Consider the following 57,025-nt stretch of genomic DNA (forward strand, 5'->3'; position numbering starts at 1 on the left):
GCGTCTTCGAAATGTCCGACAGAGGCTTGCGCGAAGTCGCCAATCCTTCCGAGCTCTTCCTTGGTGAGCGCAACGAAAAATCGCCGGGTGCTGCCGTCTTTGCCGGAATGGAAGGCACCCGCCCCATTCTCGTCGAGGTGCAGGCGCTGGTGGCCCCAACCTCGCTCGGCACGCCGCGGCGCGCCGTGGTCGGCTGGGATTCGGCGCGGCTGTCGATGATCCTCGCAGTGCTTGAGGCTCATTGCGGCGTCAGACTCGGCCAGCACGACGTCTACCTCAACGTCGCCGGCGGTTACCGTATCTCCGAACCGGCGGCTGATCTTGCCGTCGCCTCGGCACTCGTTTCCTCGCTTGCCGGTATTGCCCTTCCTGCCGATTGCGTCTATTTCGGCGAAGTCAGCCTGTCGGGCGCCATCCGGCCGGTTGCGCACACCGCCCAGCGTCTCAAGGAAGCCGAGAAGCTGGGTTTTTCCGCAGCACTGCTTCCGTCTGCCTCCGCCGAACTGCCGAAGGGCTCCGGCGGGCGCTGGAGCGAAGTCGGAAGCCTGCCGGATCTGGTCGCGCGCATCGCCGGATCGAAGGGAGCGTTGCGTGTGGAAGACGAGGTTTGATCCTTTCATTGCCGGGAATGGTGATGATATAGGAGGCACACGATAAGGCACGACACGGCCGCCAAGCGGCAGTCCTGGAGTTGAATTTACATGCCCATTACGATTTTCGACGGTATTGTCATCGGCGTCGTGCTCTTCTCCGCCGTGCTGGCGATGGTCCGCGGCTTTTCGCGCGAGATCCTCTCGATTGCGAGCTGGGGCGGTTCGGCCGCGGCTGCCTATTACCTCTATCCGTACCTGCTGCCCTACGCGAAAAAATATACTGATGACGACCGCATCGCGATCGTCGGTTCGGCAGCGGTCGTCTTCCTGATCGCGCTCATCGTCATCTCCTTCATTACGATGAAGATCGCCGATTTCATCATCGACAGCCGCGTCGGCGCACTCGACCGCACGCTCGGCTTCCTGTTCGGGGCAGCCCGCGGCGTGCTGCTGCTGGTCGTCGCCGTCGCCTTCTGGAACTGGCTCGTCGATGTCGACCACCGTCCGACCTGGGTCAACGAAGCGAAGTCGAAACCCTTCCTGGATTCGATGGTCGTGAAGCTGAAATCGGTTCTGCCGGAGCAATTTGCCCAGATGATACCGGAAAGCATCCGTGATAAGCTGCAGCCGCCGGCACAGGGCGCCGAAGGTACCACTCCGCCGACGGGCGACCAAGCTCCGGCGGAAGACGCACCGACCGCGCCCGCAGACGGCGCACAGCAGCCGGCGAATTGACACAGTGTTCAAGAGCTTGACCCGCCATCCGGCAATCGCCATTTGAGCGGGACATGAAATGAGGGTCCGGCCGAGCATTCCAGCTCCGCCGGGCTCAGCTATTTCTGGAAATGCCGATCCATTCTTGTGAGAGCAGAGGCCCGCAGAAATGAACCAGTCCCATTCCTTCCCGACCGACGATCCGCTCGACGGAGATACACTGCATGAAGAATGCGGGGTTTTCGGAATTCTGGGACATCCCGATGCCGCCGCGCTCACGGCTCTCGGCCTGCATGCTCTGCAACACCGTGGACAGGAAGCGGCCGGCATCGTCTCCTTCGACGGCAAGCGCTTCTATCAAGAGCGTCACATGGGCCTCGTCGGCGACCACTATACCAATCCGATGACGCTTGCCCGCCTGCCCGGCAGCATTACGATCGGTCATACCCGCTACTCGACAACCGGCGAAGTGGCCATGCGCAACGTGCAGCCGCTCTTTGCCGAACTGGAAGAAGGCGGCATCGCCATTGCCCATAACGGTAATTTCACCAACGGCCTGACGCTGCGCCGCCAGATCATCGCGACCGGCGCCATCTGTCAGTCGACCTCCGATACCGAAGTCGTCCTGCACCTCATCGCCCGTTCCCGCCACGCTTCCACGTCCGACCGCTTCATCGACGCCATTCGCCAGATGGAAGGCGGCTATTCGATGCTCGCCATGACGCGCACGAAGTTGATTGCCGCGCGCGACCCGACCGGCATTCGCCCACTGGTGATGGGCGAGCTCGACGGCAAGCCGATCTTCTGCTCGGAGACCTGCGCGCTCGACATTATCGGCGCCAAGTTCATCCGCGACGTTGAGAACGGCGAGGTCGTCATCTGCGAAATCCAGCCTGACGGTTCAGTCAGCATCGATGCGCGCAAGCCCAGCAAGCCGCAGCCGGAACGCCTCTGCCTGTTCGAATATGTCTATTTCGCCCGCCCGGATTCGGTCGTCGGCGGCCGCAACGTCTATACGACGCGCAAGAGCATGGGCATGAACCTCGCCAAGGAATCGCCCGTGGATGCCGACGTGATCGTGCCGGTGCCGGATGGCGGCACGCCGGCGGCGCTCGGCTATGCGCAACAGAGCGGCATTCCCTTCGAATACGGCATTATCCGCAACCATTATGTCGGGCGCACCTTCATCGAGCCGACGCAGCAGATCCGTGCCTTCGGCGTAAAGCTGAAGCATTCGGCCAACCGGGCGATGATCGAAGGCAAGCGCGTGGTGCTGGTCGATGATTCCATCGTTCGTGGTACGACGTCTCTCAAGATTGTCCAGATGATCCGCGAAGCCGGCGCGCGCGAAGTCCATGTCCGCGTCGCAAGTCCGATGATCTTCTTCCCGGATTTCTACGGCATCGACACGCCCGATGCCGAAAAGCTGCTGGCAAACCAATATGCCGATGTCGAAGCCATGGCCAAATATATCGGTGCGGATTCGCTCGCCTTCCTGTCGATCAACGGACTTTACCGTGCCGTTGGCGGCGAAGATCGCAACCCGGTCCGGCCGCAGTTCACTGACCACTATTTCACCGGCGACTATCCGACCCGCCTGCTCGACAAGAACGGCGAGTCCATGGGCAACAAGATTTCCATGCTCGCCAGCAACGGCTGACACGGCGCGCGGTTTTTCCATTGTCCATCCCGAGGGGTGCACTGCACCCCTCTCCCTTCGTGAGGGTACACGACATCATGAATATCAATCTTGAGGGCAAGATCGCACTCGTCACCGGTGCGTCGCGCGGCATCGGCTATTTCACGGCGCTGGAACTTGCCAAAGCCGGCGCCCAAGTGATTGCCTGCGCACGCACGGTCGGCGGGCTCGAGGACCTCGACGATGCGATCAAGGCCATCGGCGGCACGGCAACACTCGTGCCCTTCGACCTTGCCGACATGAATGCAATCGACGCGCTCGGCGGCTCGATCTTCGAGCGCTGGGGCAAACTCGACATCCTCGTCGCCAATGCCGGCGTGCTCGGCGTCATTTCGCCGATCGGCCATATCGAAGCGAAAGTGTTCGAGAAGGTGATGACCATCAACGTCACCGCGACATGGCGGTTGATCCGCTCGGTCGACCCGCTGCTCGCCCGCTCGGATGCCGGCCGCGCGGTGATCATCTCTTCGGGTGCTGCCCACAAATGCCGCCCCTTCTGGGGTGCCTATTCCGCTTCCAAGGCCGCCGTCGAAGCGCTGGCACGCACATGGGCCGGCGAAAGTCAAAACACGCCGCTGCGGGTCACCAGCGTCGATCCGGGGGCGACACGCACAGCGATGCGGGCGCAGGCGGTGCCCGGCGAAGATCCGCAGACGCTGCCGCATCCCTCCGAGGTCGCAAAGGCGATCCTGCCGTTGCTGGGGCCTGATATGACCGAGACGGGTAAGCTGTTCATCGTCCGGGAGAACAAGCTCGTCGATTACCGGCTGCCGGAATAAGCTTGAGTCTCAGTTCGCTGCAACTGCTGGGAACAGATGCGCCAGGCCAGCTTCCGACGGGCATAGAGCATTGAGGTCGACCGGTCCCTGGATGCCGTCCAATGTGCCGTTATCGGCAAACTGCCAGATCGACCAACGGCTGCATGCTGCCTGCTTCGGCTCTCTGAACACGCTGCGCAGCCACAGATAGTGCTCGGGAAAGCGGGATTCATTGCCTTTCAGATATTGATCGAAGAACTCCTGCGTGACGTAGAAAATTGGCTTCTCCGGAAAAGTGCCCTTCAGCTCGCTGAAGAAGGCGTTCACCTCGGCAACCATTTCCTCGAGCGTCGGAATTTTGTTGCAATTGCCGACAAACTCCAGATCGACGGCGATAGGCAGAGTTCCCTGCTCCTTCGGCACGGTCGCCAGGACATTCTGCGCCTGATCCTTGCCTGGACGGCAGAAGGTGAAGAAATGATAAGCGCCCCTGACCACTCCAGCATCTCCGGCGCGCTGCCAGTTGTCGGAGAACTTGGAATCCCGATGGTCTCCGCCTTCGGTCGCCTTCATGAAGGCGAAACGGACATTCGGCTGCGCGGCAACGACCTTCCAATCGATATCGCCCTGGTGATGGCTGACATCGATGCCTTGGATTGGGTAACTGCCTAGAGAGGGATTGTTGAAGCGAAGCATCCCGAAATCGTATGCGAAATATGCAGCGAATGCGACCACCAGAACTGCAGTCGCTCCGATCGTCGATCGCGCAAGTCTCCGCATTCCTTCCCCCTATTTTCAACAGCTTCTCAACTGGCTATGCGAGATTTGTGCTCCGAAAATGGCGGACGAATTTCAAGAGCGCGCTAATCGGTTTCAAAGACGTTAGTTGCTGCAATCGATTCAGCGGATAGATGGATCCCGTTGCCGCTGGATCGCTCTTCGCCCCTTGACCGGAAGCGCGAACCGGGCCATAAAACCCGCCATGAAAACGGTTATCTGCATTATCTGCCGGAAGATTATTCGCTAGCGCGAGCGCTGGCCCGGCCGTTTTCGTCTCCCAAATAGTCAAGATGCGAAACGCCCCGGTCCGCCGGTCGCGATATTTTTCTGATCGTGCCTTTGGGAGAGTGAAATGGACGCGACGCCGGAACTGAAGCTGTACAACACGCTGACACGGGAAAAATCGGTCTTTTCGCCGATCGATCCCAACAATGTCCGCATGTATGTCTGCGGCCCGACCGTCTATGACTTCGCTCATATCGGCAATGCCCGGCCAGCCATCGTCTTCGATATGCTGTTCCGGCTGCTGCGCCATGTCTATGGCGAAGACCACGTCACTTATGCCCGCAACATCACTGACGTCGACGACAAGATTAATGCGCGGGCGCTTCGCGACCATCCGGGCTTGCCGCTCAATGAAGCGATCCGCGCGGTCACGGAAAAGACCGAGACGCAATATCACACCGATGTCGCCGAACTCGGCTGCCTGGAGCCGAGCTTCGAGCCGCGCGCCACCGACAATATCGTCGAGATGACCGAGATCATCGAGAAGCTGATCGGCAACGGCCATGCCTATGTCGCATCGGGCGAAGTGCTGTTCGACACCAAATCCATGGCGGATTACGGTCAACTTTCGAAGCGCCCGCTCGACGAACAGCAGGCCGGCGCGCGCATCGCCGTCGACGCGCACAAGAAGAATCCGGGTGATTTCGTGCTCTGGAAGCTGTCGAGTCACAACGAACCCGGCTGGGAGAGCCCATGGGGCCGCGGCCGGCCCGGCTGGCACATCGAATGCTCGGCGATGAGCAAGCGTTATCTCGGCGATATCTTCGACATTCACGGCGGCGGGCTGGACCTGATCTTCCCGCATCATGAAAACGAGATCGCCCAGTCGCGCTGCGCCCACGGCACCGGGGTGATGGCGAATGTCTGGATGCATAACGGCTTCCTGCAGGTCGAAGGCCGCAAGATGTCGAAATCCGAAGGCAATTTCGTCACCATCCACGAGTTGCTGCACACGGAAACCTTCGGCGGACGCAAATGGCCGGGCCAGGTGCTGCGCCTTGCCATGCTGATGACGCATTACCGCGAGCCGATCGATTTTTCGATCAAGCGATTGGAAGAAGCCGAACGTCTGCTGGCCAAATGGCCGGCGGCCGAAGCCGGCGATGCGGCGCCCGATAAAACCGTGTTGAACGCGCTTTCCGACGACCTCAATACGGTCGCGGCCGTGCAGGCATTGCATGCGCTGGCGCAGGCTGCCCATGCAGATCGCACAGCCCGTGCCGTCTTTGCCGCAACGGCCGACCTTCTGGGCCTGTTGCCGAAAAAGATGGAAATCGACGAAGCCGTCGCATCGGCAGTCGATGCGCTGGTCGCGATGCGTCTCGAAATGCTGAAGGCGAAGAACTTCACCGAGGCCGACAAGATCCGCGACGAACTGGCGGCAAAGGGCATCCAGTTGAAGGACGGCAAGGATGCGGTAACCGGCGAGCGCGTGACGACGTGGGAGGTCAAGCGGTGAGATTGGCGTGTTGGGATAAGACCCCTCCCCAACCCCTCCCCACAAGGGGGGAGGGGCTACGGTGCCGCGCTGCTCCGATGCGACATCACCACAACCGCACACATTCGAGGCGGAAGCGAGGGCGGTGCGACACGAGAGCCCTCCCCCTTGTGTGGAGGGTTGGGAGGGGTCTTGGCGCCCAGGCTGGAATCCCAAGGGAGGAATAGTCGATGACGACCTATACCGGCGGCTGCCAATGCGGAGCGATCCGTTTCCGCGTCAGCGGCGAGATCAAGGACTCGTCGATCTGTCATTGCCGCATGTGCCAAAAGGCGTTCGGTGCTTATTATGCGCCGCTGGTCTCGGTGCGCGGCGCCGATTTCGAATGGACACGCGGAGAGCGGAAAAGATTCCGCTCTTCCAATTTCGTCGAGCGCGGCTTCTGCGGCGATTGCGGCACGCCGCTGACCTATGAGGCACCGGATGGAATGGCGGTTGCAGCAGGCGCATTCGACGATCCGTCATCTCTTCCTCCGACCGTTCAATGGGGCGTGGAAGGCAAGATCGGCTTCGTCGATCATCTGCACGAACTGCCCGGAGAGCGAACCGAGGCAGATCTGACTGCAGGATCCTTCCTCAAGGCACTCGTTTCCTATCAGCATCCCGACCACGATACGCCGGTCTGGCCGCCGGAGGATCGCACTTGACCGGCCTGGCGAAGCAGACGGGCGGATGCCAGTGCGGAGCGGTTCGTTATCGGGCCAGCGGCGAGCTCGGCTATCCGCACATCTGCCACTGCCGCATGTGCCAGAAAGCCGCCGGCAATTATTTCATGCCGCTTGCAGGCGTGATGCGCAGCGATTTTACCTTCACGCGCGGCGCGCCGAAATGGTTTCAGTCCTCGGATCTGGTGCGGCGCGGTTTCTGCGGCGATTGCGGCACGCCGCTGTTCTACGACATTCCGGAAGCGGACTCGATCAACCTCACGCTCGGCTCGCTCGACGATCCCGATGCGGTCAAGCCGGTGATGCAATCGAACACCGGCCGCAAGATGTCCTGGTTTCACGCGCTTGACGGCCTGCCGCAGGAACCAGAACCTGAAACACCCGACCGCGAGAATGCGATCGCGGCAAGCAACCATCAGCACCCCGACCACGATACGCAAAATTGGCCTCTCGGAGAAAGCTCATGACGGACACGATAAAGACAGGCGGATGCCAGTGCGGTGCGGTGCGCTTCCGCATCTCGGGCAAACTGGGGCGACCCTCGATCTGCCATTGCCGCATGTGCCAGAAACAGTTCGGCGGTTTCTTCTCGGCGCTCGTCACCGCGCCTGAGGAAGGCATGGAATGGACGCGCGGCGAGCCGAGCTACTTCCAGTCCTCGGTCAATATCGAACGCGGCTTCTGCAGCAATTGCGGCACGCCGATGACCTATCGCCATCCGGGCGGGCTGGAGCTTGCGATCGGCACTTTCGACGACCGCAGCGACCTCGCTCCGCTGATCCAGGTCAATTACGAGGCCCGCCTGCCCTGGGTGGAGACGATCTTCGAGGCGCCGGTGCTGAAGGATCAGGATTTCTACGCACGGCAGGAGGCGATCATCTCCTTCCAGCATCCCGACCACGACACCGAGGTGTGGCCCGCGAAAGGCGTGAAGATATGACCGAGAGACTGCGCACGCTCTATCCCGAGATCGAGCCCTATGCCTCCGGCCATCTCGATGTCGGCGACGGCCACGTGATCTATTGGGAGCGCTCCGGCACGCCCGGCGCCAAACCCGCCGTCTTCCTGCATGGCGGCCCGGGCGGCGGCATCTCGCCCGCCCATCGCCGGCTCTTCGATCCCACTCTCTACGATGTCATGCTGTTCGATCAACGCGGTTGCGGCAGGTCGACGCCGCATGCGGAACTCCATGCCAACACGACCTGGCACCTCGTTGCCGATATCGAGCGGCTGCGCGAGATGGCCGGTGTCGACAGCTGGCAGGTGTTCGGCGGCTCCTGGGGCTCGACGCTGGCGCTCGCCTATGCCGAAACGCATCCGGAGCACGTCTCCGAGCTCATCCTGCGCGGCATCTATACGCTGACCAAGGCGGAGCTCGACTGGTACTACCAATTCGGCGTCTCGGAAATGTTCCCGGACAAGTGGGAGCGGTTCATCGCGCCCATTCCTAGGGAAGAACGGCATGAGATGATGCATGCCTATCATCGCCGCCTGACGCATGAGGACAGGAATGTGCGCCTTAAGGCCGCGCAGGCCTGGAGCATCTGGGAAGGCGAAACGATCACACTGCTGCCGGAGCCTTCGACGAGCGGCAAGTTCGAGGAGCCGGAATTCGCTTATGCGTTTGCGCGCATCGAAAACCATTTCTTCGTCAATGCCGGCTGGATGGACGAGGGACAGTTGATCCGCGATGCCGGCCGGCTCAGGGATATTCCGGGCGTCATCGTGCATGGCCGCTACGACATGCCCTGCCCGGCCAAATATGCCTGGCTGCTGCACAAGGCCTGGCCGAAAGCGGAATTCCACCTGATCGAGGGTGCGGGCCATGCCTATTCTGAGCCGGGGATTCTCGATCAGCTGATCCGGGCGACGGATAAGTTTGCCGGGAAGCAAGACTGACCGTTGGCATTGGGGGGCAGCCCCTCACCCTAACCCTTTCCCCGCCCGCGGGGAGAGGGGACGTGCTCCGCGATACGGTGCGGCATATCCCTTATCCCCGTCATAACGGGGGAGAAGGTGGCGGCAGCATCCGCACTCCATAACAACCCGCTTAGCGGGAGGAAACGACATGAAAGAACGCATCTATCTCTTCGACACGACGCTCCGGGACGGACAGCAGACGCCCGGCATCGATTTTTCCGTCGAGGACAAGATTGCGATCGCCGCCATGCTGGACGAATTCGGCATCGATTACGTCGAGGGCGGATATCCCGGCGCCAACCCGACGGATACGGCCTTCTTCAGCGAGAAGCGCACCAGCCAGGCCAGCTTCGTCGCCTTTGGCATGACGAAGCGGGCGGGCGTTTCGGTCTCCAACGATCCCGGCATTGCCGGGCTGCTGCAGGCAAAATCCGACGCTATCTGTTTCGTCGCCAAGAGCTGGGATTACCACGTCGCTGTGGCGCTCGGCTGCACCAACGAGGAAAATCTCGAATGCATCGCCGAAAGCGTCAAGGCCGCGGTTGGCGCGGGCAAGGAGGCGATCGTCGATTGCGAGCATTTCTTCGACGGCTTCAAGGCCAATCCGGCCTATGCGCTCGCCTGCGCCAGGACGGCCTATGAGAGCGGCGCCCGCTGGGTCGTGCTCTGCGACACCAATGGCGGCACGCAGCCGCCCGAGGTGCGCGCCATCGTCGAGGCGGTGATCGCCTCAGGCGTTCCCGGCCGCTGTCTTGGCATCCATGCGCATAACGACACCGGCCAGGCGGTCGCCAATTCGCTCGCCGCCGTCGACGCCGGCGTCCGGCAGATCCAGGGCACGCTCAACGGCATCGGCGAGCGCTGCGGCAATGCCAATCTGGTGACGCTAATCCCGACCTTAGCGCTGAAGAGCGCTTACAATACACGTTTCGAAACTGTGATCGACGAGGAGCGGCTGCTCAACCTCACCCGGCTCTCGCATGCCTTCGACGAGCTGCTCAACCGCTCTCCCGACCACCAGATGCCCTATGTCGGCGCTTCCGCCTTCGCCACCAAGGCCGGCATCCACGCATCGGCGCTGCTCAAGGATCCGCGGACCTATGAACACGTGCCGCCGGAAACCGTCGGCAATTTCCGCAAGGTCATGGTCTCCGACCAGGGCGGCAAGGCGAACTTCATCAACGCGCTGAAACGGCGCGGCATCGAGGTCGCCAAGGACGATCCGAAGCTCGACCTGCTGATCTCGATCGTCAAGGAACGTGAATCCATCGGCTATGCCTATGAGGGCGCGGATGCGAGCTTCGAGCTGCTGGCGCGCCGCACGCTCGGCACGATCCCGGAATTCTTCACCATCGAAGGCTTCCGCGTGATGATCGAACGCCGCTTCGACAGTCTCGGCCGTGTGAAGATCGTCTCGGAGGCGGTGGTCAAGATCACCATCGACGGCCAGACGCTGATGTCGGTTGCCGATGCCGAAGGCCCGGTCAACGCACTCGACCTCGCGCTGCGCAAGGATTTCGGCAAGTACCAGCACGAGATCGACGATCTGGTGCTCGCCGATTTCAAGGTGCGCATCCTCAATGGCGGCACGGAGGCGATCACCCGCGTGCTGATCGAATCCACCGACAGCGACGGTGTACGCTGGTGGACGGTCGGCGTCTCGGAGAACATCATCGACGCTTCGTTCCAGGCACTGATGGATTCGGTCATCTACAAGCTGATGAAGAACCGGCAGCTGGCGGGCAAGATCGCGGCGGAATAAACCTATTCCGCGGCTCGGCGGAGGGGGATCCCACCCCTCGCCAGAATATTATTCGCTTCCTTCGGACTCCGCCTTCCACTGCAGGACGCCGGATCATCGCGTCGTCTCCCGCTTCAAATCCTCTCACCCTTCATTCAACGAAATGAATTGGCCTATTCACGGCGCTTAAGCTAGGCCGGATCAGAAGAAGAACAAAGATGGAAACACCGATGTCGACCGATGCATCCGTTCCGTTGGCCAAGAACGAAGACAGTCCGCGCGGGTTCGCCTTCGCGCTGACGGCCTATCTGCTCTGGGGCTTCCTGCCGATCTACATGAAGGCGGTGGCGCATATCTCGCCGGCCGAGGTGATCGCCCATCGCATCGTCTGGTCGCTGCCGCTGGCGGGCATCGTGCTGATCGTGCTCGGGCGCACACAAGACATCCGAACGGCGCTCGGCTCGCCGCGCATGCTGGCGATGGCGGCGCTGACGGCGTCGCTGATCACCGTCAACTGGGGCACCTATGTCTGGGCGATCGGCGCCGGCCATTCGCTCGATGCAGCACTCGGCTATTTCATCAATCCGCTGTTCAGCATCTTCCTCGGCGCGGTGTTCCTCAAGGAAAAGCTGCAGCCCCTGCAGATCGCCGCGATCGCGCTTGCGGCGCTTGCCGTCGCCATCCTCGCACTGGACAGCGGCGGCATCCCGTGGGTGGCGCTGACGCTGGCGGTCAGCTGGGGGTTCTACGCCCTGTTGCGCAAGACGCTGCCGCTCGGGCCGAACCAGGGCTTCTTCCTCGAAGTGCTGATCCTCAGCGGCCCGGCCCTCCTCTACATCCTCTATCTTGAATTCGGCGGCCAGGGCCACCTCTACCGCACCGGTCTTGCCGACACGACCCTGCTGCTCGGCTGCGGCGTCATCACCGCCGTACCGCTGATGATCTATGCAAACGGCGCCAAACTCTTGAAGCTCTCGACGATCGGCATCATGCAGTATATCGCGCCGACGATGATCTTCCTGATCGCGGTCTTCGTCTTCCACGAGCCATTCGGCACGGCGCGCATGATCGCCTTCCCGCTGATCTGGGCGGGGCTGTTTCTCTATAGCTGGTCGATGCTGAAGGGAAGCGGCGCGCGCTAAAGGCAGCCCGCCTACATCTTCGAAATGACCTCGTCCTCGCCGTCACGATCGGCGGCGAGTTGGGCTGCCTGGGCCATGATCGCCGGAATGATGCCGGAGATGTCGTCGACGACGAGCGGCTGCACCCGGTGGGCGGTGTGCAGGAAGCCTTCTTCGGTCATATGGCGCATCAGTTCCATCATCGGATCCCAGAACCCGTTGACGTTGGCAAAGACCATCGGCTTCTCGTGGCGGCCGAGCTGCGCCCAGGTCATGATCTCGACGATCTCCTCCAGCGTACCGATGCCGCCGGGCAGCGCGACGAAGGCATCGGAGCGCTCGAACATGGTGTGTTTGCGTGCATGCATGTCAGGGGTTACAATGAGTTCGTTCAGCTGACCGAGCGAGTGGCGAGTCGCTTCCATATCGATCAGGAATTCGGGAATGATGCCCGTGACCTGACCGCCGCCTGAAAGCACGCCGCTGGCAACCGCGCCCATAATGCCTTTGGTCCCCCCGCCATAGACGAGGCGCAGGCCGTATTCGGCGATCTCTCTTCCGAGAGCACGCCCGGCCGCCATGTGGGAAGGATCGCGTCCCGGCCTTGAGCCGCAGTAAACGCAGATGGATCGAATCGATACAGATTGTTCGGTCATAGAGGCAAACAACTATTCCATTTCAATGCAGTCAAGAAAATTGACTGAAAAGCAGCGTGCCTAGCTTGCCGAATTGCTTTGAATGCTTGTGAAAAGCAACGGGAATCGCTAGCAATTTTGGGTATTACGGCAAATTGCCGCCTTGGGAGACATAATGATGAAGAACCGTGCCGGCTTGCTGGCCCTTGCAGTCCTCGCAATCGCAATCCTACTGATGGTGTTTGTCGTCATGCCGCGCATCGGCGGCGATGCAACCAAGGTCGGAGACGCCATCAACCAGGCGAGCACGGAGGTCAAGAACACGGTTAATGAGGCGGCAAAGACATCGCGCTCCGCCGCGGGCGAAGCGGCTGCGGTCGCCGATCAGGTGGGTCGCCTTTCGGCCGATGCCGGCGTATCGCTCAGCGAGCTCAAGGCGCTGTTTGCCGACGGCAAAGGCCCGGCCATCGATGTCTTCACTGCCGCCAAGACCAAAGCCGTAAAGGCGCTGACCGCGCTTGCCGATTTCACCATTCCCGAGGGCCTCGATCCCGCGACTCAGACCCTTGCCGCCAAGGCCAAGGAAGGCGGCGCGAAGGCACTCGCCATCATCCGGTCGTTGCCCGAGGACATCGCCGATGCGCTTGCCGCGATCGCCAAGGCCGAGGTTGCGCTGACCGGTGCGCCGGAAACCGCCCCTGGAACGAATACGGCAGCGGAAAATACCGGCCCGAAGCTTCCCGCCTTCGACGTATTGCGCGTCGAGCCGGACGGATCGACGGTGATTGCCGGTTCCGCCGAACCGAACGGCAAGCTCGAGGTGCTCGACGGCGAGAAGGTGGTGACGACGGCCAATGTCGATGCAAGCGGCGATTTTGCTGCCGTTCTCGACGATCCGCTTGCCGCCGGCGACCACCAGCTCGTGCTCAAGTTCACGGGCAAGGACGGCAAGAGCACGCTTTCCGAAGAAGTCGCGACCATTTCCGTGCCGAAGGATGGCAATGGCGCCAATCTGCTCGCCATGGTTTCCAAACCCGGCACGGCGAGCCGCATCATTACCGCGCCGAAGGCCGGAACCGAAGTTGCCGATGCTTCCAACCCGATGGTACCGCCTGCTGCGCCTGCAGCAACCGGCGAGCTGGCACTGCAGACGCCGAACCTCACGGACACCCCCTCCGGCGGCGCGGATACGGCACCGGCCATTCCCGGCACCGCAGCACCCGACAAGGCGAATGTGCCCGATGTGATGGTCAATGCCGTCGAGATCGAAGGCAACAAGATCTTCATTGCCGGCACGACGCGCGCCAATGCCAAGGTCATCGGTTATGCCGACGACAGCCTTGTCGGCCAGGACACCGCCGGCTCCGACGGTCATTTCGTCATCGACGGTGTGGTGGCGCTCTCGGTCGGCGACCACAAGATCCGCGTCGATGTCGTTGATCCCACAGGCAAGGTCATCGTGCGCGCGGCGGTGAATTTCAATCGCCCGGCCGGCGATCAGGTGAGGGTCGCTGCGCAATCGGTTCCCGCCGACACCAACGGCGCTTCCTCGATGGTGCCGCTCGACGAAAGCGAACTCGGCAAACTCAAAGCCGAAGTCGGCAAGGCCTTCGGCCTGCTGAAGGGGCTGTTTGCCGATGGCAAGCTGCCCGGCGCCGAACAGCTTGCGGCGGCGCGCTCGGCAACGGAATTCGCGCTACGCTCGGTCGCCGACTTCCGCCCGGCGGCCGATGCGCCCGATGCCTTCAGGCAAACGTCCGGCTCGGCCTCGCAGGTCGCCGGCAATGCGCTGAAGCTGCTGCAGGGCCTGCCTGGGGATGCGAAGTCCGTCGGCGCAGCACTCGAAAAACTGGGCGGGATGATCGCCGAATTCACCGCTGCACCCGCGCCGGCAACGCCATCTGCAAACGATGTCGGAAGCAACCAGCCGAAGACGATCGAACAGGCGCCGCTGACGGCAAACAATGCGGCAGTCATCATTCGCCGCGGCGACACGCTGTGGCAGATCTCGCGCCGCACCTATGGCCTCGGCGTTCGTTACACGACGATCTACATCGCCAACGAGGACAAGATCATCAATCCCGATCGCATCCGCCCTGGCCAGATTTTCGGCCTGCCGAAGGATGTCCTGCCGAATGCCGAAGAGCTGCACCGCAAGCGCGTGTCCGGCCAGCATCTCTAAGCTGCAAAACAACGCGACGAGGCCGGGCGGGATAAGCGCCCGGCCTCGTCGTTTCCTTACCCCAGCAATTGTTGTATTCGTCCGCCCGGCGCCCTATCTGGCGGTGGCGGCTGCGGATTGAGGGAAGCGCTTTCGGGCACGTCCGGTTCCGCACTCCTGCCGGCATCGAATCGCCGCAATCGCGGCAAGCCCACCCGGGCTGGAGACAAGCATGGCAAACGGCAAGACAGTCTCGGAATCCAACCTGCCGCAGACGCTTCTCAACCTCTGGCCCTATATGTGGCCGGCCGGCCGGCCCGACCTCAAGATGCGCGTCGTCTGGGCTTCGGTCTATCTACTGATCTCCAAATTCGTACTGCTGCTCGTCCCCTATTTCTTCAAGTGGTCGACCGATGCGCTGAACGGCAGGATGGATCTTGCCGGCTCAGTGCCGCCGCTGCTGGCCGGCGCCATCGCGCTGGTGATTGCCTATAACATCACCCGGTTGATCCAGCTCGGCCTCAACCAGCTGCGCGACGCGCTCTTTGCCAGCGTCGGGCAGCATGCTGTGCGCCAGCTCGCCTACAGGACCTTCGTGCACATGCACGAGCTGTCGCTGCGCTTCCATCTCGAGCGCAAGACCGGCGGGCTGTCGCGCATCATCGAGCGCGGTACCAAGGGTATCGAGACGATCGTGCGCTTCACGATCCTCAATTCGGTCCCGACCGTCATCGAATTCCTGCTGACGGCGGTGATCTTCTGGTGGGGCTACGGTTTCTCCTATCTCGCCGTTACCGCCTTTACCGTCTGGGCCTATATCTGGTTCACGATCCGCGCATCCGACTGGCGCATCGCCATCCGCCGGTCGATGAACGACAGTGATACCGACGCCAACACCAAGGCGATCGACTCTCTCCTCAATTTCGAGACCGTTAAATATTTCGGCAATGAGGAGATGGAGGCAAAGCGTTTCGACAAATCGATGGAACGTTACGAAAAGGCGGCGACCGATGTCTGGACCTCGCTCGGCTGGCTGAACTTCGGCCAGGGCGTCATCTTCGGCATCGGCACGACGATCATGCTGGTGCTGTCAGCGCTGGCCGTGCAGCGCGGCGAGCAGACGGTCGGCGATTTCGTCTTCGTCAATTCGATGCTGCTGCAGCTTTCCGTACCGCTCAACTTCATCGGCTTCGTCTACCGCGAAATCCGCCAGGGGCTGACCGATATCGAGCAGATGTTCGATTTGCTTGAGGTGCAGACCGAAGTCAAAGACGCGCCTGATGCGACCGAACTTCGGATCGGCCAGGGCGCGATCTCCTTCAAGGACGTGCACTTCGCCTATGATGCGGCCCGTCCGATCCTGAAGGGCATTTCCTTCGAGGTGCCGGCCGGCAAGACGGTCGCCGTCGTCGGCCCGTCGGGTGCGGGCAAATCGACGCTGTCGCGGCTGCTCTATCGCTTCTACGATATCCAGAGCGGCGCAATCACCGTCGACGGTCAGGATATCCGCACGGTGACGCAGAAGAGCCTGCGCTCGGTGATCGGCATGGTGCCGCAGGATACCGTGCTCTTCAACGACACGGTCGCCTACAACATCCGCTATGGCCGCACATCGGCCAGCGACGGCGAGGTCTTTGCCGCCGCAGAGGTGGCGCAGATCGCGCATTTCATCGAAACGCTGCCCGAGGGCTTCGAAACCAAGGTCGGCGAGCGCGGGCTGAAGCTTTCGGGCGGCGAGAAGCAGCGGGTGGCGATCGCCCGCACCATCCTCAAGGCGCCGCCGATCCTGATCCTCGACGAGGCGACATCGGCGCTCGACACGACGACGGAACGGGAAATCCAGGAGGCACTCGACCTGGTTTCGAAGAACCGCACGACGCTTGTTATCGCCCACCGGCTTTCGACTGTCATCAGCGCCGATGAGATCATCGTGCTCAAAAGCGGCGAGATCGCCGAGCGCGGAACACATGCCGCCCTGCTCGAAAGGAACGGCCTTTATGCTTCGATGTGGAACCGCCAGCGCGAGGCGACACAGGCGGAGGAACATCTGAAGCAGGTGCGCGAAAGCGACGACCTCGGTGTGATAACGCGGCTTGCTCCGGCAAGCTGACAAGGGAAACCGACGCCGGCCGGCTTTTGTTGTTTAGAACCGCGGCGTGGGAACCAGGGCCGAGGCCACAGCATTGCCCCAGAGACGGTTTTTCGCTAACCAGCAAAAATGAAAACGCAAGGAGACCGGCAGCCATGAGCCTGTTCAACACGGTTCGCAACACGATCGTCCCCGTGCACAAGGAGGGTTATCCCTTCGTTGCCGCCTTCTTCGTCGTGTCGCTTGTCCTGGGCTGGATCTTTAAGCCGCTCTTCTGGATCGGCATGATCTTCACGCTCTGGTGCGCCTATTTCTTCCGCGATCCGGAGCGTGTGACCCCGCAGGACGACGACCTGGTGATTTCTCCCGCCGATGGCAAGGTGTCGGCTATCCAGATGGTGACCCCGCCGGCCGAGCTCAACCTCGGCTCCGAGCCGATGCTGCGCATCTCCGTCTTCATGAACGTCTTCAATTGCCATGTGAACCGGGCGCCGATGCGCGGGCGCATCGTCAGCATCAACTACCGCTCGGGCAGCTTCGTCAACGCCGAGCTCGACAAGGCGAGCGAAGACAATGAGCGCAACGGGCTGGTGATCGAAACCGGCCACGGCCAGATCGGCGTCGTGCAGATCGCCGGCCTCGTGGCGCGACGCATCCTCTGCTGGGCGAACCCCAACGAGCCGGTGGATGCCGGCGAGCGCTTCGGGCTGATCCGTTTCGGCTCGCGGCTCGACGTGTTCCTGCCCGCTGGTGCTGCGCCACGCGTCTCGCTCGGCCAGACGGCGGTTGCGGGAGAAACCGTCATCGCCGAATTCGCCTCCGCCAAGGGTCCCGTCATCAGCCGCCGCAGCTAAAGCGGTTCAGCTTTCACGGAAGTGACCGCTACTCAGTTTTGCTGGAATTGCTTTAGGAACGATTGGAACGCGATATGGAAACGCCTTTTCCGCCTTTCGAGCCCAATGGGCCGGATGATTCCGCCCGCGGCCCGCGTCTGCGCGAAATCCCGCTCCGGCTCGTCTTTCCGAACCTCATCACCATTCTGGCGATCTGCGCCGGGCTGACCGGCATCCGGCTGGCTTTCGAGAATCGTTACGAACTCGCCGTCTCCATGGTGCTGCTCGCCGCCTTCCTCGACGGCATCGACGGGCGCGTGGCGCGGCTGATGAAGGCGACTTCCAAATTCGGCGCGCAGATGGATTCGCTTGCCGACATCGTCAATTTCGGCGTCGCACCCGCCCTCGTCGTTTATGTCTTCGCGCTCGACCAGGCGCGCTCGCTCGGCTGGATCGCCGCCCTGATCTATGCGATCGCCGCCGGGCTTCGCCTTGCCCGTTTCAACGTCATGGCTGAACGCGAAAACAAGGCGAGCTGGCAATCGGAATATTTCGTCGGCGTGCCGGCGCCTGCCGGCGCCATGCTGGTGCTGTTGCCGGTCTATCTCGGCTTCCTCGGGCTGGCGACGGACCGCACCTTCGCCTATCTCTCGTCGATCTACACCGTGCTCATCGCCTTCCTGCTGATCAGCCGGCTGCCGGTCTGGTCGGGAAAATCGGAAGGCAATCGCTTGCGGCGCGATCTCGTGCTGCCGATGATGCTCGGCGTCGTGCTCTATGTGGCTCTGCTGATGAGCTACACCTGGGAAGTGATGGTCTTCACCGTTGCCGCCTACCTCATATCGCTTCCCTTCGGCGCGCGGAAATGGCGGCGGAAATACGGGACATTAACGATCGAGGAACCCGGCATCGGCGACGACGATATCGGCCGGCACATCTGATCACCGAGCATTTCCGGATTTCTCTAAAGCGCGTCGCGATCTTTCAGATTCGCCCTCGCGCTTTAGCTCTTTATTTTACGCATGTCGTTGTCGCAAAACTGCTGCACACTTTTGCGCGACATGCTTTAAATGGCGGAAATGCTTCTCTCCCTTCGTTCTGAGGGATCTCAGGAAAAGCATAGGTTTTCCCCAGAGAAAACCGTGCACTTATCCGGCTGTTCCGCATTTTCCCGAGAAAACCGCTTTCGCACTTTTATTGGAACTGCTCTCTTCAGTAAGTATTAACCAACGTAGGCTTCAGTTAAGCCTCGCGAATTATGGTGTGCGTTTACAAATCCTGATGAGCTACGCCCCCATTTTGTCGCTATTCGTGACGAAACATCAAACTATAAAATGCCCAGGGAAGAACCACGTAAGGAGAGTATCGTGACTTCGAAGACGAGCAGTACCGGCGAACAGCAAGCGGCCAAGCCAGACCTCGCCGCCAACTATCGCCCCGTCGGCCTGAAGGCTGTTGCCGCAGCATCGCTGATGGCGAAGCATAAGCCAACCAGCGTCAAAAAATCCGCTTGAAGCGGAAGGCTTCAAATTGGAAGCATGCGTGCTCTCGGGTTACATCCGTCAGGCACCGCTGACCAAGTGAATGACGAGAGGCGATCGCCGGAATCTCCTGACGACGCTCCGGCGACATAAGCACAACTCGAAAAACCTGATGGACGAAGCGATGCATCGCCACCGCCAATGTGACACGTCGGCGCCGATAGGTCGCCGACGGGCCGGCTGCTGCGGCGGACAGTGTTCAGAAGAAGCTGAGTTGGCCGTCGTCAGGCTTTTGCTTGTCGGGCGCCTTCAACGGCTTTTCGATGACAACCCGCTCCTGCAGGTCGGGACCCATGTTGGCAACCTTGTTGACCTTGTCGGAGACCGGCACGACGTCGAAGAAATCATCCTGAACCGGCTGCATCAGGTCGACCACCTCGCGCGGTTCCTGCGTCTTGCAATCGAGCCAGCGCGTGAAATCCTCAGGTCTGATGACGACGGGCATGCGATCATGGATCGCCGATATGGCTGAATTGGCCGATGTCGTCAGGATCGCGCCGGTATCGACCTCGGAGCCGTCGGCCGAAGACCATGTCTCCATCAGCCCGGCAAAGGCGATGATCCCACCCTGGCGCGGCCTGATCCAATAGGCCTGCGGCCGCTCGCCGCTTTCCTTGGGCGGGCGATGCCATTCATAGAAACCGGAGGCCGGAATGAGCACGCGGCGATGACGCATGGCGGCGCGGAAGGAGGCTTTGCCGATCGCGGTTTCTGCGCGCGCGTTGATCAGCAGCGGGAAATCCCTTGGATCCTTGACCCAGCCCGGCGTCAGGCCCCAGCGCACGAGCACGGCGCGCCGGTCGGCCAAGTTGCTGCCCTGCTCCCTGCCCTCGCCTGATATGACGACGAGGATCGGCTGCGTCGGGGCGATGTTGTAGCGCGCCGGAAAATCGTCGAGATCGAGACCGGAGAAGAATTCGCGCAGGTCGGCGCTGGAGCTTGTCAGGGCGAAACGTCCACACATCGGCTTGTCTTTGCACCCCGCTTGTATCAGGTCAAGACGCCTCAGCCTCTCGGGGCGAAGAGGATGAGGCTGGCGCCGGCAAGGCAGATCAGCGCGCCGCCGATATCGTAACGATCAGGCACGCGGGCCTCGACCAGCCATAGCCAGAGCAGCGAGGCGAGGATATAAATGCCACCATAGGCCGCGAAGGTACGGCCGGCAGCCTCGCTCGGCACCAGCGTCAGAAGCCAGGCGAAAAGCGCCAGAGAGACCATGCCCGGTGCCAGCCACGAGACGGACTTTTCGAGCTTCAGCCATGCCCAGAAGGCAAAGCAGCCAGCGATCTCGAAGAGGGCAGCAAACGCAAAGATGATGTAGGTCACGGAAGCACCTTTCGAATCCCGTCGCATTATTCCTCCGATAAGATGGGCCATCACAGCAAGAGCAGCCTCCGATGATCTCCACCGCCAAAGCCGCCTCCTCCGCCATTCTCGAGCGCGACGGACGATTCCTCCTCGTGTTGCGGCGCAACCCGCCTTCCGCCGACATGTATGCCTTTCCCGGCGGGCGGGCCGAGCCCGGCGAAACGCCGGAACAAACGGCATTGCGCGAACTCCATGAAGAGACCGGCATTTCGGCACGTAATCCGCGGCTGTTTTCGACCTACGACCTGAAGACGCATGCGGCCGACGGCAGCGTCAAGAGCCATTTCCTGCTGTCGGTCTTTCGCGTCGATGCGGATCGGGATGCCGTAGCGGAAGCCGCCGACGATGCGGCAGCCCTCGGCTGGTACACGTTGGAGGAAATCCGGCAATTGCCCGTACCGCAGAGCGTGCTCGAATGCGCGGAGCGGCTGGCGGGCGGCGAATAGACGTGGAAACTTTGAAGCACGCCTTGTTGCCGTCATGCTGAGCGTATCAACTGTGAGCATGATTCCCGTTCGACGCGTTTTTCTGTCCCTGCTCGTCCTGGCCGGCCCTACGATGGCGCAGGGCAAGAATACGCCGCCTCCACAGGAGGAGGAGATTGCACCGCCGATCGTGAGCGTGCCCTATGACGACAAGCTGGCGCGGTTCGCCGAGGTGCTGGGTTCGGTGCATTATCTGAGAACGCTCTGCAAGGCGGCGGGTGGCGACGAGTGGCGAAACGGCATGCAGCAGCTGCTCGATTCGGAGACCGGCAACGAGCCGCATCGCAAGGAAAAGCTGACAGCAGCCTTCAATCGCGGCTATCGCGCCTTCGCCTCGGTCTATACGGATTGCACCCCGGCGGCCATCGTGGCAGAAGAGCGCTACCGTAACGAAGGTGCAACACTTGCCACAGAAATTACCTCGCGCTTTGGAAATTGACGTTTAATTAACCTGTTTTCGCATGCGGACGTGTCGTTTTGGGAAAAGGCTGTTAGTGTTGTTAACTGTGCAGTAAGACATGAGAAGTTCTGAGGAAAAGACAATGGAAGCAAGCCTCAACGACATCGACGACATGATCGTCCACGAAAAGATGCAGGCAGCTCTGGAGTACCAGAACGAAGCTTGGGCCGACGGCATGGCCGACGGGATCGAGCCTGAAATCATCGCTGATGCCGCCATTGCACATGCGCTGCGCGAGACGATCAGATTGCATGGGGAAAAGAGCGCCGAAGCCCTGCTCGATTCGCTGCGTGAGCGCATGCTTGCCGGCGAATTTTCCGCGAACCGCACCTTGCAATAATTATTATCAGAGAGCTTGATGCACACCGGTAAAGAGAAAGTTTCGCGAATTCCGCTCGCGCCGGTGCTGCTTGCGTTCAGCCTCGCCGCCGGCAATGTTTTCCTTGCGCCGGCAGCCTACGCGCTTTCCGAACTGCACAAGATCCCCGGCCAGGCGGCCAACGACACGCCGCCCGCACAGGGAAGCGCCCAGGAACAGAGCCAGCCGCAGGGCGGGGCCACTCCCGGCGTTCCGATGGCCGATCCGCTGGTCAACAGCCAGAACAATCAGGGCGTCGACAAGACGCCGGGCGCTCAGGAGAATTCCAAGCCCGTCGAGGTGATCTACGACATCAGCAAGGTGCCAGAGCCGGTTCGCAAGATGCGCGAGCAGATCGTCGAGGCGGCCGCCTCCGGCGATCTCGAGCGGCTGCGGCCGCTGATGGGCGCCGGTGCCGACCAGACGCAGGTGACTGTGGGCGAACCGACCGACGATCCGATCGGCACGCTGAAGGATCTGTCGGGCGATCCTGACGGCGACGAGATCCTTGCCATCATGCTCGACATCATCTCGACCGGCTTCGTGCATGTCGGCCAGGGCACGCCCGACGACATGTATGTCTGGCCCTATTTTGCCGAGAAGGATCTGAAGTCGCTGACACCGCCGGAGCGCGTCGAGCTGCTGCGCATCGTCACGGCCGGCGATCTCTCCGACATGCAGGAATTCGGCGGATATAATTTCTATCGCCTCGGCATTACGCCTCAGGGTAAATGGAAATTCTTCACAGCGGGCGATTGATGCCCGTCTCGCCTGCGCTTTTCACGTTTCGCATGGCGCTTGCGATCCACCTCATGAAGACATACCTCTGAGCGATAACCAACGCGACAGGTTCCGCCATGCCAGCCGTATTCCTGAAAGACCGCTCCTTGCTCTTCGTCAGCGGCGCGGAAGCCCAATCCTTCCTGCAGAACCTGATCACCACCGATATCGCCGCGCTCGAGGCCGACGAGGCGCGCCCCGGGGCATTGCTGACGCCGCAGGGCAAGATCCTGTTCGACTTCATGATCTGGCGGGACGGTGAAGGTTACATGATCGAGACCGATGCCGGCCAGCGCGACGGCCTGCTGAAGCGGCTGACGATGTACAAGCTGCGCGCCGCCGTCACACTTGCGCCAAGCACCGAAGAAGGCGTCACCGTTTCCTGGGGCGTAGATGCCGAAGGCGCCCGGGGCAGCCAGGGCGCCCGGGGCAGCCAGGGCGCCCGGGGCAGCCAGGGCGCCCGAGACAGCCGCTTCGCCAAGGCGGGCGTCACGCTGACCCGCCGGGGAGGAAGACACGGCGATGGTGCAGAAGCGCTCTACGACGCGCTGCGCATCAGCCACGGCATCGTCACATCAGGATCTGACTTCGCCCTGCAGGACGCTTTCCCGCATGATGTGCTGATGGATTTCAACGGCGGCCTCTCCTTCAGGAAAGGCTGCTATGTCGGCCAGGAGGTCGTCTCACGCATGCAGCATCGCGGCACTGCGCGCCGGCGCGTCGTGACGGTGTCCGCCGCAACGGATCTGCCGGGAACCGGGACGGAGATTACCGCCGCCGGCAAGCCGGTCGGTACGCTCGGTTCGGTCGACGGCGGCAATGGACTTGCGATCGTGCGCATCGACCGCGCCGGCGCCGCGATGGCAGCAGGCACGCCGCTGCTCGCCGGCGACACGCCTGTTTCCCTCGTCCTACCGGCATGGTCCGGTCTCGTCTTTCCCGCCAGCGCCGACGAGGCCAGCGCGTGACAACGACGAAAGCTCCGCGTGCCTGGCAACGCATGCTGTCCGGGCGCAGGCTCGACCTGCTCGACCCCTCGCCGCTCGACGTCGAACTCATCGACATCGCTCATGGGCTTGCGCGCGTGGCCCGCTGGAACGGCCAGACCTCCGGCGATCATGCTTTTTCGGTGGCCCAGCACAGTCTCGTCGTCGAGGATATCTTCCGCCGCTTCAACGATGCGCGACCGCAGGAATGCCTGATGGCGCTGCTGCACGATGCACCCGAATATGTGATCGGCGACATGATCTCGCCGTTCAAATCGGTGGTCGGCGGCGGCTATAAAACGGTGGAAAAGCGACTGGAGGCCGCCGTGCACCTGCGCTTCGGCCTGCCGCCGCATCCCTCGCGCGATCTCAAGGAGCGGATCAAGAAAGCCGACACGATCGCCGCCTATTTCGAAGCGACCGTACTTGCCGGTTTCACACCCGCCGAGGCACAGAAATTCTTCGGCCAGCCGCGCGGCATCAGCAAGGACATGCTGATGATCGAGCCGCTGCCGGCGATCGAAGCGCAGCGGTTGTTCTGCGAGCGCTTCGCGGCGATAGAGGTCGAGCGGGAGATGGTATCGTGACCTTCATCGTCGTCTCGCCGCTGTCGCGCATCGCGGAAATGGCGGTGCGCCACAAGGCGCGCGACATGATCAGCCTGATTGCCAAGGAGCAGGCCTTTCACCGGCCGGGCGTGATCGCGGCCGAGCGCCATCTGACACTTGCCATGAACGATATCGTCTTCAAGGGCACCGGCGATCTCGTGGCGCCTGACGAGACGCATGTGCAGGGGATTATCGACTTTGCCGCTTCGTGGCGGCAGGAGACGCCGCTGCTCATCCATTGCTGGATGGGCGTATCGCGATCGCCGGCCGCAGCGCTCATTACCGCGCTGTCGCTGGCACCCGATCAGAGCGAGGAAACGCTTGCCCGCCGGCTGCGGGCCGCCTCGCCCTTCGCGACGCCGAATGCCCGGCTGATAGAGATCGGTGACGCGCTGCTCGGCCGCAGCGGCCGGCTGGTCGCGGCGGTGCGGGCAATCGGGCGCGGTGCCGATGCCGACGGCAATGCGCCCTTCGTGCTTGCGATCCGAGACGCCGCCTGCGGTTGACGCTGCCGCCAGCCGCTCCATCTAGCCCCCGACCACGCATAATCGACAGGGCCAGATCATGGAACAACAGGCAGCCGATGTCCTCCTCGCCACGCAAACGGCACTCAGCCAGGCAAGCGCGCTTGCAGTCCAATATTCCTTCTCAATCCTCGGGGCGTTAATCCTACTGGTCATCGGCTGGACGCTCGCCGGCTTCTTCAGCCGCTGGGCTTATGAGGGCTTGTCGCGCATCCACGGCATCGACGAGACGTTGGCACGCTTCTTCACCAATGTCGTGCGCTATGCGCTGCTCATCCTGGTGTTCATTACCGTGCTCGGCCAGTTCGGCGTCCAGACCGCTTCGATCATCGCGGCGCTCGGCGCGGCAGGCCTGGCGATCGGACTGGCGCTGCAAGGAACGCTGCAGAATATCGCTGCCGGCATCATGCTGCTGATCCTCAGGCCGTTCCGCGTCGGCGAATATATCGAGACCAGCAGCGTGGCCGGCACGGTGCGCGAAATCGGATTGTTTGCGACCGAACTCAGAACCGGCGACGGGCTCTACCGGTTGGCGCCGAATTCGACGCTCTGGAACACGCCGATCACCAATTTCAGCCGCGAGCCCACGCGGCGGGAAGAGCTGAAAATCAGCGTCGCCCATGACGATGACATCGATCTGGCGATGGAGAGGCTGATGGGCCTTGCCAAAGCCGATTCCAGAGTGCTGACGTCACCGGCACCCAGCGTCTTCATCGATAGCCTCGGTGACAGTGCGATCTCCGTCACGCTGCGCTATTGGGCAAAGACCGGCGATTGGTGGCTGGTCAGCCGTGACATGGTGAAGCGGGCGAAACTCGCCTTCGATGAGAAGGACAATCCCGCCGCTGTGCCGGATGCTTCAGACGCAACACCAGAAAAAAAGGGCAACGGCAGGGCGGCGGCCGAAGAACCGACACCGACGCGGCAATGAGACGGCAGCTATTGAACAACGCCGCAGGCAAGCCGTTCACCGGCATCTCCTGACGGCTGGCTGCGATAATCATCAGAATTGGCGTGCACCATCAATGCGCGGCCACGAATGCCGTCGGTCTTGCCGTCGAGCGTGACCATGCTGTTGAAGATCTGTGCCCGCAACACGCCATCCTGTCCGACATATTGATTGGGCATGTCGCCAGCATGCGGACCCTTGGCTGCAAGAATGCCATGCTCCGCCTTCTCAGGATCGAAATGACCGCCTGCCGATTCGTGATGGGTCGCGGCGTCGCAACGGCCGGTCTCATGCACATGGAAGGCCACCCATTTGTTCGCCGGCAGTCCCGATATTTCGACTTCGATCAGGACACCTCCGTTGGCAGCAGCCGTCAGTTGCGCGCGACCGTCTTCCTTGCCGTCCTTGGTGACGAAATTGGCGACCGCCGTCTGCTTGTCCTGAGCGCCTGCCGGCAATGCAACCGCAAGCAGGCTCAAGGCGGCGATGGTGCGCGTGGCTTTCATGGAGATCTCCTTCCGTCCGGTAGTCCTTCTGAACGTATCAAACCGGAAGGTGTTCCTGATTAGAGACCATCGAACGAGAAAAGCCGGCCAAACGGCCGGCTTGCAGATCGCCCGAATCGAGACGCGGTTCAGGCGACGGCATCGAAATCGAACTGGCCGTACGTCTTGCGGTAAAGATCGTCGGACTGATTATCGGTTGTCGGCGCGGCCTGCTGCAGTGGATAGGGAACGGCAATGCTGCTTGCCGTGCCGCTGTCACGCGTGTCCATCATCAGCGCAATCAGGCTGCCGGAAAATTTCGGCTGCGTGTCGCTGGTCGTGTCGGCTTCCAGAAGTTCTTTGATGATGCCGGGCTTCTCATCGGCGGCACGTTCGCCGCGGCTGAGCACGCCATCGCCGTTGGCATCGAGCCGCGACAGTGTCGCCAGATATGCGTATGAGGTGTCTGAAACGGATGGGGTGCTGGTCATACAAACCTCCATTCACCGCCTTTTGCCGGTGGTGTTTGTACGCAATACCAAGGTGGAAAATCAGTGTTGACTCGGTGGTTAAACTGATTTGCGCAGTGCGTCAATAAGTTGTTAACCTCTCATTAACGATGGTTGACAAAAGTTAACGGAACGCCGCGACGTCGCCTGCCGCCTGCGCCAGCCAACCGATTTCCCGCATATTTCAGCGATTTTTCACATACAAAACGATTGTCTGAGGACGTGCCCGTCGCTGTTGCACTGCAACCGAATATTAATTCGGCCCATAGAAAATGGGCGTCACGCATTGCCACCAGACAGTCCGGCTATAAAAAGCCATTTCTGTGTTCTTTTGAGAAAGGTTTTCATGTCCGGCGTAATGATGCACGTACGTCAATCGAAGGCATCTTCCCCCGAGGCCGGGGCAGCTGCTGCGCAAGACGCATCCACATGAAAGCCGAAGCGCTTTTTTGGCAGCAATGCACTCAGGCCGTCTCCGACGATGGATCAATCGATGCGCAGCGCCTGATGGATCTGGTGATCGCGACCTATCGCGTCCATGAAAGCGACTATGACGAAATCGAGAGAAGCGCGGAAACGCTGCTGAGGGAAAACCATGCACTGAGAGGCAATATGTCAGCCCTCAGCCAGGCATTCGACGGACAGAAAAAACTCTTCGAAATCATCCTCAACAACCTGCCGCTCGGTCTCAGCGTCTTCGACTCCGACCAGCGGCTGACGCTTTCCAACATCCGCTTCCGTCAGCTCTTCGACCTGACGGAGGAAGATGTCACTGCCGGCGCGACAATCGCCGATCTCACGGCCAAAATGCGCGGCACGGAGAGCGCCAGCGCCAAGCCTGGCCGGCGGACCGGGCGACATTCCTCCACAACCGCAAGGAGCAGTAGTCTCCGTCGGCGCGAATGGTTGATGGACGATGGCCGCATCATCCAGAGCATGGTGACTATCCTTTCCGACGGCAGCAACATTTCCATTCATGCCGATATTACCGAGGATCGAAGGGCGGCCGAGCGCATCACCTATCTCGCCCACCACGACCCGCTGACCGGCCTTCCGAACCGCATCCATTTTCGCGAGCAGGTCGATGCGACGCTTACGGAACGCAAGCCGGATGAACAGATTGCCCTCGTTCACCTCAATCTCGACCGGTTCAAATCGATCAACAATACGATGGGCGTTTCGGCCGGCGACAAGATCCTGCAGCAGGTCGCAGAGCGCGTCCGAGCCTCGGCCGGTTCGGAAAACACCCTGGCGCGCCTCGGCTCGGACGAATTCGCCATCCTGCAGACGGGCAAGCAGCAGCCGTGGAACGTGACGGCGCTTGCCGAGCAGATCCGCCGGGAGCTTTCCGAGCCATTCTTCCACGGCGAGAAACAGGTAGAGCTCAGCGTTTCCATGGGCATCGCAATCGCCCCTGAGGATGGCGAGGAAACCGATATCCTGCTGAAAAATGCCGGCGTGGCGCTGTCGCATGCCAAGGCGGAGGGGCGCAAACGCGAGCGCTTCTTCGCCAGTGAGATGGAAGCCCAGATGCAGTTGCGCCACGCGCTGGAAGCGGACCTCAAAGCAGCCGTTGAGAACGAGGAATTCGAGCTGCATTACCAACCGCTTTATGACCTCTCGCAGCGGCGCATCTGCGGCTTCGAAGCTCTGATCCGCTGGAACCACCCGGTTCGAGGCCGCGTTCCACCGATGGATTTCATTCCGCTTGCCGAAGAGGTCGGCCTCGTCGTCGATATCGGCCGTTGGGTTTTGCGCCGGGCCTGCAACGATGCAGCGTTATGGCCCGAAGGCATCAAGATCGCCGTCAACGTTTCGGCAATCCAGTTCAGCAGCAGCGACCTGACGCGCGATGTCAGCGAGGCGCTTGCCGCCGCCGCGCTGACGCCGTCGCGGCTCGAACTCGAAATCACCGAGAGCGTGCTGATGGAAAATCTGAGCGAAGTCTTGCCGATCCTGCATGCGCTGAAAGAGCGCGGCATCCGCATCTCGATGGACGATTTCGGGACCGGCTATTCCTCACTGAGCTACCTCTCGAGCTTCCCCTTCGACAAGATCAAAATCGACAAATCCTTCGTCAACGACATCGTCGACAACAAGGAAGCGCATGCGATCATGCACGCGATCATCCTGCTTGGCGATGCGCTCGGCATGCGCGTCACCGTCGAGGGCGTCGAGACGGCCGCGCAACTGGCGCTGCTCGAATGCGAGGAATGCGACGAGATCCAGGGTTATCACATCAGCCCGCCGAGACCGGCGCGTGACGTGCCTCATCTTCTCTCCCTGCCGCCGAAGACGGCGGCGTGACGCATCTTTCTGAAGGCAAGCCCTGAGATCCCCCTCGATTGCGACTCGCACCGCAAGCCGCTACAAAATCGGCTGCGATTCCTGAGATCTTCGTTGTCGAACCCTTTTATCACCCGCATTCAATTCCGCGCCGATGCCCTATCGGCGGAAACGAACTTCCTCATGACAGGTGGCGCTATGTTCGCGGCTGAAGCCTTCTCCCCACACGAAACACTTGCCGCAGCGCTGATTGCGCATGCGGCCGACGGTGACGACGGCTCGCACGACCTTGCCCATATCCTGCGCGTCTTCAGGAATGCCATGCGCATCCATGCGGAAGAAGGCGGCGACGGGCGGGTTCTTGCCGCTTCCGTGCTGCTGCACGACTGCGTCGCCGTCGAGAAGAATTCGCCGCTGCGGGCAAAGGCATCGGCTTTGGCGGCGGAAAAGGCATCGGAGATCCTGGCGAAGCTCGGCTGGAGCGTCGAGGATATCGATGCCGCGGCCCACGCAATCACCGCACACAGTTTTTCCGCCGGGGTGGCGCCGCGGACGCTGGAGGCGAAGATCCTGCAGGATGCCGACCGGCTGGACGCGATCGGCATGGTCGGCGCCGCACGCTGCTTCTATATCGCCGGACGACTGGGATCCGGGCTCTACGATCCGTTCGACCCGGCGGCGGCGGACCGCCCGCTCGACGACAAGCGTTATGCCATTGACCATTTCCAGACGAAGCTGTTCAAACTGGCGGAAGGGTTCCAGACCGAGACCGGCCGCAGGCTGGCGGCCACGCGCGACAAGAGCCTGCGCGACTTCCTCTCAGCCTTCATGGACGAAATCTAGGAGAACGGCATGCTTCTCAGCGACCTCTTCATCTACCCTCTCAAAAGCGCCCGTGGCATTGCGCTGCCGGCCGCCGACATCGACGCCTATGGGCTTCCCGGCGACCGGCGGGCGATGATCACCGATGCGCAGGGTCACTTCATTACCCAGCGCGAGTTGCCCGACCTCGCACGCATCGAGGTAAGACCGGAATCCGGCGCCTTTCGGCTGCTGATGCAGGGGAAAACGGACATATCGGTAGCGCCGCCTCAGCCTGAAGCCCGCATGGATGTGATCGTGTGGAAATCTGCCGTCAACGCCGCCGTCGCCGATCCCGAGAGCAACCGGCAGCTTTCCGAATGGCTTGGCCGCGAGGTGCGCCTAGTCTTCTTCGACGGGCAGGCACGGCGGACGGCGAATGCCGAATGGGCCGGCGAAGCCACGCCCGTCACCTTTACCGACGGCTACCAGATCCTGGTGACGACGACCGGCTCGCTGAAAGCGTTGAATGCCGATCTCGCCGCCCATGGCGAAGGCAGTGTCGGCATGGAACGCTTCCGTCCGAACATCGTCATCGATACCGACGAGGCCTGGGCGGAGGACCGCTGGGCGGCGATCGAGATCGCCGGCATCCGCTTCGATCTTGTCAAACCCTGCTCCCGCTGCATCATGACGACGCAGGATCAACTGACCGGGTCCCGCGAGGGACCAAACCCGATGCCGGCCATGGGCCGCATCCGTATGTCGGCCGACCGGCGCGTACCGGGCCCGCTCTTCGGTTGGAACGTCACGCCGCGCGGCAGCGGCAGGATCACGATCGGTGACACCGTCCGCATCGTTGAAGAGAGGCCGGAAGGCTGGGCGCTCAAGCATCGCCCCGCAGCATAACCCCTTCAGAAGCGATCGAGTGCGGAATCGATGCCTGCCATGACATCGGCCGGCAGTGGTCCCTTTTCCAGCGCGCCGGCATTTTCCGCCACCTGGGCAACGGTCCGGAAACCCGGAATGGGAAGGGTGCGCGGCGAGCGTGCCCAGAGCCAGGCAAGCGCGCCCTGCGTCAGCGTGCGGCCGCCTGAGGTCAGGAGATCGCGGACAGCATCGAGCCTTGCGGCGAATTCCGGGGCCATGCGCCCGTCCTTGAAATAGACCATCCAGTCAAGGGCCGCCCCACGGACATCCTTGGCGCCCACCGCCTTGTCGGCGGTGAACTTGCCGGTCAGCAGTCCCATCGCCAGCGGACCGCGATTGATTGACATCAGACCCTTCCCCTCGATCACCGAGATCATCTCCGGCACCGGTTCGAAAACGTTCATCGTATGCTGGATCGAGACGTAGCCCTGGCGGCCGACATGACGGGCGGCACGATCGGGAAAGTCGGTGCTCCAGCCGAACGCATCGATCTTGCCTTCGGCACGCAGCGCCTCCAGCGTATCGAAGACGGCATCCGACTGTTCAAGCGGAAAATCATTGAGGTGGAACTGCAGGAGATCGAGGCGATCGCGCTTGAGGCGACGCAGCGAGGTCTCGACCGAACGGCGGATGAAGGCCTCATCGGCGAAGGCGCCGGTTGCCTGCTTGGTTTCCGGATCGGTGGCGAAGCCGAACTTGGTGGCGATGACAATATCGTCGCGATTGCCGATCGCCCGGCCGAGCACTTCTTCCGAGTGGCCGGCACCGTAGTTCGAGGCCGTGTCGAAGAAGCGGATGCCGAGTTCGATGGCGCGGTTGATCGCTTCCACGGATTCATCGTCGTCGACATCACCCCAGCCGAGCGGCGTGTCGCTGGCAAAGAAGGGACCGCCGATCGCCCAGCATCCCATGCCGAGGCGTGGAATTTCGCGGCCGTTCCAGAGCGTGATCGTTGTCAGTGATGCGGGCTTGGTCAGCATGAGATCCTCCTTGATTGGCAGTCCTGTGAAGACATAGGAGGCGCTCACGAGTGGGTAAACCGCCAAATCCGGAGGATGTTTTGCACCCGCAAAAAACGGAGGTCAGGCGGAAACACCATCCAGACCCGAAAGCGTCCGCAGGGTTGGATTAAGCGCCTTGAGTGCCGCCTGAACGAAGCCGTCACGGGCTGCCACGGCTTCGATGCCGCGCGGCTCGTAGACATGGCGATGCAGAAAAAACCCTGTCAGACGGAATGCGGCGGAGAGACTATCGAAGTCGGCCGCATGATTGCCCTCGATGCTGAGGAACGGCGGCAGGAGCAGCATCTTGTCCGCCCAGGGGGCACCAGCGGCGCGGCTGACGGCGCGGCCGGATTTCGGCGAGACATAGGCGAGATCGGAACGGGCGCCGGTGGCGGCGCATTCGGCAAGATCGAGGCCGAAGCCAAGGTCATTCAGCACCGCAAGCTCGAAACGCACGAAGAGTTCGCCGGCATCGGCCGGGTTGTGCAGGTGATCGAGGATGACCTCCAGCGCATCGAAGAGGTGCGGATGCGGGTCACGCTCCGGCAGCAGCCGCAGCAGCGCGCCCATCGCCTGGACACCGTAGACGGCGGTTGCCGTTTCCATCAGTCGGGCAGCGCGCAGCGTCACCGGCTCGACGCGGAATTCGCCCAGATGTTCGTCAAGCCGAGCACGCCAGATGACCTCCACTGCATTGCCCGCCTGCAGCACCGGCTGCATGGCGCGCGAGCGGCCGGAGCGCACCAGGCCGAGATGGCGGCCGCGATCACGCGTCATTACCTCAGCGATGACGCTCGTCTCGCCGTGGCGCTTGACGCCCAGGATGATCGCATGGTCCTGCCATTGCATCGAAAGAAGTCCTTACAGCTGACGAATCCATCCTACTGCATAATTCAACGCGTTACAGCGTCCTTTGCGCGTCTGAAAGACGCGCTGCAATGCAAAGCCTGGCTTCCGTCATGGACCGCGTCAGGCGACAGCCGGGAAAAGCCTCTGCAGGAATTCCCGCATCGCCATTTCGTCGAAAGGCTTCACCAGAAGCGGTATGTGCTGCAGGTCGGGCGGGAAATCGCCGGTATCGGAATAGCCGCTGACGAAGCCGAAGGGGATGCCGATATCGAGAAGATGGCGGGCAAAACCGAAGCTCATGCCCTCGCCGAGATTGACGTCGAGAAGGGCGAAATCATATTTCTCCGCAGCAATGGCAACCCTCGCCTGCTCGACGCTGCCGACGATATCGATGCTCTCGACGCCGGCCAGGCGCAGAATATCCTCCGCCTCCATCGCGATGATCAGACTGTCTTCAAGAACCAGAACACGGATTGCGCTCATGATTCGTTGCCCCTCGTCGGGCGCCTGTCGCAGCGCCCCGGCCGTTTCGCCAACATCATTGCCCTCCGGTGCCCCGCATGGCACGCTATCGGTGAATTCCGCCACCTTTTCTGAATAAACCATTTTTCTGCCCGGTCGATAAGAATCAAAATCGGAGGAAAGTTGCCAACCGACCTTATTTTCCCTGCTGCTAATCTGCATTTAAAAAAGACATAACCAAGCTGGCTGACTATATGAAGGGGCGTTTGCCCTCTCCGAGCCCTTCCCAGCCGGCGATCGCCATCAATTCCTCGCCGTTCAGCACCTCGCAGCCGCGCTCCTGCCAGCGGATCAACCCGCGTCCGCTGAGCTTTTTCAAGGTCTTGTTGGTATGAACGATGGAAAGACCGAGCGTGTCGGCAATATGTTGCTGGGTGATGGGGATGAATTTGCGGCCGTTGAAGATATTGAGCTTCCGGCCGCGCTCAAACAGGAAAGCGATGAGGTAGGCTGCTCTTTCCAGCGCCGTGCGGCGGCCGATGCTCAAGAGATGCTCATCCAGGATGCGCTCCTCGCGCGCGGCGATCCAGGTGATGTCGAAGGCCAGCGAGGCGTGCTTGTTGTAGAGCGTCATCAGCCTGTCACGCTCGAAGACACAAAGGGACACGGGCGAAAGCGCTTCGACGGAATGCTGCATCTCACCGGCGATCGTTCCCTGCAGACCGATCAGGTCGCCCGGCATGATATAGTTCAGAATCTGGCGGCGCCCGTCCTCCAGCATCTTGTAGCGGAAACCCCAGCCGGCGAGCACCGTGAAGAGGTGAGCACTGTGCGCGCCCTCAACGAGGATAGTGGAGCCGGCATCGACGGCAAGCTCACCCCTCTTGAAGTTCGAGACGAATTCCAGCTCATCACGGCTGAATTCCCTGAAATGCGGCAGGGGCCGCAAAGGACATTGCTCGCAAGGGGTCTTGAACGAATTGATGGGTCTCGACGTCACCATACTTGCCCTTGCCGTCGCAAAATCGGCGCGCCAACATTGGCGCGCCGTTCATCAAGGAATGCGCAAGGCACGAATTTGTTCCATGAGCGAGGCGAATTTTTTATGCGGAAACAAAGGGCTGGCGCCAACCCGGCGAAATCCTTGCCATGCTTATTTCGGGAAATCGAGACCCATTTCGCGGAACCGCTCGGGATCATCACCCCAATTCTCGCGAACCTTGACGAACAGGAAGAGATGGACCGGTTGCTCGAGGATTTCCGACAACTCCTTGCGGGAGGCAGTCGAGATCGCCTTGATGGTTTCACCACCCTTGCCGAGCGCGATCTTCTTCTGGCTGTCGCGCTCGAGATAGATCACCTGCTCGATCCGCACCGAGCCGTCCTTGCGCTCTTCCCACTTCTCTGTCTCGACATGCGAGGCATAGGGAAGCTCCTGGTGCAGGCGCAGAAACAGCTTCTCACGGGTGATCTCGGCGGCGAGCTGGCGCATCGGCAGATCGGAGATCTGATCTTCCGGATAGTACCACGGCCCCTCCGGGAGCGTTTTCGCCAGATAGTCCATGAGGTCGTCGCAGCCGGAGCCGTTTTCGGCGGAGATCATGAAGGTGCGCTCGAAAGCGATCTTCTCGTTGGCGGCAGCGGCCAGTGCCAGCAGATCCTCACGGTTGACGCGGTCGATCTTGTTGAGCAGCAGGATCTTCGGCTGCCGGACTTCCTTGAGGCCTTCGAGGATGGCTTCGGCATCGCCGCGCAGGCCGCGCTCGCTGTCGATCAGCAGCACGATCAGATCGGCATCCCTCGCACCGCCCCAGGCCGAGGTCACCATGGCGCGGTCAAGCCGGCGGCGCGGCTTGAAGATACCAGGCGTATCCATGAAGACGATTTGGGCGTTGTCATGGATCGCGATGCCGCGGACGATGGCGCGCGTCGTCTGCACCTTATGGCTGACGATCGAGACCTTTGCGCCGACGAGGCGGTTGACCAGCGTCGACTTGCCGGCATTGGTCGGCCCGATCAGCGCGACGAAGCCCGAATGCGTCGGGCCATTGATTTCTGCGGCAGCTTCGGCCGCGATCTCTTCTTCTTGTGTCATTGTCCCGTCAGTTTCCGCCAGGCGATTGCTGCCAAATGCCTTCGCGCTCGAGCATCTTCGTTGCCGCCACCTGTTCGGCGGCACGCTTCGACCGCTCTACGCCGGTTTCGGGCTTAATGCCAGCAACTTCCACCGTCACCTTGAAACGAGGATCATGATCCGGTCCGCTGCGTTCATCAACCCGGTAGATCGGCGTGACGCCGAATTTCGCGTGCGACCATTCCTGCAGCTCGGTCTTGGCGTCGCGCTTGGCGCCATCGGCCCGCACCGCCCTGCCCTGCCAGTAACGCAGAATGAACCGGCGGGCGACTTCCAGGCCACCGTCGAGATAGATGGCGGCGATCAGGCTTTCGACGACGTCGGCGCGCACATTCATCATGCGCTTGCCGGTCAATTTCTTCACATCGGCGCCGGTGCGGATATAGAGGTGAAGATTGAGCTCGTCGGCGACCGCAGCACAGGTTTCGGCGCTGACGAGCTGGTTGAGGCGAACCGAGAGCTCGCCTTCTCCTGCCGTGCCGAAGGTGCGGAACAGAAGCTCGGCGATGCAGAGCCCGAGGACCCTGTCGCCGAGGAATTCCAGCCGTTCGTAATTGCTGCCCTTTTCGGTGCGGGCGCTGGCATGGGTCAGCGCCCGATCCAGGCGTTCCTTTTCAGAAAAGTCATGACCGATCAGGCCTTCAAGCTTTGCGCGGTCCGCCGCAGAAAGCGTCTGCGCCTTGCTCATTCAACAACCTTGAAGAGGCGGTCCCAACGCATGTTCGTCGGCCACTTCCAGATTTCGCGGAAGGAGGTGTCGTTGCCGAGCGAGAAGAAGATGACGCTGGCGCGGCCGACAAGATTTTCGGCAGGCACGAAGCCGACGTCGAAGCGACTGTCGAGCGAGTTGTCGCGATTATCGCCCATCATGAAATAATGGCCTTCCGGCACGATGAATTCACGGGTGTTATCACCACGCGACACCGGAGACTGATCGAGCGTGTCGTAAGTCTTGCCATTATCGAGCGTTTCGCGGAATACCGGCACATCCTCGCCCGGATCAAGCTTGTAATCCGAAGTGAACGCACCGTCCGCCACCTTCGGAACCGGCTTGCCGTTGACGTAGAGCACGCCGTCGGTAACCTGGATATGGTCGCCCGGCAGGCCGATGCAGCGCTTGATGTAATCGATGTCGGGGTTCGGCGGGAAACGGAAGACGACGATGTCGCCACGCTTCGGATCGGCGCCGAGCAGGCGGCCGCTGAAGACATCCGGCGAGAAGGGCAGCGAATATTTCGAATAGCCGTAAGCGAACTTGTTAACGAAGATGTAATCGCCGACCAGCAGCGTCGGCATCATCGAACCGGACGGAATGGTAAAGGGCTGGAACAGCACCGTTCGGATCACCATCGCCAAAATCAGCGCCTGGATGATGACTTTGATATTTTCCCAGAGGGCATTCGGCTTGGCTTCGACTTTTTCGGACACGCAGTCTTATTCCTTCAAGACGCCGCGGCGGGCGCAATTCTTTCTGTCGTTCTCTCTAGCGGCTTCGGCCGATTGCGGCAATGGCGACGACATCAAAAGCGACGAGAGGTCGCGATCAACAGCGCCCGAGGTCGCGATCAACAGCGCCCGAGGTCGCGATCAGAGGCTCTCGGGCAACGCCTCGATAATGACGAAGGCCTGCGCCAAGGGATAATCATCGGTTATTGTCAAATGAATGGCGGGCCTGTGGCCCACGGGCAGGAGCGCTTCGAGGATAAGGGCGGCACCGCCTGATAAAAGCATGGTCGGCTTGCCGCTCGGCAGGTTGACGACGCCCATGTCCTTCCAGAAGACGCCCTGCGCTATGCCTGTGCCGAGCGCCTTGGAACAGGCCTCCTTGGCGGCAAAACGCTTGGCATAGGATGCGGCACGGTTTTCCCGGCGGTCGGAACGTGCGCGCTCGATCTCGGTGAAGCAGCGATGGGTGAAGCGCTCGCCGAAACGCTCGATAGATTTCTCGACACGGCGAATGTCGATCAGATCGCTGCCAATGCCGATGATCATGCCGGACCCTTCCGTCGCTTAAGAATTCTTGATCGGGTTCATATGCTCGGCATGTCGCCGGCTGGAACGGCAAGACGCAGGCGCGCCCGCTCCATCAGCCGTATATGGCGGCGCATCTGAAAACTCCTGACGGTGTAGAACGTCAGCGCATAGAGCGCAACGGAGGTGACGATCGCCGGCGGGATAGCGCCGACCAGCATCGGCTCCAGCACCGGCTTCCATAATTCGGTGAAGTTCAGCTTGTGAAAAAGGGCGGCGAGATCCACCGTCTGACCGGCCAGTTGATCCTCGCGGCTCAACAGCAGATGCCCGATTTCCCAGGTGATGCCCCAGATGAAGGGATAGGTCAGCGGATTGCCAAAAGCGGCGCAGCCGAGGGCGGCGGCCACCATGCTGCCGGAGAGGAAATAGGTGATGACGAAAGCCATGACGAAATGCACGCCGATGAACGGCGTCCACGAGACGAAGACACCCGCAGCGACGCCGGCGGCAACCGCATGCGGCGTAGCGCTCAGGCGCAGGACGCGCATTGTCAGGTAACGGATCGGGCGAAGGAAACCTTTGCGAGGCCATAAAAGCTCCCGCATCTTTTCCTTGAATCCCGCAGGCTTGCGACGGCGAAACAACATGGCCGGTATTTAGTGCAGCGCACACCACCATGACAAGAGCGGCAAATGATACCGCTCGAAAAACCGCGCCTCAGTTCTCGCTGCGAAGAGGAGCTTCTTCATGCCGAGGGGCGCCCGTTATGCATAACGTCCCTCACTTACCTCAAGTATAAAGTTGAGTAATTAGCGATTGCGGAACAGACCGCGATCGACCTGGCGCTGACGAAACTCGAGATCGATACGATCGAGCGAGCCATTCAAATACGCCATTTCACGTTCCTGCGTGGTCGGAGCACGAAAGGCGCGAGCGAATTTCTTGATAGGGTCGAACATTATCTTGTCTCATCTTCTGTTTATGTTTCGATGACCAGAAGATAGGCCCGAAAAAGGTTAATTACCACCGCCGCAACATGGACACAGCCATGCGCTCAGCGCATCACTTGCCCCTTTGATGCGCCGCTCCGATTATAAAATGTGCAATTTTTCGGCCAACCTTCTGGGGCGGCTTAACAAAAGCTTACTCGTAGAGGCGCCGGACCGTGGCGATGCAATCCAGTTCCTTCATCTGGGCGAGCAGCTGGTTGAGCTGACGCAGGTCCCAGACCTCGACCTCGAGCATCATTTCGGTGAAATCGGCCGCCACCCGCACCGTGTTCAGCAAGCGGATATTGACGTCGAGGCCTGCGACCGTCTGAGCGACCTTGGCAAGCGTGCCGGGTTCGTTCAACCCATTCACCATGATACGCGCCATGAAACGCGACTTATTGGCTTCGTCGAGGTCCCAGCGCACGTCGATCCAACGGTCGGGCTGATCGTCGAAACGCTGCAGGCTCGGCGACTGGATCGGATAGATGGTGATGCCGTTGCCCTGGTCCATGATGCCGACGATGCGATCGCCGGGCACTGCGCCGGTCGGCGCGAACTTGACGTCGACATTGCCGGACAGGCCGCGGATCGGCCCGATATCGGCATCGGCGTCGATTTCCGAATGGCCGCCATCGTGCCCTGCCTTGGTCTTGCCGGGGATCTTGAAGATCATGCCGGCGGCGCTGCGGACATTGAACCAGCCGTCGTCGCCCGACGGCTTGACTGTGACGCGCTCGTCCTGATGATCGGGATAGACGGCGCGCAGCACGTCGAGCGAGGACATCTCGCCGCGACCGACGGCGGCGATCGCATCCTCGACATCCTTCTGGCCGAGGCGGTGCAGCGCCGGCTTCATCGCCTCGCGCGAGAAGATCTTGCCGGCCCTGTTGAAGGTGCGCTCGAGAATGCGGTGGCCGAGGCCGGCATATTGCTTGCGGATCGCCATGCGGGTGGCGCGGCGGATGGCGGCGCGCGCCTTGCCGGTCACGACGATCTCCTCCCAGGCGGCGGGCGGAACCTGCACGCCGGAGCGGATGATGTCGACCTCGTCGCCATTTGCAAGCCGCGTCACCAGCGGCATGATGCGGCCGTTGATCTTGGCGCCCACCGTGGTGTCACCGATATTGGTGTGCACCGCATAGGCGAAATCGATCGGGGTGGCGCCGCGCGGCAGGGCGATCAGCTTGCCCTTCGGCGTGAAGCAGAAGACCTGGTCCTGGAAGAGCTCGAGCTTGGTGTGTTCGAGGAATTCTTCCGGGCTGTCGCCTTCGGCGAGCGCCTCGATCGTATGACGCAGCCAGGAATAGGCATTGGATTCGCGGGAAAGGATGTCGCCATCGGCATTGGTGGCGCCGTCCTTATAGAGCGTGTGGGCGGCGATGCCGAATTCGGCGATTTCGTGCATGCGCTTGGTGCGGATCTGCAGTTCGATGCGCTGGCTCGAGGGGCCGACGATAGTGGTGTGCAGCGAACGGTAATCGTTCTGCTTCGGCGTCGAGATATAGTCCTTGAAGCGGCCGGGCACGACGCGCCAGCGCGTGTGGACGATGCCGAGTGCCCGGTAACAGGACGGGATGTCCTCGACGATCAGGCGGAAGCCATAGACATCGGAAAGCTGTTCGAAGGAAAGCGACTTCGACTGCATCTTGCGGAAGACCGAATACGGCTTCTTCTGCCGGCCCTTGACATAGGCGCTGGTCAGGCCGCTTGCGACCAGAAGGTCGCGCAGTTCGGCCTCGATCTTCTTGACGATGCCCTCGTTGCGCTTCGAAAGCTCCTCCAGCCTTTTGGTGACGGTCTCGTAGGCTTCCGGGTTCATATGCCGGAAGGACAGCTCCTCGAGTTCCTCGCGCATGTCCTGCATGCCCATGCGGCCGGCGAGCGGTGCATAGATCTCCATCGTCTCCTCGGAGATGCGGGCCCGCTTGTCGGCCGTCATGTGATCGAGGGTGCGCATATTGTGCAGGCGATCGGCAAGCTTGACGAGCAGCACGCGCACATCGTCGGAAATGGCGAGCAGCAGCTTGCGTAGGTTTTCCGCCTGCTTGGCCTTCTTGGTGACGAGATCGAGCTTCTTGATCTTCGTCAGCCCCTCGACCAGGCGACCGATATCCTCGCCGAAGAGTTCGTCGATCTCGGCGCGCGTCGCCGTCGTATCCTCGATCGTATCATGCAGAAGGGCGACCGCGATCGTCGATTCATCGAGGTGCATGTCGGTGAGGATGGCGGCGACCTCGAGCGGATGGGAAATATAGGGATCGCCGCTCGCGCGCTTTTGCTGGCCATGCTTCTGCATGGCGTAAACATAGGCTTTGTTCAGCAGTGCTTCGTTGGCATCGGGCTTGTATTGCTGAACCCGCTCCACGAGCTCGTACTGCCGCATCATTCCAAAGCCACTCCGATGAAAATAAAAGCGCGCCAATCAACGATTGGCGCACACATGGGCAATAATATGCCTAAGCAATAAAGGTGCAAGATTGACGATTGGTAATCGTCGCTCTTTTGCGTCGCATGCAGCTTTTTCCGGGCTGCATCTAACCGATGCGACCGGAGATCCCGCCTGCGCGCTTAGTAGTCGTCGCTCTTTTCCGGCGGCACGAGGCCTTCGATGCCGGCAAGCAGCTCTTCTTCCGACATCTGGTCGAAAGTGATCGTCTCCGGCACGTCGTCCTGCTCTTCGCTGTCGGCCGCAGTGGCACCGCCGGCGGCGATCATGCTTGCCGGATCGGGCTCGGGCTCGTCGACTTCGACATGCTTCTGCAGCGAATGAATCAGATCTTCCTTGAGGTCGTCGGGCGAAAGCGTCTCGTCGGCAATTTCGCGCAGGGCCACGACAGGATTCTTGTCGTTGTCGCGATCGATGGTGATCGAGGCACCTTGGGAAATCAGCCGGGCGCGGTGGCTGGCGAGCAGAACCAGCTCGAAGCGGTTCTCCACCTTGTCGATGCAATCTTCAACTGTGACACGGGCCATTGCCTGTCCTTTACGGTCGTCATTTCGGGATTAGCACGCCCGATACAATTAAAACCGGGCAAATACAAGTTTTTCATTCCGGCTCCCCTCGTCTTTATCCGCGGCTGAGCTAGATTTCCATGGAGAATGTCATAATTCCACCGAAGGTTGCTTGGAATATGTCGAATCGTGCCCTAAATCTTTCATATATGAATAATTCATAAAGTAAGGATCAGATCGAAATCGAAACACAAGATATTGTTTTTATTCAAGTTTTGTCCATGCGGATTTCGATTGCTCTCATTGGATTGGTAAGCGATGTTTGACCCACGCGAAAAAATTGCACTCTTCATTGACGGCGCCAATCTCTACGCTGCGTCCAAGAGCCTCGGCTTTGACATTGATTACCGCAAGCTCCTGAAAGCATTCCAGAAACGCGGATATCTGCTGCGCGCGTATTATTATACCGCTCTGATCGAGGATCAGGAATATTCGTCGATCCGGCCGCTGATCGACTGGCTCGACTATAACGGCTACAAAGTGGTCACCAAGCCCGCTAAGGAATTCACGGATTCCATGGGGCGCCGAAAGATCAAAGGCAACATGGACATCGAGCTTGCGATCGACGCCATGGAACAGTCCGAAACGGTCGATCATCTCGTCATCTTCTCGGGCGACGGCGATTTCACGAACCTGGTCGAGGCATTGCAGCGCAGAGGCCGCAAGGTTTCGGTGATCTCAACCATGGCGACCCAGCCGCCGATGATTGCCGACGACCTGCGCCGTCAGGCCGATCATTTCATCGATCTCTTGTCTCTGAAGGCTGAAATCGGTCGCGATCCCTCCGAGCGGGCGCCGCGCCCGGCCGAAGTCGCCCCGGCCAGCGATTTCGAAGACTGATCTCGTCGGGCGTCTCGAAGTCTAGCGATAAGGGCGGATTGCACTGGTGATCGTCAGCCACGGTGTCGTGGTCAGCCTCTATCCTTCAGCAGGCGGCTCTTCTGCCGGTTCCAATCGCGTTCCTTCTCCGATTCGCGCTTATCGTGCAGTTTCTTACCCTTGGCGAGCGCCAGTTCCATCTTCGCCCGACCGCGATCGTTGAAATAGATCTTCAGCGGGATCAGCGTCATGCCTTCGCGGTTGATGGCAGAGCGCAGGCGATGGATTTCCCGACCCGACAGCAGAAGCTTGCGGCGTCGGCGCGGTTCGTGGTTGAAGCGGTTGGCCTGCAGATATTCCGGCAGGTAGGAATTGATCAGCCAGATCTCGCCGCCCTCATCCGAAGCGTAGGATTCGGCGATATTGGCCTTGCCTTCGCGCAGCGATTTGACCTCCGTGCCCACCAGCACGAGGCCGGCCTCGTAAGTATCGATGATCTCGTAGTTGAAGCGGGCCTTGCGGTTTTCGGCCACGACCTTGTTCACCACACGCTGGCTGCCTTTGGGGGCCATGACGATATTCCAATTATTTTTTTAGGGCGCGAAGAGCCGCACCCTTATTCCTTGCCCTTATGTAAGGGAGAGACCCGGCCTTGTGAAGACGACCGGTCTCGTCAGTTCAACAGGCCCGCATGACGCATAGCGGCGTCGATCGCCGATTCCGTTGCCGGCTCCAGCGTCGAAAGCAGCGGCGAGCGGACGTTGCGGCTCATCCGGCCAAGTCTGGAAAGCCCGTATTTGGCGCCGCAAAGACCAGGCTCAAGGAAGATCGCCTTGTGCAGCGGCATCAGCCGGTCCTGATATTCCAGAGCGCGGGCATAGTCGCCGGCCAGCATCGCCGCCTGGAAGTCGGCACAGAGACGCGGGGCGACATTGGCCGTTACCGAAATACAGCCGACACCGCCATGGGCGTTGAAGCCGAGCGCCGTCGCATCTTCGCCGGACAGCTGCCTGAAACCCGCGCCGCAGCTGATGCGCTGTTCGGAGACGCGCTCGATCTTGCCCGTCGCATCCTTGACGCCGACGATATTCCTATGCGCCTTGGCGAGCGCACCCATCGTTTCCGGTGTCATGTCGACCACCGAGCGGCCGGGGATGTTATAGATATAGATCGGCAGATCGACGGCCTCGGCGATCGCCGAAAAATGGGCGATCAAACCCTTCTGCGTCGGCTTGTTGTAATAGGGGGTGACGACCAGAACGGCGTTTGCACCGACCTTTTCGGCATGCTGGGCAAGCTCGATCGCCTCACGCGTATTGTTCGAGCCGGCGCCGGCCATGACGGGAACGCGTTTTGCGGCAACTTCGATGCAGAGTTCCACGACCCGTTTGTGCTCGGCATGCGACAGCGTTGGAGATTCGCCTGTCGTGCCGACCGGAACGAGACCACCGCTGCCCTCCTTGATCTGCCAGTCGACATGAGCGGCGAAGCTGTCTTCGTCGATCAATCCGGCATCCGTGAAGGGGGTGACGAGGGCGGGAATGGACCCATTGAACATGCAAAGCTCCTCACGACCAAATCCTTGCTTCGGCCGCATTCCATGAATAAGAGTTGCGCACCATAGAGCGCCGAAATCATCGCGACAAGCGCGCAGAGTTCGGTTTAGGGCAAATTCCGATAGCAGATGTGAATGAATTTTACCTGGTACGGTAAGGTTTCGTTAAGATGCCTCTAGCCAAATGGCAGGGCGTGTTTTCGTTGCGAGATCCCGGATGAAGAAAGCTGTCCTGATTCTGTCCGCCTTCGGCTTGATTGCCGCCGCGTGGAGCAGTGTTGCGTCGCCGCTTCCCGACGAGAGCACTCCCATGCCTGCCGTCAAGCCACTCGGCTTTATTCCCCAGACAGCCATACCGGAATCGATCACGACAGGCGCCATTCCGCGCAATCCGGCCATCGCGCCCGTCAACGGCGACCTGAAAGCCGGCCTCGACGCGCTTTCCGACAAGGATCCGCAGCTGGCACTTTCGATCCGCAACGGCATGCGCGACGGGACGCTTGATCGCCATATCCTCACCTGGGCGATCGCTGTTTCCGGATTGAAGGGTGTTCCTTCTTTTGAAATCGCCAGCGCCGCGCAAGAGCTCAAGAGCTGGCCGGGTCTTTCGCGGCTGCGCGCCTATTCCGAACGCGCGATCTATGACGAAAATCCCGCCCCTTCCGCCGTGCTTGCCGCCTTCGGCGATACCGCGCCCGAGACGATGCAGGGCGCCGTCATCCTCGGCCGGGCGCTGGTTGCGTCAGGCAAGCAGGCGCAGGCGGCAAAATATATCCGTAAGGTCTGGCGCGGAGAGGCTCTCGACAAGGCGACCGAGGACAAGATCCTCATCGAGTTTTCCGCGCTGTTGACGCCCGCCGACCATAAGGCGCGGATGGACTATCTGATGTATCGCGGCCGGGTGGCGCAGGCCAAGCGCTTCGGAGACATGGGCCAGGCGCAGTCGCTCTACACGGCCTGGGCTGCCGTCGACGCCAAAGCCGGCAACGCCGGCGCGCTGCTCAACGCCGTCGATGCGAAATGGCGCGGCGATGCCGGCCTGCTGTTTGCGCGGATCGAATTTCTGCGCAAGCAAGACAAATATGCCGAAGCGGCTGTGCTTCTGGAGCAGATGCCACCCGAGCGCAGCGAACTCGTCAATTCCGGCGAATGGTGGAACGAGCAGCGCATCATCAGCCGTGGTCTCGTCGACCAGGGACAGTTCAAGCCTGCCTATCGCATCGTCGCAAACTACGCCGCAACGAGCCCGACGGATATCGTCGAGGCTGAATTCCATGCCGGATGGTACGCGCTTCGCGGCCTCCAGGATCCGGCAACGGCGGAAAGACATTTCCGCAAGATTCTCCAGACATCAAACGGACCGATCTCGGTTTCACGCGCCTGGTATTGGCTGGGACGAGCAGCGGAGGCCGGAGGCCCCGGCAAATCCAGCGAATTCTATGCGAAGGCCGCGAATTTTCCCGGCACCTTCTATGGACAACTCGCGGCCGAAAGACTGGGGCGAAAGACGCTTAATGTCACCTATCCCGCACCGAGCACGGCCGACCGGCAGCGCTTCCAGGCACGCGAAGCCGTGCAGGCGATCACCCGGCTGGAGGCCGCCGGCCATGGATGGCGGGCCGCCATTCTCTATCTCGCGCTCGCCGATCAACTGCAAAGCCCCGGTGAATTGGCTGTCCTTGCGGCACGGGCCGAGCAATCCGGCGATCATCATCTCTCGCTGCAGATCGGAAAGATCGCCTATGGACGCGGCATCGATGTCGCAGCGCTTGCCTTTCCGGTCGGCGTGATCCCGCCGAGCGCCAATATAACAGGCTCCGGCAAGGCGCTCGCCTATGCCATCGCCCGGCAGGAAAGCGCCTTCAACCCGGCCGCCGTTTCGGCGGCAAACGCGCGCGGCCTGCTGCAGCTTCTGCCGGGAACAGCCCAGGCGGTGGCCAAGCGCCACAACATCGCCTTCTCCAAGGACAAGCTGACGGCCGATGCCGGCTATAACGCGACACTCGGTGCCCATTATCTCGGCGAGCAGATCGACGCCTTCGGCGGCTCCTATATCCTCACCTTCATTGCCTATAATGCCGGGCCGAAGCGGGTGCCGGAATGGATCGGCCGCTACGGCGATCCGCGCGGCAGGCCGATCGACGAGATCGTCGACTGGATCGAGCGCATCCCCTTCCCCGAAACGCGCAACTACGTGCAGCGGGTGATGGAGAATTATGAAGTTTATAAAGCTCGTCTCGGCCAGCCCACCGATATCGAGCGCGACCTGATCGGCGGACGCAGCGCCTCCTGAAGCCATTTGGCGCGGCTTGAAAAGCAAGCTACATCTTCGGGATCAAACAGATCTCGAGGGATGCGATGCCGGATACGGATGCAGGCGGTTTCCAGGAAAGATTCTACACTTCTTCTGATGGGTTGAGGCTTTATGCCCGCGACTACCGACCCGACCAGGCGGCAACCGCCGGACGGCTGCCGGTGATCTGCCTGCCCGGCCTGACCCGCAATACGCGCGATTTTCATCCGCTTGCACTGCTTCTCTCCCGGGACACAACAGTGCCGCGCAGGGTGATCGCGCTCGATTCGCGCGGACGGGGAAACTCGGCATGGGACGACAACAAGGCGAACTACAATCTCGCCATCGAGGCCGGCGACGTCCTTGCCGCCTGCGCGACGTTCGGCATCGAGCGGGCGATCTTCGTCGGCACGTCGCGGGGCGGGTTGATCCTGCATCTGATCGCCGCGACACGGCCGGATCTTCTCGAAGCCGTCATCCTCAACGACATCGGGCCTGTGCTCGAGGCTGAGGGGCTGGCGCGGATCCGCGATTACCTCAACGGCGGCAGGAAACCGGCGGACTGGAACGAGGCGGCCGATATATTGAAGGAAAATCATGGTGCGTCGTTTGCCGCGCTTGCAGAGGAAGACTGGCGCGAGATGGCGCTTGCCCTTTATCGCGATATCGGTGGAAGGCCGGTCGCCGACTTCGATCCGGCGATCGCAGAGGCACTGAAATCGATCGATTTCAGCCAGCCGCTGCCTGATCTCTGGGGGCAATTCGAAAGCCTGAGCCGGTTGCCGCTCTTGCTGATCCGCGGTGAAAACACGTCGCTGCTTTCACAGGAAACCACCGGCGAAATGGCACGGCGGCATTCGCGGCTGATCCTTCATTCTGCCGAAGGACAAGGACACGCCCCGCTCCTGCATCTCGGCGATATCCCTACGACAATTCGAGCTTTTCTCGACACCTGCCGATAACCTCACGAAATTGGTCAGCTGGCACAATCGGCCATTCGTCCAAATACAAAAAGCCCGGCTCGAGAGCCGGGCTTTCCTGATTGACCGAAGTCAGATCAGATTAGAACGAACGTTGCAGGCGGAAGTAGCCAGCCGTCTGATCGTCATCATTTTCCGGATCGAGGTACTGAACCGAAGCCTTGGCGTAGAAGTTGTCAACGATCTGGTAATCGACCGTCAGACCAACCTTCCAAGCTTCGTCGTCGCTGAAGTCGTCGCCGGCAACGTAGTAGTTGCTGTAGTACTGAACACCAGGAGTGATCTTGAGCTTGTCGGTTGCCTTGATAGCGTATTCGGCAGCAACAACCCATTCAGCCTTGGTGTAGTAGGAGCTCGGGCCAGTAGCGTATACGGCAGCGAGGCCGAGCGTACCGGGACCGATGTCAACCGTACCCATTGCGCGGATAGCACCGTCTTCGTTGTCGACGTCGTAGCCGGCAGTGATCTGGTAGCTGAACGCACCAGCCTTGCCGCCGAGACCGACTGCAACGCCGACGTTGTTCGGCTCTTCGTCCGTCTTGTAGAAGCCGTCTTCGAGTTCGTCGACGCTGATACCAGCGTAGAAGGCGTCGGTTTCATACTGATAACGGATGGAGTTATGCAGCGTGACCGGCGAGCCGATGTCGTCGGTTTCGCCAGAGAGACCATCGTCCCACCAGCTGTAGAACAGACCAGCGCGGAAGCCGGCGATGTCGAGGTAAGCGGAGTCGAGGATGGCTTCCTGTTCAGAGGAGTTGTCAGCATTGAACTGCATGACGATGACGCCGGTCAGCGGACCATATTCGGTGTCGCTCTTGGCCGTGAACTGAACCTGGCCGCGAGTTCTTGCATCCCAATCGGAGTCGTTAGAAGCCGACTGGTTGAGCGGCTGGTCACCAATATCAACCTGGAAACGGATGTAACCTTCGATCTTGAGGCAGGTTTCAGTGCCCGGGATGTAGAAGTAGCCGGTGCCGTAAGCGTCGCAGACGCGAACATATTCAACCGGTTCCGGCTCGGCAGCAACGATAGCGTCAGCAGCCTGAGCACCGGAAACTACTGCGAGAGCAGCAGCGGAGCCGAGAAGAAGGCTCTTGATGTTCATAAATGACCTCCAATTCAAAGTTTCGATCGGGTTTGGGATCTTTCGCTGAGCAGCGTTCCCTGCCCCATCCCCGTGTTTCAAGAAGTGGACGATCAGTCGCCCTTGCTTCCGAGATTGAAAATACAAGACGGAAGCCGTCACGCAATCACCAACTTACTCGGATGGCGGATTTGAGCGAGCCTTCCCGACATTCTGTTGCTGAAAGGACACAAGTTGGGCAACCGGCCTCGATTTCCTTTATGTTTTGTTAAGAAAACCCTGATTTTGCGGAGGCTTAGGTCAGGCCAGCAAAGAATTGGACATGCGCTTGCCGACACGTTCGTGACACTTTTTTGACGAAATGCGGCTCTTGCGGGGGATTCATGATTGCCGGAAGCGTAACCGGACGTGCACCGATTCGTTTCGCCCCTTGCTGGCGGCTTGAGCGCGGGAGGTGATTCCCGCAGGCGATTCTCTCGCTTGGGGCAGAGAGATTGTTTCGCCGCCCGGCCTAGCCGACTAAGCGAACATGATTCCCTGCCAGAAACTAGTGATCGACGCGTGCTCAGGAAATCGGGGATGGCGGAGAAGATGGGATTCGAACCCACGATACGCTTTTGACGTATACTCCCTTAGCAGGGGAGCGCCTTCGACCACTCGGCCACCTCTCCGGTGCGGCCTAACTATGGTGACCGGTCTGTGAATGCAAGGGTTTTTTGAGTTTTCACCAGAAGAAATGCAGCGAGCTGCAATTCAGCCGGTTGCGCAAACAAACCGCATTTCCTGGCGAAATCCGCGGATTTGATCGCGCTTCGTTCTCTTCGATGAAGAAGCCGATCTCAGCCGAGCAGGCTCTTGAGGTCGGCAGAAGGGTCGGCGAGAATCGATTTATCGGGATTGGTCCCGGATTCCAGCAGTTTTTTGCCGGTCACATAGGCCTTTGCGTCGTTGATCGCATCGACGGCAATCAGCCGGCCTTCCCTGAAGTACCAGACCGAATGGGCGCCTTCGCGGGCGCCGGGGCGTAGCAGTGTCTCGTCATAACCAAGATTGAAGCCGGCGATCTGCAGCTTGACGTCATACTGGTCGGACCAGAACCACGGCTTCGGATCATAGGGCTCGCTGCCGCCGGCGATGACGGCTGCCGCCGCTTCGGCCTGGTCGACGGCGTTCTGCACCGATTCGAGCCTGATGCGTCCACCCTGCCAGAGAAGTGCGGCGCAATCGCCAGCCGCAAAGATCGCCGGATCGGAGGTGCGGGCGAATTCGTCGACGACAATGCCGTTGGCAACTTCGAGGCCGGCTTCCTTGGCAAGCTGATCGTTCGGGGCGACGCCGATGCCGACGACGGCGAAATCGATATCGATGACCGATCCGTCGGAAAGCGCGGCGCCGGTGACGCGGCCATCCTTGCCGATCAGATGCTTGAGTCCGGTCTTCTCGCGGATCACCACGTCATGGGCCTCGTGGATCACGCGCATGATGTCGGCGGTCTCCTTCGCCGCGACGCGCTGCAGGATGCGGTCGGCCATCTCAATGACGGTGACTTCCAGGCCGCGATGGCGGGCAACGGCCGCCGCCTCGAGACCGATATAACCGCCACCGATGATGAGGACGCGGCGACCGGGGCGCATCTCGTCAGCGAGCAGGTCGGCATCGCGCTTGTCGCGGGCGACATAGACGCCTTCGAGATCGCCGCCGATTGCGGCCGGCAGCCGGCGCGGCGTCGAGCCGGTGGCGAGCGCCAGCGTGCCGTAATCAAGAACGGAGCCGTCCTGCAGCAGAACCTGCTTGCTGTCCGGCTTGATTTGCTCGGCCCAGGTCGAAAGGCGAAGGTCGACGTCATTGTCCGCATACCAGTGCTGGTCGCGAAACAGCAGGCGGTCGAAAGCCATTTCGCCGAGCAGGTATTTCTTCGAAAGCGGCGGGCGCTGATAGGGAGCGACGTCCTCTGCGCCGATGAGCGTGATCGGGCGCGTATCCTTCAACGCACGCAGCTTGGCTGCCAATGCGAAACCGGCCTGTCCCGCGCCGATGATCACCAGTCTATCCGTCACGATCTCACTCCTGAAGCTGCGCCCGACGCCCACGCCAAGGCCTATTCCCTACCCCACGCCCCGTCAACGGAAAGCGGCCTCTTACATTCAGCCGATCTCGATCCAGCGGCGCTCGTGGAAGGACTGTGCCATGGCATGCACCGACTTCTCTATCCTGAGACCGTCTTCGAATGTCACGATCGACGACGGCTCGCCTGATATTGCCCGGATCAGCTCACGGCATTCGATGATCTTCAGATCGTTGAAGCCGAGGCCGTGGCCCGGTGCCGGGATAAACCGATCATAGGGCTGATGGGCGGGGGCCGCCAGTATCTTGCGGAAGCCCTGCTCGGAGCCACGGCCGTCGGCCTGATAGAGGTCGAATTCGTTCATCCGCTCCTGGTCGTAGACGATCGAGCCTCTCGAACCATAAATCTGCAGCGCAATGCGGCCCTTGCGACCCCAGGCGGCGCGATTCGCCATCAACACGGCGGAGATGCCGCCGCCAAGTCGCATCAGCACGTTGGCGCCATCGTGGTTTTCGACGGCACGGCGACCGCCCTCGCTCAGCGGGCGGTCGGCATAGGGTTTGACCATATCCGTTATGACGGCCTCGACATGACCGAAAAGATACCAGAGCAGCGACAGCGGGTGCACGGCGAAATCGTCGAGCGCGCCGTAGCCGGCGGAAAGCTCGCTCTTCCAATAGAAGAAGACATCCGGATCGGCCATGAAATCCTCGTCCATCTCGACGCGGATGTGGTTGACCGTGCCGATGGCGCCCTCGCCAATCAGCGTCCTGATATGCCGCATGACGGGATTCTGGATGTAATTATAGCCAAGGGCGGCAACCTTGCCTGATCTTCTCGCCGTTTCCAGCATGCGCTCGGCATCGGCATAGGACGGCGCCATCGGTTTTTCGCACCAGACATGCTTGCCGGCCGCAAGGGCTGCAATCGCCATCTCGGCGTGGAACTGATTGGGCGTGGTGACGGAGACGACGTCGACCTCGGGGTCGGCAATCAGCGTCCGCCAGTCGGCCGTCGCCTTCTCGAAACCGAATTCACCGGCACGCGCCTCAGCAAGTCCGGCATTGGCTTCGGCCAAATGCACGAGACGCGGACGCTCGACATCGCCGAACACCGTCTTTACCGCGTTCCACGCCAGCGCATGACACTTGCCCATATAGCCGGTGCCGATCAAACCGATGCCGAGTGGCTTCATTTCCGTCTCCTCCAGAGTTGCGCGCCGATTTTTGGAATATTTGGATCATTTTGACAAGGGACCTGCTTACAAGCATTTCTGCGTCCTTCCCTGAAAAGATTGCCTAAAATCCTTCAATTACAGGAGATTAAAAACAATTAGGCGTGTCGTTTGAAATCGTTTATGCTCGATAATATGGAATGTTTGTTTCATCTCGTGAGCCGCAAGCATGGATAACGATCCCCAGAGGCACGCGCGCGTGCCGCGCGATTTCGAAAGCCTGCGCAGCACAATCATCGAGCGCAAGGCGAGCATGCCGAAGCGGCTGGCGCAGGTCGCCGCCTTCGCTCTCGGCAACCCCGACGAGATTGCCTTCGGAACGACGGCGAGCATCGCGGCCGCCTCCGACGTCCAGCCGTCGACGCTGGTGCGCCTGGCGCATCATCTGGGTTACGGAGGTTTTTCCGACCTGCAGAGTATCTTTCGCGAAAGATTGCGCGACCGGACGCTGAGCTACGAAGAACGCCTCGTCACGCTCGAGCAATCGAGCGGCGACGATGAGGACGCCAATCTGCTTTCCGGTTTCATTGCCGCGGCAAGCCAGTCGGTCAACCGGCTGGCGGCGACGGTGCAGAGCGATACTTTCACCAAAGCGGTGAATATCCTTGCCAGCGCCGAGACGATCTATCTGATCGCCAAACGGCGCTCCTACCCTTTGACGGCGCACATGACCTACGCTTTTTCCAAGCTTAACATCCGCCACCAGATCGTCGCCTCGCCGAACGGCGTCGACCCTGAAATGGTGCAGTTCGCATCACCGAAGGATGCAGCGATCGCGGCGAGCTTCTCGCCCTATGCGGCCGACAGCCTTAGCCAGAGCCAGGAGCTGGCCGACCGCGGCGTCCCCGTCATCGCGATCACCGATTCGGCCTTCTCGCCGCTTGCCGCCTGCGCCACGCACTGGTTCGAGGTGGCGGAAGCCGATTTCGCCGGCTTCCGCTCGCTTTCAGCCTCGATGGCGCTCACCATGGCACTGCCGGTTGCAATTGCCGAGCGACGGCGCAAGCGTCAGCAGTCAAAACCTGTAAAAGGCAAAATGGAATAAACATTCCGAATTGACAAAATATCGGAACCGATGTTTCATTATTGAAAATTCGCAGGCACTGGAAGCCGCGCAAAATCTAGCGGGAGGACATCATGGTACAATCGAATCCGGGTTCACAGCCGGAGCCGGCGCTTGATGTGATCACCATCGGCCGTTCCTCGGTCGATCTTTACGGCCAGCAGATCGGTTCGCGGCTTGAGGATATTGGCTCCTTCGCCAAGTCCGTCGGCGGCTGCCCGGCCAATATCGCCATCGGCACGGCGCGGCTCGGCCTCAAATCCGGCCTCATCACTCGCGTCGGCGACGAGCAGATGGGACGTTTCATCCGCGAGCAGTCGGCGCGCGAAGGTGTCGCGACAGACGGCATCGTCACCGACAAGGAGCGGCTGACGGCGCTGGTGCTGCTGGCGGTCGAGGCCGAGGGCGTGTCGCCGATGATCTTCTATCGGTCGGACTGCGCTGACATGGCGCTCGATGAAGGTGATATCGACGAAGATTTCATCAGATCGTCGCGCGCCGTTCTTGTTTCCGGCACGCATTTTTCGCGACCGAACACCGAGGCCGCGCAGCGCAAAGCCATTCGCATCGCCAAGGCGAACGGCCGCAAGGTGATCTTCGACATCGATTACCGGCCGAACCTCTGGGGTCTTGCGGGCCATGCGGAAGGTTTCGAGCGCTACGTGAAATCCGACCGGGTCTCCTCGAAGATGAAGGAGACGCTGCCGGACTGCGACCTCATCGTCGGCACCGAAGAGGAAATCCTGATCGCTTCCGGCGCCGACGACGTGCTCGGCGCGCTGAAGGAGATCCGCCGCCTGTCACCTGCGACGATCGTCTTGAAGCGCGGCGCCATGGGCTGCATCGTCTATGACGGGCCGATCGCCGACGATCTAGAAGCCGGCATCATCGGCCAGGGTTTCCCGATCGAAGTCTTCAACGTGCTCGGCGCCGGCGATGCCTTCATGTCCGGCTTCCTGCGCGGCTTCCTGCGCGACGAGCCGCTGAAGACCTGCGCCACCTGGGCCAATGCCTGCGGCGCCTTCGCCGTCTCCCGCCTGCTCTGCTCGCCGGAATATCCGACCTGGGCGGAACTCGACTTCTTTCTGACGACCGGCAGCAAACACCGGGCGCTGCGCAAGGACGAGGCGCTCAACCATATCCACTGGGCATCGACCCGGCGCGGCGAAATCCCGCTTTTGATGGCGCTGGCGATCGACCACCGTTCGCAGCTGGTCAGCGTCGCCGATGAGCTCGGCGTCGGCCATGAGAAGATCGTCGCCTTCAAGCGGCTGGCGGTGGCGGCAGCGGCGCGGGTTTCGAACGGCCGCGACGGCTACGGCATGCTGATCGACGAACGCTTCGGCCGCGACGCTTTCTTCGATGCGGCGACGAAGAATTTCTCCTGGATCGGACGGCCGGTGGAATTGCCAGGCTCGAAGCCGCTGCGCTTCGAATTCAGCCAGGATATCGGCTCGCAGCTCGTCGAATGGCCGCTCGGTCATTGCATCAAATGCCTCTGCTTCTATCATCCTGATGATCCGGCTGAATTGAAGACGGAGCAGCAGGAGAAGCTGCGGACGCTGTTCGAGGCCGCCCGCAAGGTCGGCCGCGAGCTGCTGGTGGAGATCATCGCCGGCAAGAACGGACCGCTCACCGACGACACGATCGCAACCGCGCTGGAGGAGCTCTATGCGCTCGGCATCAAGCCGGACTGGTGGAAGCTGGAGCCGCAGGCATCCCGTGAAGCCTGGAAGAAGATCGATGCGGTGATCGCCAAAAATGATCCATGGTGCCGCGGTATCGTGCTCCTGGGGCTCGAGGCGCCCGCCGATGAGCTGATCTCTTGCTTCGAAGCGACGCTGGCAGCTCCCTCCGTGAAGGGTTTCGCCGTCGGCCGGACGATCTTTGCCGATCCGGCGCGTGCCTGGCTTTCAGGCGAAATGAACGACGAGGAAGCGATCGCCGATATGGCCGGCCGCTTCCGGCAACTGACAGAGGCGTGGCTGAAAACGCGCGACCTCCACTGAGAATTAAGACCCTCCCCAACCCCTCCCCACAAGGGGGCGGGGCTAACCTGCCGGGCTCTTTGCATTCTCGCCGCAGCGTTTCGTCTAAAAGGACGCTTGCTCATGGTGTGAGGCGGTGCCCCAGGTTAAGTCCCTCCCCTTGTGGGGAGGGGTTGGGGAGAGGAAAACGCGAAAAGAAAGATTGCGGGAGGCCTCGATGGGCAAGACGATACGGTTGACGATGGCGCAGGCCGTCGCGCATTTCCTGAAAGTACAGATGACGATCGTCGACGGCAAGAAAGTGCCGATCTTCGGCGGCGTCTGGGCGATCTTCGGTCACGGCAATGTCGCCGGCATCGGCGAGGCGCTCTATCAGGTGCGCGATGAATTGACGACCTATCGCGCCCACAACGAACAGGGCATGGCGCATGCGGCGATCGCCTATGCCAAGGCGAATTTCCGCACGCGCTTCATGGCCTGCACCAGCTCGATCGGCCCAGGGGCGCTGAACATGGTGACGGCCGCCGGCGTGGCGCATGTCAATCGTATTCCCGTTCTCTTCCTGCCGGGCGACGTCTTCGCCAACCGCGCGCCGGATCCGGTGCTGCAGCAGATCGAGGATTTCGGCGACGGCACGGTTTCGGCCAATGACGCCTTCCGTCCGGTTTCGCGCTATTTTGACCGCATCACCCGGCCCGAGCAGATCATCACGGCGCTGAAGCGCGCCATGCAGGTCCTGACCGACCCCTTGGATTGCGGTCCGGTGACATTGTCGCTCTGCCAGGACGTTCAGGCGGAGGCCTATGATTATCCGGAAAGCCTGTTCGAGGAAAAAGTCTGGACGACCCGCCGGCCGCAACCGGATGCAGATGAGCTCGCAAATGCCATCGCGCTGATCAAGGCATCGCAGAAGCCGGTGATCGTTGCCGGCGGCGGTGTGCTTTATTCGCAGGCGACGAAGGAGCTTGCCGCCTTTGCCGAGGCCCACGGCATTCCGGTCGTTGTCAGCCAGGCCGGCAAATCGTCGATCAACGAAACCCATCCGCTGGCGCTTGGTTCGGTCGGCGTCACCGGCACCTCGGCGGCGAATGCGATCGCCGAAGAGACGGATCTCGTCATCGCCGTCGGCACGCGCTGCCAGGATTTCACCACCGGTTCCTGGGCGCTGTTCAAGAATGACAGCCTGAAGATGATCGGCCTCAATATCGCCGCCTATGACGCGGTGAAGCACGACAGTCATTCGCTGGTGACTGACGCCCGCGAAGGGCTGAAGGCGCTTTCGGCCGGACTTTCGGGCTGGAAGGCGCCGGCAGCACTCGCCGAGAAGGCAGCGGCAGAGAAAAAGATCTGGATGGAGGCTGCGGCCAGGGCGATGGCGACGACCAATGCCGCCCTGCCCTCCGATGCGCAGGTGATCGGCGCGGTGGCGCGCACGATCGGCGGCGAGAATACGACTGTGCTTTGCGCTGCGGGCGGCCTTCCCGGCGAATTGCACAAGCTCTGGCCGGCGACAGCGCCGGGCAGCTATCACATGGAATACGGTTTTTCCTGCATGGGCTACGAGATCGCCGGCGGGCTCGGCGCCAAGATGGCGCGTCCCGAACGGGAAGTCGTCGTCATGGTCGGCGACGGTTCCTACATGATGATGAATTCCGAGCTCGCCACCTCGGTCATGCTCGGCCTCAAGCTCAACATCGTCGTGCTCGACAATCGCGGTTATGGCTGCATCAACCGATTGCAGATGGGAACCGGCGGCGCCAACTTCAACAATCTGCTGAAGGACTCCTATCACGAGGTGATGCCGGAGATCGATTTCCGCGCGCATGCCGAAAGCATGGGCGCCATCGCCGTCAAGGTCGCCTCGATCGTGGAACTGGAGCAGGCGCTCGCCGCCTCGAAGAAGAACGACCGCACCTCGGTCTTCGTCATCGACACCGATCCGCTGATCACCACGGAAGCCGGCGGCCACTGGTGGGATGTCGCAGTGCCTGAGGTCAGCCCCCGCGAAGAGGTCAACGAAGCGCGCAAGGGCTATGTCGAAGCACGCGCCGCCCAGCGCATCGGTTAATCTATTGCTATGACTTCTCGGAAGAGCGTCCCGGCTCTTCCGCAGTGCTTTTAAGGAGAATGTTGATGAAGGCCAAACTCGGCATGTCGCCCATCGCGTGGTGGAACGATGATCTTCCTGAGCTCAGCGACGATGTGTCCCTGGAGGAATGCCTGCGGCAATCACGCAGTGCCGGCTTTACCGGCATGGAAAAGGGCCGCCGCTTCCCCGAGGATCCCGAGGTGATGCTGCCTATTCTGCGCGCCGCCGACGTCACGCTGTGCGGCGGTTGGTTCTCGGGCACGCTTGTTGACGAGGAGCTAGCCGTCAACAAGGACCGCATCGCGCCGATGATCGAACTGTTCAAGGCCGTCGCCGCGCCCTGCATCGTTTATGGCGAGGTGGGCCGCTCGATCCAGGGCGACCGCTCCAAGCCGCTCGCGACCAAGCCGCGCCTTTCCGATGACGAGATGAAGGTCTATGCGCGCCGCGTCACCCAGTTCGGGGAATGGTGCGCCGAGCAGGGCATGCCGCTCTCCTACCACCATCACATGGCCGCCGTGGTCGAAACCGAACCGGAACTCGACGCCTTCATGCGCCATTCGGGCGAAGGCATCCCGCTGCTGCTCGATGCCGGGCATCTCGCCTTTGCCGGCGGCGACGTGCTGCGCGCCATCGGAAACCACCACGCCCGCATCAACCATGTTCACGTCAAGGATATCCGCAAGCCGGTGGTGGATGGGCTGGACCGCAGCCGCCAGTCCTTCCTCGATGCGGTGGCACTTGGCGCCTTCACGGTGCCGGGCGACGGCTCGCTCGATTTCGCCGCCATCGTCCAGCGGCTGGCTGATCACGGTTATAAAGGCTGGTTCGTCGTCGAGGCCGAACAGGATCCGCGCAAGGCCCCG

The 57,025-nt window shown here is 61.1% G+C and carries 56 protein-coding genes, 1 tRNA gene and 1 pseudogene (2 of these 58 cut by a window edge); 34 read left to right on the forward strand and 24 right to left on the reverse strand.

Going from position 1 to position 57,025, the window contains the following annotated elements; all coding sequences use genetic code 11:
- The 4 genes from radA to V8P77_RS21010 form a co-directional block, all read left to right on the forward strand.
- A protein-coding gene (radA, locus tag V8P77_RS20995; RefSeq protein ID WP_335914086.1) for a DNA repair protein RadA crosses the window boundary here: on the forward strand, positions 1-611 show its 3' end. The gene continues 790 nt to the left of window position 1, outside the view; 611 of the gene's 1,401 nt are visible here — the last part of the coding sequence; its start codon lies beyond the left edge, outside the window; its stop codon occupies positions 609-611.
- A 90-nt stretch (positions 612-701) separates the two neighbouring features.
- Complete coding sequence (locus V8P77_RS21000; RefSeq protein WP_025393958.1) at positions 702-1,328, forward strand: CvpA family protein; 627 nt, start codon at positions 702-704, stop codon at positions 1,326-1,328.
- A gap of 148 nt (positions 1,329-1,476) precedes the next feature.
- Entirely contained in the window at positions 1,477-2,967 is a 1,491-nt protein-coding gene (gene purF / locus V8P77_RS21005; RefSeq protein ID WP_335914087.1) for an amidophosphoribosyltransferase, read from the forward strand.
- 77 nt (positions 2,968-3,044) lie between these two features.
- Entirely contained in the window at positions 3,045-3,785 is a 741-nt protein-coding gene (locus V8P77_RS21010; RefSeq protein ID WP_335914088.1) for an SDR family NAD(P)-dependent oxidoreductase, read from the forward strand.
- A gap of 9 nt (positions 3,786-3,794) precedes the next feature.
- Here V8P77_RS21010 and V8P77_RS21015 read toward each other — a convergent pair whose 3' ends face one another.
- Positions 3,795-4,544 (reverse strand): glycoside hydrolase family 25 protein, encoded by a 750-nt coding sequence (locus V8P77_RS21015; protein ID WP_335914089.1) that lies wholly within the window; start codon positions 4,542-4,544, stop codon positions 3,795-3,797.
- Positions 4,545-4,896: 352 nt separating this feature from the next.
- Here V8P77_RS21015 and cysS point away from each other — a divergent pair, with 352 nt between their 5' ends.
- From cysS to rarD, 7 genes are all read left to right on the forward strand, one after another.
- Positions 4,897-6,288 (forward strand): cysteine--tRNA ligase, encoded by a 1,392-nt coding sequence (cysS, locus tag V8P77_RS21020; protein WP_335914090.1) that lies wholly within the window; start codon positions 4,897-4,899, stop codon positions 6,286-6,288.
- Positions 6,289-6,497: 209 nt separating this feature from the next.
- The gene (locus V8P77_RS21025; RefSeq protein ID WP_335914091.1) at positions 6,498-6,974 is read left to right on the forward strand and encodes a GFA family protein; all 477 of its coding nucleotides are present in this window, start codon (positions 6,498-6,500) and stop codon (positions 6,972-6,974) included.
- Positions 6,971-7,459, forward strand: coding sequence for a GFA family protein (locus V8P77_RS21030; protein WP_335914092.1), 489 nt, complete (start codon positions 6,971-6,973; stop codon positions 7,457-7,459). Before V8P77_RS21025 ends, V8P77_RS21030 begins: the two co-directional genes overlap by 4 nt.
- Complete coding sequence (locus V8P77_RS21035; RefSeq protein ID WP_335914093.1) at positions 7,456-7,932, forward strand: GFA family protein; 477 nt, start codon at positions 7,456-7,458, stop codon at positions 7,930-7,932. Before V8P77_RS21030 ends, V8P77_RS21035 begins: the two co-directional genes overlap by 4 nt.
- Positions 7,929-8,891, forward strand: coding sequence for a prolyl aminopeptidase (gene pip / locus V8P77_RS21040; protein ID WP_335914094.1), 963 nt, complete (start codon positions 7,929-7,931; stop codon positions 8,889-8,891). Before V8P77_RS21035 ends, pip begins: the two co-directional genes overlap by 4 nt.
- Positions 8,892-9,060: 169 nt before the next feature.
- Complete coding sequence (gene cimA / locus V8P77_RS21045) at positions 9,061-10,674, forward strand: citramalate synthase (RefSeq protein WP_335914095.1); 1,614 nt, start codon at positions 9,061-9,063, stop codon at positions 10,672-10,674.
- A 209-nt stretch (positions 10,675-10,883) separates the two neighbouring features.
- Positions 10,884-11,795, forward strand: coding sequence for an EamA family transporter RarD (rarD, locus tag V8P77_RS21050; protein WP_335914096.1), 912 nt, complete (start codon positions 10,884-10,886; stop codon positions 11,793-11,795).
- Between the two features lie 11 nt (positions 11,796-11,806).
- On the opposite strand, the gene V8P77_RS21055 is transcribed toward rarD, so the two are convergent.
- Positions 11,807-12,430: an LOG family protein gene (locus V8P77_RS21055; protein ID WP_335914097.1), complete on the reverse strand. Its 624-nt coding sequence runs from the start codon at positions 12,428-12,430 to the stop codon at positions 11,807-11,809.
- 154 nt (positions 12,431-12,584) lie between these two features.
- Between V8P77_RS21055 and V8P77_RS21060 the strand changes: the two genes are divergently transcribed.
- The 5 genes from V8P77_RS21060 (at position 12,585) to V8P77_RS21080 (ending at position 19,006) form a co-directional block, all read left to right on the forward strand.
- Positions 12,585-14,591: a LysM peptidoglycan-binding domain-containing protein gene (locus tag V8P77_RS21060; protein ID WP_335914098.1), complete on the forward strand. Its 2,007-nt coding sequence runs from the start codon at positions 12,585-12,587 to the stop codon at positions 14,589-14,591.
- Between the two features lie 211 nt (positions 14,592-14,802).
- On the forward strand, positions 14,803-16,680 hold the full coding sequence (locus V8P77_RS21065; RefSeq protein ID WP_335914099.1) for an ABCB family ABC transporter ATP-binding protein/permease: 1,878 nt from the start codon (positions 14,803-14,805) through the stop codon (positions 16,678-16,680).
- Positions 16,578-17,513, forward strand: coding sequence for a phosphatidylserine decarboxylase (locus tag V8P77_RS21070; RefSeq protein ID WP_335914100.1), 936 nt, complete (start codon positions 16,578-16,580; stop codon positions 17,511-17,513). The genes V8P77_RS21065 and V8P77_RS21070 overlap by 103 nt, the downstream gene beginning before the upstream one ends.
- 74 nt (positions 17,514-17,587) lie before the next feature.
- On the forward strand, positions 17,588-18,433 hold the full coding sequence (gene pssA, locus V8P77_RS21075) for a CDP-diacylglycerol--serine O-phosphatidyltransferase (protein WP_003558134.1): 846 nt from the start codon (positions 17,588-17,590) through the stop codon (positions 18,431-18,433).
- A 426-nt stretch (positions 18,434-18,859) separates the two neighbouring features.
- Complete coding sequence (locus V8P77_RS21080) at positions 18,860-19,006, forward strand: hypothetical protein (protein WP_017959783.1); 147 nt, start codon at positions 18,860-18,862, stop codon at positions 19,004-19,006.
- A gap of 226 nt (positions 19,007-19,232) precedes the next feature.
- Here the strand turns inward: V8P77_RS21080 and V8P77_RS21085 are convergent, their stop codons facing one another.
- Positions 19,233-19,997 carry an SOS response-associated peptidase gene (locus V8P77_RS21085; RefSeq protein ID WP_335914101.1) on the reverse strand — a complete coding sequence of 255 codons (765 nt, stop codon included), beginning with the start codon at positions 19,995-19,997 and terminating at the stop codon, positions 19,233-19,235.
- Positions 19,998-20,038: 41 nt separating this feature from the next.
- Positions 20,039-20,359, reverse strand: a complete 321-nt coding sequence (locus V8P77_RS21090) for a YnfA family protein (protein ID WP_335914102.1) — start codon at positions 20,357-20,359, stop codon at positions 20,039-20,041.
- Positions 20,360-20,430: 71 nt separating this feature from the next.
- On the opposite strand from V8P77_RS21090, the gene V8P77_RS21095 reads away from it, so the two are divergent.
- From V8P77_RS21095 to V8P77_RS21130, 8 genes are all read left to right on the forward strand, one after another.
- Positions 20,431-20,847: an NUDIX hydrolase gene (locus tag V8P77_RS21095; protein WP_221951567.1), complete on the forward strand. Its 417-nt coding sequence runs from the start codon at positions 20,431-20,433 to the stop codon at positions 20,845-20,847.
- Between the two features lie 34 nt (positions 20,848-20,881).
- On the forward strand, positions 20,882-21,325 hold the full coding sequence (locus V8P77_RS21100) for a TIGR02301 family protein (protein ID WP_335914103.1): 444 nt from the start codon (positions 20,882-20,884) through the stop codon (positions 21,323-21,325).
- A gap of 103 nt (positions 21,326-21,428) precedes the next feature.
- Entirely contained in the window at positions 21,429-21,686 is a 258-nt protein-coding gene (locus V8P77_RS21105) for a hypothetical protein (RefSeq protein ID WP_003546972.1), read from the forward strand.
- 18 nt (positions 21,687-21,704) lie between these two features.
- Entirely contained in the window at positions 21,705-22,463 is a 759-nt protein-coding gene (locus V8P77_RS21110) for a hypothetical protein (protein ID WP_335914104.1), read from the forward strand.
- 98 nt (positions 22,464-22,561) lie between these two features.
- The gene (gene ygfZ / locus V8P77_RS21115) at positions 22,562-23,452 is read left to right on the forward strand and encodes a CAF17-like 4Fe-4S cluster assembly/insertion protein YgfZ (protein ID WP_335914105.1); all 891 of its coding nucleotides are present in this window, start codon (positions 22,562-22,564) and stop codon (positions 23,450-23,452) included.
- Positions 23,449-24,057, forward strand: coding sequence for a YfbR-like 5'-deoxynucleotidase (locus V8P77_RS21120; RefSeq protein WP_020049321.1), 609 nt, complete (start codon positions 23,449-23,451; stop codon positions 24,055-24,057). The genes ygfZ and V8P77_RS21120 overlap by 4 nt, the downstream gene beginning before the upstream one ends.
- The gene (locus tag V8P77_RS21125; protein WP_335914106.1) at positions 24,054-24,584 is read left to right on the forward strand and encodes a tyrosine phosphatase family protein; all 531 of its coding nucleotides are present in this window, start codon (positions 24,054-24,056) and stop codon (positions 24,582-24,584) included. The genes V8P77_RS21120 and V8P77_RS21125 overlap by 4 nt, the downstream gene beginning before the upstream one ends.
- Before the next feature lie 58 nt (positions 24,585-24,642).
- Entirely contained in the window at positions 24,643-25,533 is an 891-nt protein-coding gene (locus tag V8P77_RS21130) for a mechanosensitive ion channel family protein (protein WP_335914107.1), read from the forward strand.
- Positions 25,534-25,541: 8 nt separating this feature from the next.
- On the opposite strand, the gene V8P77_RS21135 is transcribed toward V8P77_RS21130, so the two are convergent.
- Positions 25,542-26,057, reverse strand: coding sequence for a superoxide dismutase family protein (locus tag V8P77_RS21135; protein ID WP_335914108.1), 516 nt, complete (start codon positions 26,055-26,057; stop codon positions 25,542-25,544).
- A gap of 128 nt (positions 26,058-26,185) precedes the next feature.
- Positions 26,186-26,539: a hypothetical protein gene (locus V8P77_RS21140; protein ID WP_335914109.1), complete on the reverse strand. Its 354-nt coding sequence runs from the start codon at positions 26,537-26,539 to the stop codon at positions 26,186-26,188.
- 435 nt (positions 26,540-26,974) lie between these two features.
- On the opposite strand from V8P77_RS21140, the pseudogene V8P77_RS21145 reads away from it, so the two are divergent.
- From V8P77_RS21145 to V8P77_RS21155, 3 genes and pseudogenes are all read left to right on the forward strand, one after another.
- A pseudogene (locus tag V8P77_RS21145) lies at positions 26,975-28,878 on the forward strand (putative bifunctional diguanylate cyclase/phosphodiesterase).
- A gap of 136 nt (positions 28,879-29,014) precedes the next feature.
- Positions 29,015-29,674: an HD domain-containing protein gene (locus tag V8P77_RS21150; RefSeq protein ID WP_335914238.1), complete on the forward strand. Its 660-nt coding sequence runs from the start codon at positions 29,015-29,017 to the stop codon at positions 29,672-29,674.
- A 9-nt stretch (positions 29,675-29,683) separates the two neighbouring features.
- Positions 29,684-30,541 (forward strand): MOSC domain-containing protein, encoded by an 858-nt coding sequence (locus tag V8P77_RS21155; protein ID WP_335914110.1) that lies wholly within the window; start codon positions 29,684-29,686, stop codon positions 30,539-30,541.
- 5 nt (positions 30,542-30,546) lie between these two features.
- Here the strand turns inward: V8P77_RS21155 and V8P77_RS21160 are convergent, their stop codons facing one another.
- The 12 genes from V8P77_RS21160 to rpoZ form a co-directional block, all read right to left on the reverse strand.
- Positions 30,547-31,542, reverse strand: a complete 996-nt coding sequence (locus V8P77_RS21160) for an aldo/keto reductase (RefSeq protein ID WP_335914111.1) — start codon at positions 31,540-31,542, stop codon at positions 30,547-30,549.
- Positions 31,543-31,644: 102 nt separating this feature from the next.
- Positions 31,645-32,415 (reverse strand): DNA repair protein RecO, encoded by a 771-nt coding sequence (recO, locus tag V8P77_RS21165; protein ID WP_335914112.1) that lies wholly within the window; start codon positions 32,413-32,415, stop codon positions 31,645-31,647.
- 120 nt (positions 32,416-32,535) lie between these two features.
- Positions 32,536-33,021 (reverse strand): response regulator, encoded by a 486-nt coding sequence (locus V8P77_RS21170; RefSeq protein WP_335914113.1) that lies wholly within the window; start codon positions 33,019-33,021, stop codon positions 32,536-32,538.
- Positions 33,022-33,127: 106 nt separating this feature from the next.
- The gene (locus V8P77_RS21175; RefSeq protein ID WP_335914114.1) at positions 33,128-33,880 is read right to left on the reverse strand and encodes a Crp/Fnr family transcriptional regulator; all 753 of its coding nucleotides are present in this window, start codon (positions 33,878-33,880) and stop codon (positions 33,128-33,130) included.
- 150 nt (positions 33,881-34,030) lie between these two features.
- Entirely contained in the window at positions 34,031-34,972 is a 942-nt protein-coding gene (gene era, locus V8P77_RS21180) for a GTPase Era (protein WP_335914115.1), read from the reverse strand.
- A gap of 7 nt (positions 34,973-34,979) precedes the next feature.
- Positions 34,980-35,699, reverse strand: a complete 720-nt coding sequence (gene rnc, locus V8P77_RS21185; protein WP_335914116.1) for a ribonuclease III — start codon at positions 35,697-35,699, stop codon at positions 34,980-34,982.
- Complete coding sequence (lepB, locus tag V8P77_RS21190; protein WP_335914117.1) at positions 35,696-36,439, reverse strand: signal peptidase I; 744 nt, start codon at positions 36,437-36,439, stop codon at positions 35,696-35,698. The genes rnc and lepB overlap by 4 nt, the downstream gene beginning before the upstream one ends.
- A gap of 159 nt (positions 36,440-36,598) precedes the next feature.
- Complete coding sequence (acpS, locus tag V8P77_RS21195) at positions 36,599-37,003, reverse strand: holo-ACP synthase (protein ID WP_335914118.1); 405 nt, start codon at positions 37,001-37,003, stop codon at positions 36,599-36,601.
- Positions 37,004-37,041: 38 nt separating this feature from the next.
- On the reverse strand, positions 37,042-37,632 hold the full coding sequence (locus V8P77_RS21200; RefSeq protein WP_335914119.1) for a DUF2062 domain-containing protein: 591 nt from the start codon (positions 37,630-37,632) through the stop codon (positions 37,042-37,044).
- Between the two features lie 162 nt (positions 37,633-37,794).
- On the reverse strand, positions 37,795-37,944 hold the full coding sequence (locus V8P77_RS21205; protein WP_003558084.1) for a DUF3563 family protein: 150 nt from the start codon (positions 37,942-37,944) through the stop codon (positions 37,795-37,797).
- Positions 37,945-38,128: 184 nt separating this feature from the next.
- Entirely contained in the window at positions 38,129-40,363 is a 2,235-nt protein-coding gene (locus tag V8P77_RS21210) for a RelA/SpoT family protein (protein WP_335914120.1), read from the reverse strand.
- A gap of 182 nt (positions 40,364-40,545) precedes the next feature.
- Entirely contained in the window at positions 40,546-40,950 is a 405-nt protein-coding gene (gene rpoZ, locus V8P77_RS21215; RefSeq protein ID WP_017959757.1) for a DNA-directed RNA polymerase subunit omega, read from the reverse strand.
- Between the two features lie 297 nt (positions 40,951-41,247).
- Between rpoZ and V8P77_RS21220 the strand changes: the two genes are divergently transcribed.
- Positions 41,248-41,829 (forward strand): LabA-like NYN domain-containing protein, encoded by a 582-nt coding sequence (locus V8P77_RS21220; RefSeq protein WP_003546927.1) that lies wholly within the window; start codon positions 41,248-41,250, stop codon positions 41,827-41,829.
- Positions 41,830-41,900: 71 nt separating this feature from the next.
- On the opposite strand, the gene smpB is transcribed toward V8P77_RS21220, so the two are convergent.
- Both smpB and dapA read right to left on the reverse strand, forming a co-directional pair.
- Positions 41,901-42,380: an SsrA-binding protein SmpB gene (smpB, locus tag V8P77_RS21225; RefSeq protein ID WP_168326549.1), complete on the reverse strand. Its 480-nt coding sequence runs from the start codon at positions 42,378-42,380 to the stop codon at positions 41,901-41,903.
- A gap of 101 nt (positions 42,381-42,481) precedes the next feature.
- Positions 42,482-43,366 carry a 4-hydroxy-tetrahydrodipicolinate synthase gene (gene dapA / locus V8P77_RS21230; RefSeq protein WP_335914121.1) on the reverse strand — a complete coding sequence of 295 codons (885 nt, stop codon included), beginning with the start codon at positions 43,364-43,366 and terminating at the stop codon, positions 42,482-42,484.
- A gap of 214 nt (positions 43,367-43,580) precedes the next feature.
- Between dapA and V8P77_RS21235 the strand changes: the two genes are divergently transcribed.
- On the forward strand, positions 43,581-45,656 hold the full coding sequence (locus V8P77_RS21235; protein WP_335914122.1) for a lytic transglycosylase domain-containing protein: 2,076 nt from the start codon (positions 43,581-43,583) through the stop codon (positions 45,654-45,656).
- Between the two features lie 65 nt (positions 45,657-45,721).
- Positions 45,722-46,618 carry an alpha/beta fold hydrolase gene (locus tag V8P77_RS21240; protein ID WP_335914123.1) on the forward strand — a complete coding sequence of 299 codons (897 nt, stop codon included), beginning with the start codon at positions 45,722-45,724 and terminating at the stop codon, positions 46,616-46,618.
- A 100-nt stretch (positions 46,619-46,718) separates the two neighbouring features.
- Here the strand turns inward: V8P77_RS21240 and V8P77_RS21245 are convergent, their stop codons facing one another.
- From V8P77_RS21245 to V8P77_RS21260, 4 genes are all read right to left on the reverse strand, one after another.
- Positions 46,719-47,741: a porin gene (locus V8P77_RS21245; RefSeq protein ID WP_335914124.1), complete on the reverse strand. Its 1,023-nt coding sequence runs from the start codon at positions 47,739-47,741 to the stop codon at positions 46,719-46,721.
- A gap of 559 nt (positions 47,742-48,300) precedes the next feature.
- Positions 48,301-48,391, reverse strand: a tRNA-Ser gene (locus tag V8P77_RS21250).
- Between the two features lie 168 nt (positions 48,392-48,559).
- Positions 48,560-49,777 carry an NAD(P)/FAD-dependent oxidoreductase gene (locus tag V8P77_RS21255; RefSeq protein ID WP_335914125.1) on the reverse strand — a complete coding sequence of 406 codons (1,218 nt, stop codon included), beginning with the start codon at positions 49,775-49,777 and terminating at the stop codon, positions 48,560-48,562.
- Positions 49,778-49,864: 87 nt separating this feature from the next.
- Positions 49,865-50,980, reverse strand: a complete 1,116-nt coding sequence (locus V8P77_RS21260; protein WP_335914126.1) for a Gfo/Idh/MocA family protein — start codon at positions 50,978-50,980, stop codon at positions 49,865-49,867.
- A gap of 208 nt (positions 50,981-51,188) precedes the next feature.
- Here V8P77_RS21260 and V8P77_RS21265 point away from each other — a divergent pair, with 208 nt between their 5' ends.
- From V8P77_RS21265 to iolE, 4 genes are all read left to right on the forward strand, one after another.
- The gene (locus V8P77_RS21265) at positions 51,189-52,064 is read left to right on the forward strand and encodes a MurR/RpiR family transcriptional regulator (RefSeq protein WP_335914127.1); all 876 of its coding nucleotides are present in this window, start codon (positions 51,189-51,191) and stop codon (positions 52,062-52,064) included.
- A 92-nt stretch (positions 52,065-52,156) separates the two neighbouring features.
- On the forward strand, positions 52,157-54,091 hold the full coding sequence (locus tag V8P77_RS21270; protein ID WP_168306450.1) for a bifunctional 5-dehydro-2-deoxygluconokinase/5-dehydro-2-deoxyphosphogluconate aldolase: 1,935 nt from the start codon (positions 52,157-52,159) through the stop codon (positions 54,089-54,091).
- Positions 54,092-54,287: 196 nt separating this feature from the next.
- Entirely contained in the window at positions 54,288-56,138 is a 1,851-nt protein-coding gene (gene iolD, locus V8P77_RS21275) for a 3D-(3,5/4)-trihydroxycyclohexane-1,2-dione acylhydrolase (decyclizing) (protein ID WP_335914128.1), read from the forward strand.
- A 65-nt stretch (positions 56,139-56,203) separates the two neighbouring features.
- On the forward strand, positions 56,204-57,025 hold the 5' portion of the coding sequence (gene iolE / locus V8P77_RS21280; protein ID WP_335914129.1) for a myo-inosose-2 dehydratase. Its footprint extends 96 nt past the window's final position; 822 of the gene's 918 nt are visible here — the first part of the coding sequence; the start codon lies at positions 56,204-56,206; its stop codon lies beyond the right edge, outside the window.

Source organism: Rhizobium aouanii, from assembly GCF_037002925.1.
Lineage (GTDB): Bacteria > Pseudomonadota > Alphaproteobacteria > Rhizobiales > Rhizobiaceae > Rhizobium > Rhizobium aouanii.

Bases quoted from the DNA above. Each gene is read 5' to 3' on its own strand.
- V8P77_RS21220 (WP_003546927.1), top strand. From the start codon at position 41,248: ATGTTTGACCCACGCGAAAAAATTGCACTCTTCATTGACGGCGCCAAT.
- pip (WP_335914094.1), top strand. From the start codon at position 7,929: ATGACCGAGAGACTGCGCACGCTCTATCCCGAGATCGAGCCCTATGCC.
- rpoZ (WP_017959757.1), bottom strand. From the start codon at position 40,950: ATGGCCCGTGTCACAGTTGAAGATTGCATCGACAAGGTGGAGAACCGC.
- iolD (WP_335914128.1), top strand. From the start codon at position 54,288: ATGGGCAAGACGATACGGTTGACGATGGCGCAGGCCGTCGCGCATTTC.
- V8P77_RS21130 (WP_335914107.1), top strand. From the start codon at position 24,643: ATGGAACAACAGGCAGCCGATGTCCTCCTCGCCACGCAAACGGCACTC.
- V8P77_RS21170 (WP_335914113.1), bottom strand. From the start codon at position 33,021: ATGGTTTATTCAGAAAAGGTGGCGGAATTCACCGATAGCGTGCCATGC.
- dapA (WP_335914121.1), bottom strand. From the start codon at position 43,366: ATGTTCAATGGGTCCATTCCCGCCCTCGTCACCCCCTTCACGGATGCC.
- V8P77_RS21065 (WP_335914099.1), top strand. From the start codon at position 14,803: ATGGCAAACGGCAAGACAGTCTCGGAATCCAACCTGCCGCAGACGCTT.
- V8P77_RS21205 (WP_003558084.1), bottom strand. From the start codon at position 37,944: ATGTTCGACCCTATCAAGAAATTCGCTCGCGCCTTTCGTGCTCCGACC.
- V8P77_RS21095 (WP_221951567.1), top strand. From the start codon at position 20,431: ATGATCTCCACCGCCAAAGCCGCCTCCTCCGCCATTCTCGAGCGCGAC.
- V8P77_RS21035 (WP_335914093.1), top strand. From the start codon at position 7,456: ATGACGGACACGATAAAGACAGGCGGATGCCAGTGCGGTGCGGTGCGC.
- V8P77_RS21245 (WP_335914124.1), bottom strand. From the start codon at position 47,741: ATGAACATCAAGAGCCTTCTTCTCGGCTCCGCTGCTGCTCTCGCAGTA.
- purF (WP_335914087.1), top strand. From the start codon at position 1,477: ATGAACCAGTCCCATTCCTTCCCGACCGACGATCCGCTCGACGGAGAT.
- V8P77_RS21210 (WP_335914120.1), bottom strand. From the start codon at position 40,363: ATGATGCGGCAGTACGAGCTCGTGGAGCGGGTTCAGCAATACAAGCCC.
- V8P77_RS21060 (WP_335914098.1), top strand. From the start codon at position 12,585: ATGATGAAGAACCGTGCCGGCTTGCTGGCCCTTGCAGTCCTCGCAATC.
- V8P77_RS21265 (WP_335914127.1), top strand. From the start codon at position 51,189: ATGGATAACGATCCCCAGAGGCACGCGCGCGTGCCGCGCGATTTCGAA.
- V8P77_RS21175 (WP_335914114.1), bottom strand. From the start codon at position 33,880: ATGGTGACGTCGAGACCCATCAATTCGTTCAAGACCCCTTGCGAGCAA.
- V8P77_RS21000 (WP_025393958.1), top strand. From the start codon at position 702: ATGCCCATTACGATTTTCGACGGTATTGTCATCGGCGTCGTGCTCTTC.
- V8P77_RS21010 (WP_335914088.1), top strand. From the start codon at position 3,045: ATGAATATCAATCTTGAGGGCAAGATCGCACTCGTCACCGGTGCGTCG.
- V8P77_RS21260 (WP_335914126.1), bottom strand. From the start codon at position 50,980: ATGAAGCCACTCGGCATCGGTTTGATCGGCACCGGCTATATGGGCAAG.
- V8P77_RS21200 (WP_335914119.1), bottom strand. From the start codon at position 37,632: ATGTTGTTTCGCCGTCGCAAGCCTGCGGGATTCAAGGAAAAGATGCGG.
- ygfZ (WP_335914105.1), top strand. From the start codon at position 22,562: ATGCCAGCCGTATTCCTGAAAGACCGCTCCTTGCTCTTCGTCAGCGGC.
- V8P77_RS21100 (WP_335914103.1), top strand. From the start codon at position 20,882: ATGCTGAGCGTATCAACTGTGAGCATGATTCCCGTTCGACGCGTTTTT.
- V8P77_RS21015 (WP_335914089.1), bottom strand. From the start codon at position 4,544: ATGCGGAGACTTGCGCGATCGACGATCGGAGCGACTGCAGTTCTGGTG.
- acpS (WP_335914118.1), bottom strand. From the start codon at position 37,003: ATGATCATCGGCATTGGCAGCGATCTGATCGACATTCGCCGTGTCGAG.
- V8P77_RS21235 (WP_335914122.1), top strand. From the start codon at position 43,581: ATGAAGAAAGCTGTCCTGATTCTGTCCGCCTTCGGCTTGATTGCCGCC.
- V8P77_RS21270 (WP_168306450.1), top strand. From the start codon at position 52,157: ATGGTACAATCGAATCCGGGTTCACAGCCGGAGCCGGCGCTTGATGTG.
- rarD (WP_335914096.1), top strand. From the start codon at position 10,884: ATGTCGACCGATGCATCCGTTCCGTTGGCCAAGAACGAAGACAGTCCG.
- V8P77_RS21240 (WP_335914123.1), top strand. From the start codon at position 45,722: ATGCCGGATACGGATGCAGGCGGTTTCCAGGAAAGATTCTACACTTCT.
- V8P77_RS21105 (WP_003546972.1), top strand. From the start codon at position 21,429: ATGGAAGCAAGCCTCAACGACATCGACGACATGATCGTCCACGAAAAG.
- V8P77_RS21150 (WP_335914238.1), top strand. From the start codon at position 29,015: ATGACAGGTGGCGCTATGTTCGCGGCTGAAGCCTTCTCCCCACACGAA.
- V8P77_RS21140 (WP_335914109.1), bottom strand. From the start codon at position 26,539: ATGGAGGTTTGTATGACCAGCACCCCATCCGTTTCAGACACCTCATAC.
- smpB (WP_168326549.1), bottom strand. From the start codon at position 42,380: ATGGCCCCCAAAGGCAGCCAGCGTGTGGTGAACAAGGTCGTGGCCGAA.
- rnc (WP_335914116.1), bottom strand. From the start codon at position 35,699: ATGAGCAAGGCGCAGACGCTTTCTGCGGCGGACCGCGCAAAGCTTGAA.
- V8P77_RS21110 (WP_335914104.1), top strand. From the start codon at position 21,705: ATGCACACCGGTAAAGAGAAAGTTTCGCGAATTCCGCTCGCGCCGGTG.
- V8P77_RS21085 (WP_335914101.1), bottom strand. From the start codon at position 19,997: ATGTGTGGACGTTTCGCCCTGACAAGCTCCAGCGCCGACCTGCGCGAA.
- V8P77_RS21160 (WP_335914111.1), bottom strand. From the start codon at position 31,542: ATGCTGACCAAGCCCGCATCACTGACAACGATCACGCTCTGGAACGGC.
- cysS (WP_335914090.1), top strand. From the start codon at position 4,897: ATGGACGCGACGCCGGAACTGAAGCTGTACAACACGCTGACACGGGAA.
- era (WP_335914115.1), bottom strand. From the start codon at position 34,972: ATGACACAAGAAGAAGAGATCGCGGCCGAAGCTGCCGCAGAAATCAAT.
- V8P77_RS21025 (WP_335914091.1), top strand. From the start codon at position 6,498: ATGACGACCTATACCGGCGGCTGCCAATGCGGAGCGATCCGTTTCCGC.
- recO (WP_335914112.1), bottom strand. From the start codon at position 32,415: ATGCAATGGCAGGACCATGCGATCATCCTGGGCGTCAAGCGCCACGGC.
- V8P77_RS21055 (WP_335914097.1), bottom strand. From the start codon at position 12,430: ATGACCGAACAATCTGTATCGATTCGATCCATCTGCGTTTACTGCGGC.
- V8P77_RS21135 (WP_335914108.1), bottom strand. From the start codon at position 26,057: ATGAAAGCCACGCGCACCATCGCCGCCTTGAGCCTGCTTGCGGTTGCA.
- V8P77_RS21155 (WP_335914110.1), top strand. From the start codon at position 29,684: ATGCTTCTCAGCGACCTCTTCATCTACCCTCTCAAAAGCGCCCGTGGC.
- cimA (WP_335914095.1), top strand. From the start codon at position 9,061: ATGAAAGAACGCATCTATCTCTTCGACACGACGCTCCGGGACGGACAG.
- pssA (WP_003558134.1), top strand. From the start codon at position 17,588: ATGGAAACGCCTTTTCCGCCTTTCGAGCCCAATGGGCCGGATGATTCC.